The 54,899-nt window shown below is 71.2% G+C and carries 58 protein-coding genes and 1 tRNA gene (1 of these 59 running past the window's edge); 36 read left to right on the top strand and 23 right to left on the bottom strand.

Annotated features, from left to right (window positions below):
- Nucleotides 1-1,000: M23 family metallopeptidase (locus ACWF79_RS22915; protein ID WP_453729994.1), on the top strand; the 1,000-nt coding region annotated here is incomplete at its 5' end.
- Between the two features lie 39 nt (nt 1,001-1,039).
- Here the strand turns inward: ACWF79_RS22915 and ACWF79_RS22920 are convergent.
- The 6 genes from ACWF79_RS22920 to ACWF79_RS22945 form a co-directional block, all read right to left on the bottom strand.
- Nucleotides 1,040-1,822, bottom strand: coding sequence for an oxidoreductase (locus tag ACWF79_RS22920; protein ID WP_453729995.1), 783 nt, complete (start codon nt 1,820-1,822; stop codon nt 1,040-1,042).
- 78 nt (nt 1,823-1,900) lie between these two features.
- Nucleotides 1,901-2,479, bottom strand: a complete 579-nt coding sequence (locus tag ACWF79_RS22925; protein ID WP_453729996.1) for a TetR/AcrR family transcriptional regulator — start codon at nt 2,477-2,479, stop codon at nt 1,901-1,903.
- A gap of 272 nt (nt 2,480-2,751) precedes the next feature.
- Nucleotides 2,752-3,024: a hypothetical protein gene (locus ACWF79_RS22930; protein WP_453729997.1), complete on the bottom strand. Its 273-nt coding sequence runs from the start codon at nt 3,022-3,024 to the stop codon at nt 2,752-2,754.
- 23 nt (nt 3,025-3,047) lie between these two features.
- Nucleotides 3,048-3,314, bottom strand: a complete 267-nt coding sequence (locus tag ACWF79_RS22935) for a hypothetical protein (RefSeq protein WP_453729998.1) — start codon at nt 3,312-3,314, stop codon at nt 3,048-3,050.
- Nucleotides 3,315-3,426: 112 nt separating this feature from the next.
- Nucleotides 3,427-3,636, bottom strand: a complete 210-nt coding sequence (locus ACWF79_RS22940) for a hypothetical protein (RefSeq protein ID WP_453729999.1) — start codon at nt 3,634-3,636, stop codon at nt 3,427-3,429.
- A 4-nt stretch (nt 3,637-3,640) separates the two neighbouring features.
- Complete coding sequence (locus ACWF79_RS22945; RefSeq protein WP_453730000.1) at nt 3,641-4,231, bottom strand: DUF5994 family protein; 591 nt, start codon at nt 4,229-4,231, stop codon at nt 3,641-3,643.
- 307 nt (nt 4,232-4,538) lie between these two features.
- Here ACWF79_RS22945 and ACWF79_RS22950 point away from each other — a divergent pair, with 307 nt between their 5' ends.
- The 3 genes from ACWF79_RS22950 to ACWF79_RS22960 are packed head-to-tail and all read left to right on the top strand — an operon-like array spanning nt 4,539 to nt 5,582.
- Nucleotides 4,539-5,030 (top strand): DUF5994 family protein, encoded by a 492-nt coding sequence (locus ACWF79_RS22950; protein WP_453730001.1) that lies wholly within the window; start codon nt 4,539-4,541, stop codon nt 5,028-5,030.
- Nucleotides 5,027-5,383, top strand: coding sequence for a PRC-barrel domain-containing protein (locus tag ACWF79_RS22955; protein ID WP_453730002.1), 357 nt, complete (start codon nt 5,027-5,029; stop codon nt 5,381-5,383). Before ACWF79_RS22950 ends, ACWF79_RS22955 begins: the two co-directional genes overlap by 4 nt.
- Nucleotides 5,384-5,411: 28 nt before the next feature.
- Nucleotides 5,412-5,582, top strand: coding sequence for a hypothetical protein (locus tag ACWF79_RS22960; RefSeq protein ID WP_453730003.1), 171 nt, complete (start codon nt 5,412-5,414; stop codon nt 5,580-5,582).
- 259 nt (nt 5,583-5,841) lie between these two features.
- On the opposite strand, the gene ACWF79_RS22965 is transcribed toward ACWF79_RS22960, so the two are convergent.
- A tRNA-Gly gene (locus ACWF79_RS22965) sits at nt 5,842-5,912 on the bottom strand.
- A 154-nt stretch (nt 5,913-6,066) separates the two neighbouring features.
- Between ACWF79_RS22965 and ACWF79_RS22970 the strand changes: the two genes are divergently transcribed.
- The 3 genes from ACWF79_RS22970 (at nt 6,067) to ACWF79_RS22980 (ending at nt 7,390) form a co-directional block, all read left to right on the top strand.
- Nucleotides 6,067-6,246, top strand: coding sequence for a hypothetical protein (locus tag ACWF79_RS22970; RefSeq protein WP_453730004.1), 180 nt, complete (start codon nt 6,067-6,069; stop codon nt 6,244-6,246).
- Nucleotides 6,247-6,311: 65 nt separating this feature from the next.
- On the top strand, nt 6,312-6,887 hold the full coding sequence (dcd, locus tag ACWF79_RS22975) for a dCTP deaminase (protein WP_017240230.1): 576 nt from the start codon (nt 6,312-6,314) through the stop codon (nt 6,885-6,887).
- A gap of 5 nt (nt 6,888-6,892) precedes the next feature.
- Nucleotides 6,893-7,390 (top strand): phosphoribosyltransferase, encoded by a 498-nt coding sequence (locus tag ACWF79_RS22980; RefSeq protein ID WP_352187362.1) that lies wholly within the window; start codon nt 6,893-6,895, stop codon nt 7,388-7,390.
- A gap of 94 nt (nt 7,391-7,484) precedes the next feature.
- Here the strand turns inward: ACWF79_RS22980 and ACWF79_RS22985 are convergent, their stop codons facing one another.
- Nucleotides 7,485-8,339 carry a Yip1 family protein gene (locus ACWF79_RS22985; protein ID WP_453730005.1) on the bottom strand — a complete coding sequence of 285 codons (855 nt, stop codon included), beginning with the start codon at nt 8,337-8,339 and terminating at the stop codon, nt 7,485-7,487.
- 182 nt (nt 8,340-8,521) lie between these two features.
- On the opposite strand from ACWF79_RS22985, the gene ACWF79_RS22990 reads away from it, so the two are divergent.
- Nucleotides 8,522-9,553: a hypothetical protein gene (locus ACWF79_RS22990; protein ID WP_453730006.1), complete on the top strand. Its 1,032-nt coding sequence runs from the start codon at nt 8,522-8,524 to the stop codon at nt 9,551-9,553.
- Nucleotides 9,554-9,618: 65 nt separating this feature from the next.
- Here the strand turns inward: ACWF79_RS22990 and ACWF79_RS22995 are convergent, their stop codons facing one another.
- Both ACWF79_RS22995 and ACWF79_RS23000 read right to left on the bottom strand, forming a co-directional pair.
- A complete protein-coding gene (locus ACWF79_RS22995) occupies nt 9,619-11,892 on the bottom strand; it encodes a (Fe-S)-binding protein (RefSeq protein WP_453730007.1) in 2,274 nt (757 codons plus the stop codon).
- Between the two features lie 143 nt (nt 11,893-12,035).
- On the bottom strand, nt 12,036-12,554 hold the full coding sequence (locus tag ACWF79_RS23000; protein WP_453730008.1) for a sugar transferase: 519 nt from the start codon (nt 12,552-12,554) through the stop codon (nt 12,036-12,038).
- Between the two features lie 275 nt (nt 12,555-12,829).
- Between ACWF79_RS23000 and dnaK the strand changes: the two genes are divergently transcribed.
- From dnaK to ACWF79_RS23020, 4 genes are read left to right on the top strand one after another with little or no spacing between them, the layout of a single operon-like run.
- On the top strand, nt 12,830-14,683 hold the full coding sequence (dnaK, locus tag ACWF79_RS23005) for a molecular chaperone DnaK (RefSeq protein ID WP_453730009.1): 1,854 nt from the start codon (nt 12,830-12,832) through the stop codon (nt 14,681-14,683).
- Nucleotides 14,683-15,327, top strand: coding sequence for a nucleotide exchange factor GrpE (gene grpE, locus ACWF79_RS23010; protein ID WP_453730010.1), 645 nt, complete (start codon nt 14,683-14,685; stop codon nt 15,325-15,327). Before dnaK ends, grpE begins: the two co-directional genes overlap by 1 nt.
- A 30-nt stretch (nt 15,328-15,357) precedes the next feature.
- Nucleotides 15,358-16,545, top strand: coding sequence for a molecular chaperone DnaJ (gene dnaJ / locus ACWF79_RS23015; protein WP_453730011.1), 1,188 nt, complete (start codon nt 15,358-15,360; stop codon nt 16,543-16,545).
- 4 nt (nt 16,546-16,549) lie between these two features.
- The gene (locus ACWF79_RS23020) at nt 16,550-17,005 is read left to right on the top strand and encodes a heat shock protein transcriptional repressor HspR (protein WP_453730012.1); all 456 of its coding nucleotides are present in this window, start codon (nt 16,550-16,552) and stop codon (nt 17,003-17,005) included.
- A gap of 82 nt (nt 17,006-17,087) precedes the next feature.
- Here the strand turns inward: ACWF79_RS23020 and ACWF79_RS23025 are convergent, their stop codons facing one another.
- Entirely contained in the window at nt 17,088-17,561 is a 474-nt protein-coding gene (locus ACWF79_RS23025; RefSeq protein ID WP_453730013.1) for a hypothetical protein, read from the bottom strand.
- Between the two features lie 2 nt (nt 17,562-17,563).
- Nucleotides 17,564-18,544, bottom strand: a complete 981-nt coding sequence (locus ACWF79_RS23030; protein ID WP_453730014.1) for a helix-turn-helix transcriptional regulator — start codon at nt 18,542-18,544, stop codon at nt 17,564-17,566.
- A 349-nt stretch (nt 18,545-18,893) separates the two neighbouring features.
- On the opposite strand from ACWF79_RS23030, the gene ACWF79_RS23035 reads away from it, so the two are divergent.
- Nucleotides 18,894-19,211, top strand: coding sequence for a (2Fe-2S)-binding protein (locus ACWF79_RS23035; RefSeq protein WP_361956928.1), 318 nt, complete (start codon nt 18,894-18,896; stop codon nt 19,209-19,211).
- 127 nt (nt 19,212-19,338) lie between these two features.
- On the opposite strand, the gene ACWF79_RS23040 is transcribed toward ACWF79_RS23035, so the two are convergent.
- Nucleotides 19,339-19,752, bottom strand: a complete 414-nt coding sequence (locus tag ACWF79_RS23040; protein WP_453730015.1) for a pyridoxamine 5'-phosphate oxidase family protein — start codon at nt 19,750-19,752, stop codon at nt 19,339-19,341.
- A 120-nt stretch (nt 19,753-19,872) separates the two neighbouring features.
- Here ACWF79_RS23040 and clpB point away from each other — a divergent pair, with 120 nt between their 5' ends.
- Nucleotides 19,873-22,458: an ATP-dependent chaperone ClpB gene (gene clpB, locus ACWF79_RS23045; RefSeq protein ID WP_453730016.1), complete on the top strand. Its 2,586-nt coding sequence runs from the start codon at nt 19,873-19,875 to the stop codon at nt 22,456-22,458.
- A gap of 161 nt (nt 22,459-22,619) precedes the next feature.
- Nucleotides 22,620-23,150, top strand: coding sequence for a YbjN domain-containing protein (locus ACWF79_RS23050; protein WP_453730017.1), 531 nt, complete (start codon nt 22,620-22,622; stop codon nt 23,148-23,150).
- Between the two features lie 11 nt (nt 23,151-23,161).
- On the opposite strand, the gene ACWF79_RS23055 is transcribed toward ACWF79_RS23050, so the two are convergent.
- Nucleotides 23,162-24,334: a glycosyltransferase family 39 protein gene (locus ACWF79_RS23055; RefSeq protein WP_453730071.1), complete on the bottom strand. Its 1,173-nt coding sequence runs from the start codon at nt 24,332-24,334 to the stop codon at nt 23,162-23,164.
- Nucleotides 24,335-24,499: 165 nt separating this feature from the next.
- A complete protein-coding gene (locus ACWF79_RS23060; RefSeq protein ID WP_453730018.1) occupies nt 24,500-25,681 on the bottom strand; it encodes a pyridoxal phosphate-dependent aminotransferase in 1,182 nt (393 codons plus the stop codon).
- Between the two features lie 91 nt (nt 25,682-25,772).
- Here ACWF79_RS23060 and ACWF79_RS23065 point away from each other — a divergent pair, with 91 nt between their 5' ends.
- The 17 genes from ACWF79_RS23065 to ACWF79_RS23145 all read left to right on the top strand — a co-directional run bounded on the left by ACWF79_RS23065 (nt 25,773) and on the right by ACWF79_RS23145 (nt 42,958).
- A complete protein-coding gene (locus ACWF79_RS23065) occupies nt 25,773-25,967 on the top strand; it encodes a hypothetical protein (protein ID WP_453730019.1) in 195 nt (64 codons plus the stop codon).
- Nucleotides 25,968-26,309: 342 nt separating this feature from the next.
- Nucleotides 26,310-26,828, top strand: a complete 519-nt coding sequence (locus tag ACWF79_RS23070; RefSeq protein WP_453730020.1) for a DUF2617 family protein — start codon at nt 26,310-26,312, stop codon at nt 26,826-26,828.
- A 75-nt stretch (nt 26,829-26,903) separates the two neighbouring features.
- A complete protein-coding gene (locus tag ACWF79_RS23075; RefSeq protein ID WP_453730021.1) occupies nt 26,904-28,616 on the top strand; it encodes a polyamine aminopropyltransferase in 1,713 nt (570 codons plus the stop codon).
- Nucleotides 28,617-28,685: 69 nt separating this feature from the next.
- Nucleotides 28,686-29,585: an SRPBCC domain-containing protein gene (locus ACWF79_RS23080; RefSeq protein ID WP_453730022.1), complete on the top strand. Its 900-nt coding sequence runs from the start codon at nt 28,686-28,688 to the stop codon at nt 29,583-29,585.
- An 18-nt stretch (nt 29,586-29,603) separates the two neighbouring features.
- The gene (locus ACWF79_RS23085; RefSeq protein WP_453730023.1) at nt 29,604-30,407 is read left to right on the top strand and encodes an aldose epimerase family protein; all 804 of its coding nucleotides are present in this window, start codon (nt 29,604-29,606) and stop codon (nt 30,405-30,407) included.
- Nucleotides 30,408-30,417: 10 nt separating this feature from the next.
- Nucleotides 30,418-30,966 carry an orotate phosphoribosyltransferase gene (pyrE, locus tag ACWF79_RS23090; RefSeq protein WP_315894058.1) on the top strand — a complete coding sequence of 183 codons (549 nt, stop codon included), beginning with the start codon at nt 30,418-30,420 and terminating at the stop codon, nt 30,964-30,966.
- A gap of 223 nt (nt 30,967-31,189) precedes the next feature.
- Complete coding sequence (gene fbaA, locus ACWF79_RS23095) at nt 31,190-32,212, top strand: class II fructose-bisphosphate aldolase (protein ID WP_453730024.1); 1,023 nt, start codon at nt 31,190-31,192, stop codon at nt 32,210-32,212.
- Between the two features lie 119 nt (nt 32,213-32,331).
- Complete coding sequence (locus tag ACWF79_RS23100) at nt 32,332-33,891, top strand: MFS transporter (RefSeq protein ID WP_453730025.1); 1,560 nt, start codon at nt 32,332-32,334, stop codon at nt 33,889-33,891.
- Between the two features lie 25 nt (nt 33,892-33,916).
- Nucleotides 33,917-34,330, top strand: coding sequence for a DUF3151 domain-containing protein (locus ACWF79_RS23105; protein ID WP_453730026.1), 414 nt, complete (start codon nt 33,917-33,919; stop codon nt 34,328-34,330).
- A 273-nt stretch (nt 34,331-34,603) separates the two neighbouring features.
- Nucleotides 34,604-35,503, top strand: a complete 900-nt coding sequence (locus ACWF79_RS23110) for a DUF3152 domain-containing protein (protein WP_453730027.1) — start codon at nt 34,604-34,606, stop codon at nt 35,501-35,503.
- A 111-nt stretch (nt 35,504-35,614) separates the two neighbouring features.
- Nucleotides 35,615-36,463 carry a tryptophan 2,3-dioxygenase family protein gene (locus tag ACWF79_RS23115; RefSeq protein WP_453730028.1) on the top strand — a complete coding sequence of 283 codons (849 nt, stop codon included), beginning with the start codon at nt 35,615-35,617 and terminating at the stop codon, nt 36,461-36,463.
- Nucleotides 36,456-37,661, top strand: a complete 1,206-nt coding sequence (gene kynU, locus ACWF79_RS23120) for a kynureninase (RefSeq protein WP_453730029.1) — start codon at nt 36,456-36,458, stop codon at nt 37,659-37,661. Before ACWF79_RS23115 ends, kynU begins: the two co-directional genes overlap by 8 nt.
- 127 nt (nt 37,662-37,788) lie before the next feature.
- On the top strand, nt 37,789-38,658 hold the full coding sequence (locus ACWF79_RS23125) for an alpha/beta hydrolase (RefSeq protein WP_453730030.1): 870 nt from the start codon (nt 37,789-37,791) through the stop codon (nt 38,656-38,658).
- 51 nt (nt 38,659-38,709) lie between these two features.
- Nucleotides 38,710-39,606, top strand: coding sequence for an NmrA family NAD(P)-binding protein (locus ACWF79_RS23130; RefSeq protein WP_453730031.1), 897 nt, complete (start codon nt 38,710-38,712; stop codon nt 39,604-39,606).
- Nucleotides 39,607-39,660: 54 nt separating this feature from the next.
- A complete protein-coding gene (locus ACWF79_RS23135; RefSeq protein WP_453730032.1) occupies nt 39,661-41,028 on the top strand; it encodes a sensor histidine kinase in 1,368 nt (455 codons plus the stop codon).
- Nucleotides 41,025-41,684 (top strand): response regulator, encoded by a 660-nt coding sequence (locus ACWF79_RS23140; protein ID WP_453730033.1) that lies wholly within the window; start codon nt 41,025-41,027, stop codon nt 41,682-41,684. The genes ACWF79_RS23135 and ACWF79_RS23140 overlap by 4 nt, the downstream gene beginning before the upstream one ends.
- 65 nt (nt 41,685-41,749) lie before the next feature.
- The gene (locus tag ACWF79_RS23145; RefSeq protein ID WP_453730034.1) at nt 41,750-42,958 is read left to right on the top strand and encodes a cytochrome P450; all 1,209 of its coding nucleotides are present in this window, start codon (nt 41,750-41,752) and stop codon (nt 42,956-42,958) included.
- 12 nt (nt 42,959-42,970) lie between these two features.
- Here ACWF79_RS23145 and ACWF79_RS23150 read toward each other — a convergent pair whose 3' ends face one another.
- Nucleotides 42,971-44,554: an ABC transporter permease gene (locus ACWF79_RS23150; protein ID WP_453730035.1), complete on the bottom strand. Its 1,584-nt coding sequence runs from the start codon at nt 44,552-44,554 to the stop codon at nt 42,971-42,973.
- The gene (locus tag ACWF79_RS23155; protein WP_453730036.1) at nt 44,551-45,465 is read right to left on the bottom strand and encodes an ATP-binding cassette domain-containing protein; all 915 of its coding nucleotides are present in this window, start codon (nt 45,463-45,465) and stop codon (nt 44,551-44,553) included. The genes ACWF79_RS23150 and ACWF79_RS23155 overlap by 4 nt, the downstream gene beginning before the upstream one ends.
- Nucleotides 45,466-45,536: 71 nt before the next feature.
- On the opposite strand from ACWF79_RS23155, the gene ACWF79_RS23160 reads away from it, so the two are divergent.
- On the top strand, nt 45,537-46,088 hold the full coding sequence (locus ACWF79_RS23160) for a GbsR/MarR family transcriptional regulator (protein ID WP_453730072.1): 552 nt from the start codon (nt 45,537-45,539) through the stop codon (nt 46,086-46,088).
- 31 nt (nt 46,089-46,119) lie between these two features.
- Here ACWF79_RS23160 and ACWF79_RS23165 read toward each other — a convergent pair whose 3' ends face one another.
- Nucleotides 46,120-46,917 carry a diacylglycerol kinase gene (locus ACWF79_RS23165; RefSeq protein ID WP_453730037.1) on the bottom strand — a complete coding sequence of 266 codons (798 nt, stop codon included), beginning with the start codon at nt 46,915-46,917 and terminating at the stop codon, nt 46,120-46,122.
- A gap of 143 nt (nt 46,918-47,060) precedes the next feature.
- Between ACWF79_RS23165 and ACWF79_RS23170 the strand changes: the two genes are divergently transcribed.
- On the top strand, nt 47,061-48,347 hold the full coding sequence (locus ACWF79_RS23170) for an adenylosuccinate synthase (RefSeq protein ID WP_453730038.1): 1,287 nt from the start codon (nt 47,061-47,063) through the stop codon (nt 48,345-48,347).
- A 74-nt stretch (nt 48,348-48,421) separates the two neighbouring features.
- Here the strand turns inward: ACWF79_RS23170 and ACWF79_RS23175 are convergent, their stop codons facing one another.
- Both ACWF79_RS23175 and ACWF79_RS23180 read right to left on the bottom strand, forming a co-directional pair.
- Complete coding sequence (locus tag ACWF79_RS23175; RefSeq protein WP_453730039.1) at nt 48,422-50,290, bottom strand: serine/threonine-protein kinase; 1,869 nt, start codon at nt 50,288-50,290, stop codon at nt 48,422-48,424.
- A gap of 74 nt (nt 50,291-50,364) precedes the next feature.
- Nucleotides 50,365-51,885 (bottom strand): substrate-binding domain-containing protein, encoded by a 1,521-nt coding sequence (locus ACWF79_RS23180; protein WP_453730040.1) that lies wholly within the window; start codon nt 51,883-51,885, stop codon nt 50,365-50,367.
- A gap of 180 nt (nt 51,886-52,065) precedes the next feature.
- On the opposite strand from ACWF79_RS23180, the gene ACWF79_RS23185 reads away from it, so the two are divergent.
- Nucleotides 52,066-53,007: an NADP-dependent oxidoreductase gene (locus tag ACWF79_RS23185; RefSeq protein WP_453730041.1), complete on the top strand. Its 942-nt coding sequence runs from the start codon at nt 52,066-52,068 to the stop codon at nt 53,005-53,007.
- 208 nt (nt 53,008-53,215) lie between these two features.
- Entirely contained in the window at nt 53,216-54,097 is an 882-nt protein-coding gene (locus ACWF79_RS23190) for a glycoside hydrolase family 19 protein (protein WP_453730042.1), read from the top strand.
- Nucleotides 54,098-54,164: 67 nt separating this feature from the next.
- On the opposite strand, the gene ACWF79_RS23195 is transcribed toward ACWF79_RS23190, so the two are convergent.
- The 3 genes from ACWF79_RS23195 to ACWF79_RS23205 all read right to left on the bottom strand — a co-directional run.
- Nucleotides 54,165-54,464 carry a hypothetical protein gene (locus ACWF79_RS23195; protein WP_453730043.1) on the bottom strand — a complete coding sequence of 100 codons (300 nt, stop codon included), beginning with the start codon at nt 54,462-54,464 and terminating at the stop codon, nt 54,165-54,167.
- Between the two features lie 148 nt (nt 54,465-54,612).
- The gene (locus ACWF79_RS23200) at nt 54,613-54,849 is read right to left on the bottom strand and encodes a DUF397 domain-containing protein (RefSeq protein WP_453730044.1); all 237 of its coding nucleotides are present in this window, start codon (nt 54,847-54,849) and stop codon (nt 54,613-54,615) included.
- Nucleotides 54,846-54,899, bottom strand: partial view of a helix-turn-helix domain-containing protein gene (locus tag ACWF79_RS23205; protein ID WP_453730045.1) — the 3' portion only. The gene runs 783 nt beyond the window's last position; only the last 54 of its 837 coding nucleotides appear in the window; its start codon lies beyond the right edge, outside the window; the stop codon is at nt 54,846-54,848. Before ACWF79_RS23205 ends, ACWF79_RS23200 begins: the two co-directional genes overlap by 4 nt.

Genomic DNA, 54,899 nt, shown 5'->3' on the forward strand with positions numbered 1-54,899 from the left:
CCGGGTCGAGGTCCGGGACGCCCGCACGCACCGGGTGGTGGGCTCGCTGAGCGGGCAGGCGCTGGCCGATGCCGCCAACCCGGTGGGCGACCCCCTGCTGGGTGCGGACGGGTACACGCCGGCGCCCCCGGGGCCGACGCCGACCGTCATCCCGGGCTCCCAGCAGTGGGTCGTCTGGCTCGACCTGGTCCTCGACCGCGATCAGCGGGTGCCCAAGGTCCTCGAACACCACCTCTCGGGTGCCGTCCTCACCGCCTCCGGCTCCTCCCCGTTCGAGGAGACGGTCCAGATCACCCCGACGGGCCGCACCGCGCCGCTGAACCTGGACGCGCCGGTCCGCCCCGGCACCTGGTACTCCAGCGAGTCGTGCTGCGGCAACACCCACCACCGGCGCGGCCTCGGCCCGATCAACGGCCGCTTCTACGTACCGCAGCGCTTCGCGATCGACTGGTACCGGGTCGGCGAGCAAGGACAGACCTGGGAAGGCGACCCCTCGCGCCTGACCAGCTACCTGAGCTACCGGCAGCCCGTCGTGGCGGCGGCGGGCGGCAGGGTGGTGGAGGTCCAGGACGGCATCCCGGACAACACGCCGCCCGTCACGCCGCCGGTCCCGCCGATCGAGGAGACCGTCGGCAACCACGTCACCGTGGAGGTCGCGCCGGGCCGCTACCTGCTCTACGCCCACCTGAAGCCCGGCTCGCTCAAGGTCAGGGAAGGCGACCATGTCGAACCCGGCCGGGTTCTCGGACTGATCGGCAACAGCGGCAACTCGACCACGCCGCACCTGCACTTCCAGGTGATGACCACGCCCGAGTTCTTCCCGACCGACAGCCCGCCGTTCACCTTCCGGAAGTTCCGCGTCGTCGGACACGTCGAACCCCGCCTCTGGGACGACAACCTGGGCACCCAGCCGACCGGCGTCCTCCCGATCACGCCCTCACCGCACGACGGCCCTCACCGCGCGCGGTATCCGCTCGACCGCGAGGTGCTGGAGTTCTGACCGGATCCTCGATCCCCTGCCGGTACCGGGCAGTACGCCTCACACCGTCTTGATGCCGCCTCCCTCGACCACGTAGTCGGCGCCGGTCACGCTTGCCGCGTGGTCCGAGGTGAGGAACGCGACGACGGCCGCGACCTCGTCGGGTTCGACCATGCGCCCGGTGCTCATGCCCATCGCCGCGGGCACCCCGGCCAGGAAGTCGCGGTGGTCGACGCCGTTGGCCTCCGCCAGACGGGCGCCGAAGCCGTCGGTGTCCTCCCACATGCCGGTGCGCGTCGGTCCGGGGGAAACGGTGTTCACGCGTACGCCCTGCGGTCCGAACTCCTCGGACAGTGACTTGCCGAACGCGTTGAGAGCCGCCTTCGCGGCGCCGTACTCGATGGGGCCCGTGCCGGGCAGGCGCGCGCTCATCGACGAGACGTTCACCACGGAGCCGCGGCGTTCCAGGATGCTCGGCAGCAGCCTGCGGGTGACCCGGACCGTACCGAACAGATTGACCTCGAAGCTCCGCGCCCACAGGGCGTCGCTGGTCGCGAGGAACCCGTTCAGGGTGAACTCGTCGCCGCCGCCGAGGTTGTTGACCAGAATGTTCACACCACCGAGTGCGGCCAGCGCCTGTGCCCCCAACTCCTCGGCACCTTCCGGCGTGCTCAGGTCCGCCGCGACCGGGTGGGCGCCGATCTCCTTGAGCTCGGGCGTGATCGTCCGGGCTGCCCCGACCACGCGGACGCCCTCGGCGACGAGCTGCCGGGCGATCGCGAGACCGACACCCCGGCTGGCCCCCGTGACGACCGCGGTCTTGCCGGCGAGATTGAGTTCCATGTCCCACTCCCCACATATTCTTGAATCAGAGGTACAAAATGAGCCCGAAAAAAAGAGGGCTGCCGTCGGCGGCGCCGACTACAGCGACCTCATCGCCGCATCCACGACTCGCCTCAGCTGTGTGGCGTCCTCGGCGGTCTTCGCCAGTACGCGCATTCCGATGACGGTCGCGAGCAACCAGGCGGCCACCGCCGCCGCGTCGCGGTCGCCGGCGATCTCGCCGGACCGCTGGCCTTCCTCGACGGTGGCCCTGAACGCGCTCTCGGTGCGCGCGAACATCTTGCGCACCGTGTCAGCGGTCCCGGCGTCCGACGAGGCCAGTTCGGCGGCGGTGTTCACCGCCATGCAGCCGCGCCGGTCCGGATCGCCCAGGTCGAGGTGGATCAGGGCCTCCAGGGCTCCGCGCAGCCGGTCCCTCGCCGAACCGGGGTGATCGAGGAGCGCCTCCAGCCACGCGGCCTGAGAGTCGCGGTACCGCGCCAGCGCCCGCTCGAACAACGCGTGCTTGCTGCCGAAGGCGTTGTACAGGCTGCCCTTGCCGATGCCGATCTCGTCCACGAGGTCCTGAGGCGTCGTCGCCGCGTACCCCTTACGCCAGAACACACCCATCGCGCGCTCCACCGCGACATCCGGATCGAACTGCTTCGGCCTGCCCATGGTGCCACCGTAGCAGCGTTCTTGACCCAGAGGTAAAAAAGAGCGGATGACGGGAATCGAACCCGCGCTACAAGCTTGGGAATCACCCGGTACAGCCGCCCGTCAGCCGTTCGGCGAGCAGGGGCACCAGCCTCTGTTGCCCGTAGTCCTGGAGCATGCTTCTCGGCGGCAGGTCACGCCGCCCGTCCCCCGTGCGGGGGCACCCGGCCGCAGGCGGCCGGCGACGCACTCGCTGGGCCTTCCGAGTCCGCCGCGTCCGGAGGCGGACCGGCTCAGCCGCCCTCTTCCTCCTCCGCTTCCATGAGGCGGATGCCCTGGTGGGTGAGCGAGACCATCGCGGGTGTGTTTCCCGGCTCCCAGTCGACGGTGACCAGTCCCTCGCCCGCGAGGTAGGAGCAGGCGGCGGCGAGGTCCTGCTCCGGGATGCGCAGGCCGTGGTTGAGCGCGGCTCCGGTGACGCCGAGCAGGCGGTTTCCTTCGGCGGTCGTGTAGAGCGCCTGGAGGATCTGTCGGCGGTACCGCTGCCGCTCGTGGAGTGTCGCCATGGCCGCGTGGTCCTGTCGGCCGGTCAGGGTTCCTCGGTGTGGGGGCCGGTGCCGGCGGGAGGTCTGCTGGTGGCAAGCCAGGTGCGAGCGGGTCCGGCGGCGGCCTCGGTGTCGACGGTGAGGTGGAGCCGTGTGCCGCCGCCCGGCACGGGGTAGCTGCGCTGCTCCGTCCCGGCGAAGCACCGGCGGATCACGTCTGCGACCGCACGGGCGGCCTCGGGCGTGGCGGAGACGATACGGATCTCGGCGTGTTCGGCCTGCGGTAGCGGTTCGTTCTCGGTGAGGTCCAAGACGGCGTGCTCCGTTCGGGACAGAAGCGAGAGGCCGACGGGTGGGTTGTCCCGGGTGTCGGGTGCCCCATCCGCGGCCTTCGGCGGGAGGAGTGGTCTGCGGTCAGGCAGGTCAGGGCCAGGTGCCCGTTGGCCGGCCATCGGCGGTTCGTTCGGGCGGCCCGGGGTTGCCGTGGCCGGGGGGACGGCTGAGGGAGGGGTAGGGGTCGCTGAAGTGGTGGGCCGCTATGCGCGCGTCGTGCTGGGCGTTGAGCCGGTGGATCAGGCGTGTGCCGAGCGCGATCAGGAACGCGGCTGCCAGGAGCGTGATCACGGTCTCCATGTCCTCACCTCCCGGTGTGTTCCGGCAGCGGGATCATCCGCGCGCCGACGACGGGGTGCGCCGCTGGGTGCGGCTGGGGCGCCGAGGCGGCCCCGCCGTCGGTCTCCCAGGCGTCTTCGCTGCTCCTTGCCTCCCGCATACGGCGGCTGGTCGCGGCCTCGCCGGACATCAGCGAGCCCGCGGTGAGGATGCTGCCGGGGAGTGCGGCGGCGGTCATGAGCCGGGCCGCGGAGGCGGGTTCGGTCTCGGGCGGAATGACGAGCAGGTCGCAGCGGCCGGTCGTGTAGGACAGCAGGATGACCTTGTCCGGGTCCTGCTCGGTGAACCAGCCCACGTGCAGGACGTGGCCGGTGACGGCGACCTTGTGCGGGACGACGGGCCAGTGGCCGGGGTTCACCAGGACACGGGTGATGCGGCCCCAGCGTCCTTCGAGGGCGTCGGCCAGCGCCGGCAGCTCGGCTGCCAGGTCGCGTGAACGCGGCCACCAGGCGCCGTCGAGACGACCGGCGAGCGTGGTCTTCGGGGTGAGCGACAAGCGGGCCGGAAGTCCTGGGGTGAGGGCGCGGTTCGCTGTCCTGTCGAGCGTGGTGGTCATGGCGGACCTACCCCCGGGCTGCCCGTCGGCAGCCCGGTTTTTCGTGTTCCCCGGAAATGACACCTGCGTGGAAGCTGGTGCTCGAAGTACTTCCGGTACTTCCAGGGTACGTCTGATCAGTCCGTTTTCGGTCTGACAGGGCGAGGCACTTCCGGTTCGTACGGACGAGTGTGCGGCGACGGGCGGACACGCGGGAGCCGGGGTTACCGTGAAATGACGGCACAGTCGCCCCGTCGGCGGCCTGTCGCCCCTCCCGGCGCGGCCGTCGCAGGCCGCTGCACCTCACTCGTAGACGAGCGGATCCATCATGGCCGACTCCGACATCCCGCCCCCGTTGCTCCTGCCGGACGAGATCCACCAGGCGGCGCGCCCCGGAACGGCTCTGCTCCGGCTGGAGACGACGCACTCCCGGCAGGGCGTCCTCGACGGGGCGTGGTGGCCGCGCACCCGACACGTGGAGCAGGAGGTTCCCGCGCTGGTGTCCGTGCTGACCGAGCACCTCGGCCCCATCACCCGGGTCGGCCTGGACGCCACCGCGTGGGACGCGATCCCGCCCCGGCTGGTCATCGACGACCGGGTCGTCCACCTCGACTCGTTCCCCGTGGGCGACGACACCGTCCTGATCACCCGCGGCGACAAGGACCACTTCGCGCTGATGGTGGTGCCGCCGGGCACGGAACCCGACGCCGCCCGCACGGCCATGGCCCGCGCGGTCCGCGTCGGCAACATCACGCAGGCCACCGAACTCCTCGTCGCCCCGCTTCCCCCACCGGCGAGCGAACAGGGAGGAGAGACATGATCCAGACGGCGGACATCCGCGAGTGGCGCAACCAGGCCGTGATGGACCCCGGCGGCCACAAGATCGGCGAACTGGAATCCGTCTACGTCGACACCAGCACCGACGAACCGGCCATGGCCACGGTCCGCGTCGGCCTGCCCACCCGGCACCGCCTGGTGTTCGTCCCCCTGGAAGGGGCGACGGTGGGACCGGGGTACGTGCGGGTCGCCCACGACAGGAAACTGGTGAAGCAGAGCCCCTCCATCGGCACGGACGGTGTCCTGCCCTTCGGGGACGAGGAGGCCGTCTTCCGCCACTACGGCCTCGCCTACGAACCCGGTGCGAACGGCGAACGGCAACTGGCCCGACGTTGAGCACCCGACCGCCGGGGAGGCGGCCCCCATGACACTCTTCCTCGCCCTGATCATCGTCGCGATCATCCTGGGCCTCATCGGCGTCGTCGCCGATGGACTCCTGTTCCTGCTCTTCATCGGCATCGCGGTGCTCGTGGCGGCCCTCCTCTACATGGCCCTGCGCACCCGCCGCTCCGTCCGCCACCGCCCGCACCGGTGACGTGCCAAGTTCGAGACGTTCGCCTTTCTCGACCGCGTCCTCGGACTGGACCCCCCGCGCGACGGCATGTCGCCACCCGGTGCTGGTGACCCGCCTCGCGCCGGCGGATTCCCCGGTGGGTGAGGGAGGCCATCGCGGGTGTGTTGCCCGGTTCCCGGTCGACGGGGTGTCCGGAAGGTGTCGCGGACGGCGGTGAGGGGTTCGCGGCGCGGTGGCCAACGCAGAAGCCCCAGGTCGCTGACCTGGGGCTTCGTTCAAGAGCGGATGACGGGAATCGAACCCGCGCTATAAGCTTGGGAAGCTCATGTTCTACCATTAAACTACATCCGCCTGGCGGTCCGTTGATCGGTACCGCAGACTCGGACACTGTACCCCATCGCGAAGTCGCGGCGTACCTCCGCGTGACGGAGCGCCGCCTGGAGGCGTGTCCCGTTCATCCCCTAATGTGGCTGTCTCGTCCACCACTTGTCGGGGAAGGGACTTGATGGGTTCGATGGAGCGCACCGTCGTCCGTTGTGCCGAAGGGCACGTGTTCAGTACCGCTTCGTTCCCGTTGCAGCAGCTCGGGGCCGGGCGGATCGGGCCAGGGCGGCTCGTCCGGTGTCCACGGTGTGCGCGGCTGCGGCACGCGGTGCCGGTGACCGTGGAGCTTGAGCAGCGCTGATGGCGGCACGGGCGCGGAACCTTCCCGATTGGGGCAGGTCCGCGCCCTCTGCGTATCGTGGGGGCGTGCTTCTCTCAGACAAGGACATCCGGGCCGAGATCGATGCCGGACGGGTGCGCATCGACCCGTACGACGAATCCATGGTGCAGCCCTCGAGCATCGACGTGAGGCTTGACCGCTTCTTCCGGGTGTTCGAGAACCACCGCTACCCCCACATCGACCCCGCCGTCGAGCAGCTCGACCTGACGCGCGAGGTCGAGCCGGAGGGCGACGAGGCGTTCATCCTCCACCCCGGCGAGTTCGTGCTCGCCTCGACCTACGAGGTCATCACCCTGCCTGATGACATCGCGTCGAGGCTCGAGGGGAAGAGCTCCCTGGGCCGCCTCGGGCTCGTCACGCACTCCACCGCCGGGTTCATCGACCCCGGTTTCTCCGGGCACGTGACGCTGGAGCTGTCGAACCTCGCCACCCTCCCCATCAAGCTGTGGCCGGGGATGAAGATCGGCCAGCTCTGCATGTTCCGGCTGAGCTCGCCCGCCGAGTTCCCGTACGGCAGTGAGCGGTACGGGTCGAGGTATCAGGGCCAGCGCGGACCGACCGCTTCGCGTTCCTTCATGAACTTCCATCGGACCCAGGTGTGACAGCGATGAGTGACGTACGGGAGAACCTCACCTACGAGGGATTCGGGCGCGCGATCCGCGAGCTCGCGCAGACCATCGCCGACGACGGCTACGAGCCCGACATCGTGCTCTCCATCGCCCGCGGCGGCGTCTTCGTCGCCGGCGGCCTCGCCTACGCCCTCGACTGCAAGAACATCCACCTGGTCAACGTGGAGTTCTACACCGGTGTGGGGACCACGCTCGAAATGCCGGTCATGCTCGCGCCCGTCCCCAACGCCATCGACTTCAGCGACAAGAAGGTCCTGATCGCCGACGACGTCGCCGACACCGGCAAGACCCTCAAGCTCGTCCATGACTTCTGCGTCGACCACGTCGCCGAGGTCCGCTCCGCCGTCATCTACGAGAAGTCGCACTCCCTCGTGAAGTGCGAGTACGTGTGGAAGAAGACGGACGAGTGGATCAACTTCCCCTGGTCCGTCGAGCCGCCCGTCGTCCGGCGCGAGGGCCAGGTTCTCGACGCCTGAGGTCCGGCGTCCGAGGAATTGCCGAACTGCTGGTTCTTACGAGGAAGGCCCCCGCCCTTGCCCGGGCGGGGGCCTTCCTCGTGTGCGTACGGGGCTACAGCATGCCCAGCTTGATCAGTGAGAGCAGTGCCACCAGCTGGATCGCCGAGGCGCCCAGGGCCTTCGGCCACGGCAGGTCGTGCGAGCGGCTCACCATCATCGTGAAGAGCGCGCCCGCCGCCAGCCAGGTCAGCCAGCCGAGGACCTGCACCAGGCCGTTCTCGCCGCCCAGGAAGACGGCGAAGACCAGGCGGGGGGCGTCCGTGATCGACATGATCAGCATCGACAGGCCCACCGTCGGCTGCCACGAGCCGTCGCCGCCGAGCTGGCGCGCCAGCGTGTGCGTCACCACGCCCATGATCAGGCCGGCCACGACGAAGCCGACGCCCGTCATCAGTACGTAGGGCAGGGCCTTCGAGAGAGGGGCGTCGATCGCCTCCTCGCGGGCCTGGTCGAAGCCGAAGATCGCCAGCAGGCCGTAGAGGAACGTGACCGCCAGCGCCGGGCCCCACACCGCGTGGTCCCGCATCTGCAGGAACGTCGGGCCCGGGCGCAGCACGATGCCGCTCAGCAGGGCCTTCCAGGGCAGCCGCGGGCCCGTCGGGACGGCGGCGGCCGCGTTGTACGCCCCCGCGTCGCCGTAGGGGTCCTCGTTCACGCTGAACATCTGCGTGTGCCCCGGTGTGTTCGCCGCGTAGTGCTGCTGCGGGTGGTGCTGCTGCTGCGCCCCGTACGGGTCCCCGAAGTACTCCGGCTCCCCGTATCCGCCGCCGCCCTGCTGCGGGGCCTGCTGGGGCCACTGCTGCTGCGGGTGGGGCGGCGGGGCCGCGTTGTACCCGTACGGCGCCTGCTGCGGTTGTTGTTGCGGGGGGCGGTTGTCCCGGCCGCGTCCGTTCCTGAATCCAGCCACGTCATCGAACGTACCTGTTCCTGCTACGACTCCGCTCCTTCGCCCCTGAGCTGCCACGGAGCTGTGACATCCCCTAGGGGGCTTTACAGGGTTGGGGCACAGGTCTCGGCTGACCGTTACAAAGCCGACGGATGGCCTAGACATCCCCTTCGTAGCTTTGTGGATGTCGCAGGACGAACCGTATGAAATCGACATTCGAGGGGCTCCTCATGCGCGCCACCCGTCGCACCATCCGCACCGCAGCGATCGCCACCGGCACCGTCGCCGCGCTGGCCCTCCCCACCGCCGGCGCCTTCGCCGCCGATCAGCCGACGCCGGCCGCCGTCACCCATGACGACCAGAGCAACGAGAGCGACCAGAGCAACCAGAGCGACCAGAGCGCCCGCCCGGAAAGCACCGACGATCAGGGCGGTCAGGACCAGGACCAGCAGAAGCAGGGCGACCCCGTCGTCGGGCGGATCTTCGTCCAGTCGTACAAGCTCGCCGACGGGTCGGTCGCCAAGGTCTTCATGACCACGCCCCAGGACTACCAGGCCGAGATCTGGGCCGGTGGCACCCTGATCGACACCCTCACCACCTCCGGGCAGCCCGCCTACGGTCAGAACAACGGCCTGCACGTCGTCCTCCAGCCCGACGGCACCGTCTCCTCGTGGCTCGACAACGCGCCCAAGCCCGACCCGAAGCCGACCCCCAAGCCCCGCCCCAAGCCGACCCCGAAGCCCGCCCCCAAGCCCGCGCCGCACGCCGACGCGCGGATCACCATGCCCGACGGCAACGTCGCGAAGTTCTACAAGAAGGCCCGCCGGGTCGAGGTCTCCACGCCGAAGGGCCACCGCCTCGCCACGCTCGGCCCCAAGAACCCCGTCGCCGCCCACAAGGGCTGGACGTACAAGGTCGTCGACGCGGGCAAGGGGCAGTACAAGTTCGTCGTCATCGACACCCCCAGGCAGGGCGGCAACAGCTGGGTGTACGACTTCCACGGCAAGCTCGTCGAGAAGTACCGGGCCCAGAAGGGCACGGCCGGCAAGAAGGTCACCACCTCCACCGTCGTCCCCCAGGGCGCCCTCCCCCAGGGCGCCGCGAAGGCCGGGGTCGAGAACGTCGCCGACTCCTCCCACGAGGCCACCCTCGTCGGCGCCGGCGGCGGGCTCGCCGCCCTGGGGGCCGCCGCTCTCGGGTTCGCCCTGTACCACCGGCGCTCCCAGGAGAGCTGACGTACGACGGAGGGCCGCCCCGCGCGACATGCGCGGGGCGGCCCTCGTACGTACGCGGCGGAAAGCTACTCCGCCGACACCGACTCCGGCTCGTCCGCCTCGACGTCCGGGTCCGTCGCCACGTCCTCCGGCTTCGTCTTCACCGAGTCGAGCAGCAGCTGCGCCACGTCCACGACCTGGACGGACTCCTTCGCCTTGCCCTCGTTCTTCTTGCCGTTGACCGAGTCGGTCAGCATGACCAGGCAGAACGGGCAGGCCGTCGACACGATGTCGGGGTTCAGCGAAAGAGCCTCGTCGACGCGCTCGTTGTTGATGCGCTTGCCGATCCGCTCCTCCATCCACATCCGCGCGCCACCGGCGCCACAGCAGAAGCCGCGCTCCTTGTGGCGGTGCATCTCCTGCTGACGCAGGCCCGGGACGGCCGACATGATCTCGCGCGGCGGCGTGTAGACCTTGTTGTGGCGGCCCAGGTAGCACGGGTCGTGGTACGTGATCAGACCGTCGACCGGCGTCACCGGGATCAGCTTGCCCTCGTCGATGAGGTGCTGGAGCAGCTGCGTGTGGTGGATGACCTCGAACTCGCCACCCAGCTGCGGGTACTCGTTCGCGATCGTGTTGAAGCAGTGCGGGCAGGTCGCGACGATCTTCTTCGCCGACTTCGGCTTCTTGGTCGACTCGTCCTCGTCGTCCTCGCCGAACGCCATGTTCAGCATCGCGACGTTCTCCTGGCCGAGCTGCTGGAACAGCGGCTCGTTGCCCAGGCGGCGGGGGGAGTCACCCGTGCACTTCTCCTCGCCGCCCATGATCGCGAACTTGACGCCCGCCATGTGCAGCAGCTCGGCGAAGGCCTTGGTGGTCTTCTTGGCCCGGTCCTCCAGGGCGCCGGCGCAGCCGACCCAGTAGAGGTAGTCGACCTCGGTGAGGTCCTCGACGTCCTTGCCGACGATCGGGACCTCGAAGTCGACCTCCTTGGTCCACTCGACGCGCTGCTTCTTCGCCAGGCCCCAGGGGTTGCCCTTCTTCTCCAGGTTCTTCAGCATCGTGCCGGCCTCCGAGGGGAAGGCGGACTCGATCATCACCTGGTAGCGGCGCATGTCGACGATGTGGTCGATGTGCTCGATGTCGACCGGGCACTGCTCCACGCACGCACCGCAGGTGGTGCAGGACCACAGCACGTCCGGGTCGATGACGCCGTTCTCCTCGGCGGTGCCGATCAGCGGGCGCTCGGCCTCCGCGAGGGCGGCGGCGGGGACGCCCGCGAGCTGCTCCTCGGACGCCTTCTCCTCGCCCTCCATGTTCTTGCCGCCGCCGGCCAGCAGGTACGGGGCCTTGGCGTGCGCGTGGTCGCGCAGCGACATGATCAGGAGCTTGGGAGAGAGCGGCTTGCCCGTGTTCCAGGCGGGGCACTGCGACTGGCAGCGGCCGCACTCGGTGCAGGTGGAGAAGTCGAGGATGCCCTTCCAGGAGAACTGCTCGACCTGGGAGACACCGAAGACGGCGTCCTCGGCCGGGTCCTCCCAGTCGATCTCCTTGCCGGCCGTCGTCATCGGCTGGAGCGCGCCGAGCGCGGTGGAGCCGTCGGCGTTCCGCTTGAACCAGATGTTCGGGAAGCCGAGGAAGCGGTGCCAGGCCACACCCATGTTGGTGTTGAGCGAGACCGTGATCATCCAGGTGAAGGACGTGACGATCTTGAGCGCCGCGAAGAAGTACGTGAGGTGCTGGATCGTCGACAGGTCGAGGCCGTCGAGGAGCGCGATCAGCGGGTACGAGGCGAAGAAGCCGGGCTCCCAGCTCGTCACGTGGTGCTGGACGCCTTCGAGGGCGCGCAGCGTCATGATGCAGACGCCGACGATGAGGATGACGGCCTCGACGAAGTACGCCTGGCCGGTCTTGGAGCCCGCGAAGCGCGACTTGCGGCCCGCCCTGGTCGGCTTGGAGAGCTGCCGGATCACGATCAGGGTGAGGATGCCGAGGACGGTCATCAGTCCGAGGAACTCGGTGAAGATCTCGTACGGCAGCCAGTCACCGATGATCGGGATCAGCCAGTCGGCCTGGAAGAGCTGGCCGAAGGCGTTGACGATCGTCAGCAGCAGGGAGAAGAAGCCCACCGCCACGAACCAGTGCGCCACGCCGACGACGCCCCACCGGTTCATGCGCGTGTGGCCGAGGAACTCCTTGACCAGCGTGATGGTGCGCTGCTTGGGGTCGCCGGTGCGCGTGCCCGCGGGCACGGGCTGGCCGAGCTTCACGAAGCGGTAGATCTGCGCGGTGGCGCGGCCGAACAGCGCGACGGCCACCACCGTGATGGCGATCGACACGATGATCGCGGCGAGTTGCATGAGGGGCTCCTCGGGCGGGCCTGCGAGGCGGAGTGCCGGCACTGTCGAGTGTGGCACTACTAAGCGGTAACTTATTCAGTCCGTGCTGAGATTACCGCTTCACGGCTCCGCCCTGTAGCGGCGCCTGCGGTGATCTGTGTCGCTCAGGCAAGCCTTGCCGACCGGCTCCGCCCCGCCGTCGAACCGCTCGCCGCGCGTCGTCTGCGGACTGCTGGAAGCGTACGCGCCAGGATGGCCAGGTCCATTCCCAGCCAGTGATGGTCCACATAGTGGAGATCGAGCAGCTCACGCTCCTCCCAGGGCAGCTCCGAGCGCCCGCTGATCTGCCACAGTCCGGTCATCCCGGGGCGGACCGACAGCCGACGGCGGGCGTCGCCCACGCACTCGCGGTGGCCGGGGGTGAGCGGGCACGGCCCGACCAGGGACATCTGTCCCCGTACGACATGGGTGAGCAGCGGCAGCGCGGCCAGCGGGCTCTTCGTGCGGAAGGTGAGCATCTCGAAGGGGCGCCCGTGCCGGCCCGCGACCGTCCGTCGGCGCAGGACGCCGCCCGGTCCGGCCGGGGCGAGCGCCACGGAGAGCGCGACGGCGGCGAGCAGCGGGGAGAGGACGGCCAGGAGGGTCAGTCCGCCGAAGAGGTCGAGTGCGCGCTTGGCCGTCATGACGCTTCCCCACACCCTTTCGAGTGACATTCATGGGATATTCGGGGTGTATGCCTGCTACGCCCGCTTTGCCCGTCAGGGGCATCCCGGACTCTCTCATGAAGTACGGCTCCGAGCCCGGGAATGACGCGCCCTCCGCGGCCGCATCGGCGTCTCTTTGAGTGATCCTCAGGGCGAAGAGTTGAGCCGCCTCCACTCAGGTCTGTTGACGCGGTCGATGCCGTCGTGCATCCTTGAGTCAGTTCCACTCAAGTCGGTCAGCTGGAGGAATTGAAATGGCACGTGCGGTCGGCATCGACCTGGGCACGACTAACTCCGTCGTCAGCGTTCTGGAAGGCGGCGAGCCCACCGTCATCACCAACGCCGAGGGCGCCAGGACCACGCCGTCCGTCGTCGCCTTCGCGAAGAACGGTGAGGTGCTCGTCGGCGAGGTCGCCAAGCGCCAGGCGGTCACCAACGTCGACAGGACCATCCGGTCGGTCAAGCGCCACATGGGCACCGACTGGAAGATCGACATCGACGGCAAGTCCTTCAACCCGCAGCAGATGAGCGCCTTCATCCTGCAGAAGCTGAAGCGCGACGCCGAGGCGTACCTGGGCGAGAAGGTCGTCGACGCGGTCATCACCGTCCCCGCGTACTTCAACGACTCCGAGCGTCAGGCCACCAAGGAGGCCGGTGAGATCGCGGGCCTCAACGTCCTGCGCATCGTCAACGAGCCGACCGCGGCCGCCCTGGCCTACGGCCTGGACAAGGACGACCAGACGATCCTCGTCTTCGACCTCGGTGGCGGCACCTTCGACGTGTCGCTCCTGGAGATCGGCGACGGCGTCGTCGAGGTGAAGGCCACCAACGGTGACAACCACCTCGGTGGTGACGACTGGGACCAGCGTGTCGTCGACTACCTGGTGAAGCAGTTCGCCAACGGCCACGGCGTCGACCTGGCCAAGGACAAGATGGCTCTCCAGCGTCTCCGCGAGGCCGCGGAGAAGGCGAAGATCGAGCTGTCGTCCTCCACCGAGACGTCGATCAACCTGCCGTACATCACCGCCTCCGCCGAGGGTCCGCTGCACCTGGAGGAGAAGCTCACCCGGGCTCAGTTCCAGCAGCTGACGGCCGACCTTCTGGAGCGCTGCAAGACGCCGTTCCACAACGTCATCAAGGACGCGGGCATCCAGCTCTCCGAGATCGACCACGTCGTTCTCGTCGGTGGCTCCACCCGTATGCCGGCCGTCGCCGAGCTCGTCAAGGAGCTGACCGGTGGCCAGGAGGCCAACAAGGGCGTGAACCCGGACGAGGTCGTCGCCATCGGCGCCGCCCTGCAGGCCGGTGTCCTCAAGGGTGAGGTCAAGGACGTCCTGCTCCTCGACGTGACCCCGCTGTCGCTTGGTATCGAGACCAAGGGCGGCATCATGACCAAGCTCATCGAGCGCAACACCACGATCCCGACCAAGCGGTCCGAGATCTTCACGACGGCCGAGGACAACCAGCCGTCGGTGCAGATCCAGGTCTACCAGGGTGAGCGCGAGATCGCGGCGTACAACAAGAAGCTCGGCATGTTCGAGCTGACCGGTCTGCCGCCGGCCCCGCGTGGCGTCCCGCAGATCGAGGTCGCCTTCGACATCGACGCCAACGGCATCATGCACGTGACCGCGAAGGACCTGGGCACGGGCAAGGAGCAGAAGATGACCGTCACCGGCGGCTCCTCGCTGCCGAAGGACGAGGTCGACCGGATGCGCCAGGAGGCCGAGCAGTACGCGGACGAGGACCACCGTCGCCGCGAGGCCGCCGAGTCCCGCAACCAGGGCGAGCAGCTCGTCTACCAGACGGAGAAGTTCCTCAAGGACAACGAGGACAAGGTCCCCGGTGAGGTCAAGACCGAGGTCGAGACCGCCGTCGCCGAGCTGAAGGAGAAGCTCAAGGGCGAGGACACCGCGGAGATCCGTACGGCCACCGAGAAGGTCGCGGCCGTATCCCAGAAGCTCGGCCAGGCCATGTACGCCGACGCCCAGGCCGCGCAGGCCGCCGGCGGCGAGGCCCCGCAGGGTGACGCCAAGGCCGACGACGACGTCGTGGACGCCGAGATCGTCGACGACGAGAAGCCCGGTGACGCGAAGGGCGGCGCTGCCTGATGACGGAGGAGACCCCGGGCTTCGAGGAGAAGCCTGACGTCCCCTCCGGCGCCGACGACGCCGCCGAAGCCGCCGAGACCCCCTCCACGGAGGAGGGCTCGGCGGCCCCGGCCGGGGACGACGCACAGACCGTCGGTCTGACGGCGCAGCTGGACCAGCTCCGCAGTGCGCTCGGTGAGCGCACCGCGGACCTCCAGCGGCTCCAGGCCGAGTACCAGAACTACCGCCGACGGGTGGAGCGTGACCGGGTCACCGTCAAGGAGATCGCGGTCGCGGGCCTCCTGACGGAGCTGCTGCCCGTGCTCGACGACGTCGGCCGGGCCCGTGACCACGGCGAGCTCGTGGGCGGCTTCAAGTCGGTCGCCGAATCGCTGGAGACCGTCGTCGCCAAGATGGGTCTGCAGCAGTTCGGCAAGGAGGGCGAGCCCTTCGACCCGACGATCCACGAGGCCCTGATGCACAGTTACGCACCGGACGTCACCGAGACGACCTGCGTGGCGATCCTGCAGCCGGGGTACCGGATCGGCGAGCGGACCATCCGGCCCGCGCGCGTGGCGGTGGCCGAGCCCCAGCCCGGGGCGACGCCGGCCGCGAAGGAAGAGAAGTCGGCAGACGAGGAGAGCGGTGGCCCTGAGGAGGGCTGACGCGAAGATCGTCCGGGAGGAGGGACGTCGATGAGCACGAAGGACTTCGTCGAGAAGGACTACTACAAGGTTCTCGGCGTCCCCAAGGACGCCACCGACGCCGAGATCAAGAAGGCGTACCGGAAGCTCGCCCGCGAGAACCACCCGGACGCCAACAAGGGCGACACCAGCGCCGAGGCGCGCTTCAAGGAGATCTCCGAGGCGAACGACATCCTCGGTGACCCCAAGAAGCGCAAGGAGTACGACGACGCCCGCGCGCTCTTCGGCAACGGCGGCTTCCGCGCCGGTCCCGGGCAGGGCGGCTCGTTCAACTTCGACCTGGGCGACCTCTTCGGCGGCGCCCAGGGCCCCGGCGGCCCGGGCGGGGCGGGCGGCTTCGGCGGCGGTCTCGGCGACGTCTTCGGCGGCCTGTTCAACCGGGGCGCGGGCGGCGGCGCGGGGACGCGCACGCAGCCGCGCCGCGGCCAGGACATCGAGTCCGAGGTGACGCTCAGCTTCACCGAGGCCGTGGACGGCGCCACGGTGCCGCTGCGGATGTCCTCCCAGGCGCCCTGCAAGGCCTGTTCGGGCACCGGTGACAAGAACGGCACGCCTCGCGTGTGCCCGACCTGTGTCGGCACCGGCCAGGTCTCGCGCGGCAGCGGCGGCGGTTTCTCCCTGACCGACCCGTGCGTGGACTGCAAGGGCCGCGGCCTGATCGCCGAGACCCCTTGCGAGGTCTGCAAGGGCAGCGGACGGGCCAAGTCCTCCCGCACCATGCAGGTCCGCATTCCGGCCGGGGTCTCCGACGGGCAGCGGATCCGGCTGCGCGGCAAGGGCGCTCCGGGCGAGCGCGGCGGTCAGAACGGCGACCTGTACGTGGTCGTCCACGTCGACGCCCACCCGGTCTTCGGCCGCAAGGACGACAACCTGACCGTCACCGTGCCCGTCACGTTCGGCGAGGCGGCGCTCGGCGGCGAGATCAAGGTGCCGACATTGGGCGGCCCGCCGGTGACGCTGAAGCTGCCGGCCGGCACGCCCAACGGCCGGACGATGCGCGCCCGCGGGAAGGGCGCGGTCCGCAAGGACGGGACGCGCGGCGATCTGCTGGTGACGGTGGAGGTCGCGGTGCCCAAGGAGCTCGACGACAAGGCCCGCGAGGCCCTTGAGACCTACCGTCAGGCGACGGCGGGCGAGGACCCCAGGGCAGAGTTGTTCCAGGCCGCGAAGGGAGCTTGACCCGATGGACCCTCGACCGGGACGCAGCCGTAATCCGTACGAACTGACCGACGAGACGCCGGTGTACGTCATCTCGGTGGCGGCCCAGCTCTCGGGGCTGCACCCGCAGACCCTGCGTCAGTACGACCGCCTGGGCCTGGTCTCCCCGGACCGTACGGCCGGGCGCGGCCGGCGCTATTCGGCCCGTGACATCGAACTGCTCCGCACGGTGCAGGCGTTGTCGCAGGACGAGGGCATCAACCTGGCGGGCATCAAGCGCATCATCGAGCTGGAGAACCAGGTCGCCGCGCTCCAGCAGCGCGTCGCCGAGCTGTCGGCGGCGGTGGAGGGCGCGGCGTCCGCGATGCGCCAGCGCGAGGCCCAGGTCCACGCCTCGTACCGCCGTGACCTGGTCCCGTACCAGGACGTCCAGCAGGCGAGCGCGCTGGTGGTCTGGCGCCCGAAGCGGACCGGCGAGTAGCCGGAGCTGTTCCCCGTACGACGAAGGCCCTCTCCGCGGCACGCGGAGGGGGCTTCTTCGTGCCGTGGTGTCCGACGCGGGCCTACGGGATGAGTTCGCCGACGATGTTCGTCGCCGTGTCCCACCAGGGGGCCGCGCCCGTGCCGAAGGCGGCGGCGAGGGTGGTGCCGACGGCCCGGTCCAGAGGGGTGGGTTCGCAGTCCTCGGCCCAGTCGGCGTCGACGGTGCCGTCTCCGGTCGACTGGAAGGTCCCCAGGGGGCGTCCGTCGCGGAGCAGCCGGCTCTCGGCGTACGAGCAGGGGACGAGCCGGTAGCGCGTGCCGGAGACCGTGGCCTCGACGCGGTACGAGCGCCGCAGGAGCCGCCCCCGGCTCGGCCGGATGCGCGCGGGCGCGCCGTCGACGGTGAGGGTGAGACGGTCGGCGGCGCGGGTGCCGATGGGGATCAGCGGGTCGGGGGCGTCGCCGGGGGCGCGCACCAGCTCCACGGTGGGCAGCCCGTGGCCGCGGACCCGCAGGGTTCCGGCGGGGCCGTCGAGGTCGATCTGTATGTACAAGGTCAGTGGTCCTGCTCCAGAAGCCCGGACTGGGCGATGAGATAGCCGAGTTGCGCGCGGCTTCCGCTGCCGAGCGCGGAGGCGAGCTTGGCGATGTGGGCCCGGCAGGTCCGCACGTTCATGCCGAGCCGCCGGGCGATGGCCTCGTCGACATGGCCCTCGACGAGGAGTTTGGCGATCGAGCGCTGGATGCCGCTGATGCCGTCCAGCGGCGGCTGGTAGGTGACCGGGTTCTCCAGCGGGGTCGCCTGGAGCCAGAACTGCTCGAAGACGCCGACGAGATACTCGACCAGGCCGGTGTGGCGCAGCTCCAGTGCGACCTGGCGGTCGCGGCTCGCGGGTACGAAGGCGACCTTGCGGTCCACGATGATGAGGCGGTCGATGATCTCCTCGAGCGTGCGGACCTCGACCTCGGGGCCGATGCGCTCCAAATAGGCCAGGGTGATCGGCTGGTGCCGTGCCGTGTGCTGGTAGAGCGTGCGCATCCGGATGCCCCGGCCCAGGAGCGGCCGGACCCGGCGGAGGGCTTCGCCGAAGGTGGTGGCGCTGCGGCCGCTGCCGGGCTGCACGGTCAGCAGTTCCGAGGAGCACTCGGCCACGACGCGGTCGAGGGAGGTGTTGATCCTCGTGAGGCCCTCCAGGACGGTGATCGCGTGCGTGGTGGAGGGGTCCTGGGCGCTGACGTTCATGAATGGCTCGAACGCGTCGGAGAGTTCGATGCTGAGCCGTCTACGCTCCTGGATCTCCTTCTCGATCGGGAGCAGGAGCCGGGCCAGGGCGGCCGAGGGGGGAACCGGCCGGAGCCACTGCACGTCGTCGGGGTCGGGCCGCAGGAGGTCGAGGTCCATCAGACAGGGCGTGGAAGCGATGTCCGACCGGGCGATTCGTCCCGTGCGCAGGGCCTCTTTATAGACCCGTGTGCCCGCTTCGCACAGCTCGGCGTGCGTATGAGGATGCCCCGTTTTATCCGGTTCTATTCGCATATGTACACCCCCAGGCTTTTCCGATACAGGAACATGATGCATTGAGCCAGTGGTGGAAACGTGAGGAGTGAGCCATCGTCGTGCCTGCGGGGGAGCAGGAGATACACACCAAGTGAGGTTGCTCGGTCATGGCCAAGAAGCTCATACGCACCGTAGTTGGTGTCGCGTTCATAGCTGCTGCCGCGGTCGGCGCGGTGGCGGCCAGTGGGGACCCGGGCTGGGGAGCTGCTCCGCAGCAGGTCGTCGCCAAGGCGAGTGACCCGGGCTGGGGCGTCATCAAGGCGAGTGACCCGGGCTGGGGCGTTGCGCCTGCGGCCGTCTCCGATCCTGGTTGGGGGTCCGTGGGGGCATGACGGTTCCCGAAGATCCTCGATTCCGGCGTGAGATGGCGGCTGCCTACCGCTCCGGGTGGCATTTCATCGACCTCGTCACAGCCGTGCCGCACGGTGGCGATTCGTTGATGGTCACCCTCTTCGGTGAGCCCATCATCATCAGGCGCGGGGACGATGAGGATATTCGCGCCTACCGATGTCTCCGGAAGCCACGTGGCGCTCCACAGCCCGTCCGCTGTGCCATCCGGTACGGCATGATTTTCGTCAATCTCGACCAGCGTGACCACCAGCTCGTCGAGCCCGAGACCATCACCGCCACCCCCCGCAGTGCCTGAGCGGTTCCCCCGTCGTTGTAGATCGCTCAGGTACTTCCCCCACACAGCGGCGCCATCGCGGACCTGAAACGCGATGGCGCCGCTGTGCTGTGTCCGTAAACCCGACACGGGGTCCACCGCGCCGGCCTCAGGCCCGCCCCATCGCCCGGGTCAGCGCGATCTCGATGACCACCCGGTCCGGGTTCGGCGCGGGCACCCGGCCGTAGCGCGCCGCGTAGCGGTCCACCGCGTCCGCGACGACCTCCGGCTCCGTACGGATGTGGGCCACGCCCTCCAGCGTCGCCCAGCGGCCCTTGTCCACCTGGCAGACCGCCACGCGCGCGCCCTCGGGGCCCGCCGCCAGGACGTTGGCGACCTTGTGGCTGTGCTTGTTGGTGATGACCCGCGCGATGCCGTTCTCGCCGCCTTCCGGGTCGTACGTCACGCCCACCGCCACCACGTGTGGCGTACCGTCCGCTCGGGGGGTGGTCAGGGTGCACATGTGGTACTCGCGCCAGAAGCTGAGGTACGAGTCGTCCGGGTTCCTCGGGTCGGTCGCCATGCCCGGAACCTACCCCTGGCAGAGCCCTGCGCGACACCTTGAGCGGAATAGGCTCAACTTTGTGTACGCTGGATGAGTCATGGAACGTGTACAGCGGACGCCGAGGAGGAGACAGCGCACGTGGACGCCGAACTGACCAACAGGAGCCGGGACGCGATCAACGCGGCCACCAGCCGCGCCGTGTCCGAGGGGCACGCCGACCTGACCCCCGCCCATCTGCTGCTCGCCCTCCTCGAAGGGCAGGACAACGAGAACATCGTGGACCTGCTCGCCGCCGTCGAGGCCGACCTGGCGGCTGTACGGTCCGGAGCGGAGCGGCTGCTGGCCGCCCTGCCCAGCGTGACCGGATCCACGGTCGCGCCGCCGCAGCCCAACCGTGAGCTGCTCGCTGTCATCGCCGACGCCGCGAAGCAGGCCAAGGAGCTCGGGGACGACTACCTGTCCACCGAGCACCTGCTCATCGGGATCGCGACGAAGGGCGGACAGGCCGGCGAGGTACTGGCCCAGCAGGGGGCAGGTGCGAAGAGGCTGCTCGACGCGTTCGAGAAGAGCAGGGGAGGGCGCCGGGTGACCACACCCGACCCGGAGGGTCAGTACAAGGCACTGGAGAAGTTCGGTACGGACTTCACCGCCGCCGCGCGGGAGGGAAAGCTCGACCCGGTCATCGGGCGCGACCAGGAGATCCGTCGCGTCGTCCAGGTCCTCTCCCGGCGCACGAAGAACAACCCGGTCCTCATCGGTGAGCCCGGCGTCGGCAAGACCGCCGTCGTCGAGGGCCTCGCCCAGCGGATCGTGAAGGGCGACGTGCCCGAGTCCCTCCGGAACAAGCGGCTGGTCTCGCTCGACCTCGGCGCGATGGTCGCCGGCGCCAAGTACCGCGGCGAGTTCGAGGAGCGCCTGAAGACGGTCCTCTCCGAGATCAAGGCCAGCGACGGCCAGATCATCACCTTCATCGACGAGCTGCACACCGTCGTCGGCGCGGGCGCAGGCGGCGACTCCGCCATGGACGCCGGCAACATGCTGAAGCCGATGCTGGCCCGCGGCGAGCTGCGCATGGTCGGCGCGACGACCCTGGACGAGTACCGCGAGCGGATCGAGAAGGACCCCGCCCTGGAGCGCCGCTTCCAGCAGGTCCTGGTCGCCGAGCCGAGCGTCGAGGACACCATCGCGATCCTGCGCGGGCTCAAGGGCCGGTACGAGGCCCACCACAAGGTCCAGATCGCCGACTCCGCCCTCGTGGCCGCCGCGACCCTCTCCGACCGGTACATCACCTCCCGCTTCCTGCCCGACAAGGCCATCGACCTCGTCGACGAGGCGGCCTCCCGGCTCCGCATGGAGATCGACTCCTCGCCCCTCGAGATCGACGAGCTCCAGCGCTCCGTGGACCGGCTGCGCATGGAGGAGCTCGCGCTCAAGAACGAGACCGACGAGGCGAGCCGGCAGCGCCTGGAGAAGCTCCGCCGCGACCTCGCCGACCGCGAGGAGGAGCTGCGCGGGCTGACCGCCCGCTGGGAGAAGGAGAAGCAGTCCCTCAACCGCGTCGGCGAGCTCAAGGAGCAGCTGGACGAGCTGCGCGGCCGCGCCGAGCGGGCGCAACGTGACGGCGACTTCGACACCGCCTCCCAGCTGCTCTACGGCGAGATCCCGGCCCTGGAGCGGGAGCTGGCGGAGGCCTCCGAGGCCGAGCAGGAGGTGTCCAAGGACACCATGGTCAAGGAGGAGGTCGGCCCCGACGACATCGCGGACGTGGTCGGCGCCTGGACCGGCATCCCCGCCGGCCGCCTCCTGGAGGGCGAGACGCAGAAGCTGCTGCGCATGGAGGACGAGCTCGGCAAGCGGCTCATCGGCCAGACCGAGGCCGTCCGGGCCGTCTCCGACGCCGTACGCCGTACCCGCGCCGGGATCGCCGACCCCGACCGCCCCACCGGCTCCTTCCTCTTCCTCGGCCCCACCGGCGTCGGCAAGACCGAGCTGGCGAAGGCGCTCGCGGACTTCCTCTTCGACGACGAGCGGGCGATGGTCCGCATCGACATGAGCGAGTACGGCGAGAAGCACTCGGTCGCCCGCCTGGTCGGCGCTCCCCCCGGCTACGTCGGCTACGAGGAGGGCGGCCAGCTCACGGAGGCGGTGCGCCGCCGCCCGTACAGCGTGGTGCTGCTCGACGAGGTGGAGAAGGCCCATCCGGAGGTCTTCGACATCCTGCTCCAGGTCCTCGACGACGGCCGGCTCACCGACGGCCAGGGCCGGACGGTGGACTTCCGCAACACCATCCTGGTCCTGACCTCGAACCTGGGCAGCCAGTACCTGGTCGAGCCCCTGACCTCCGAGGAGGAGAAGAAGCAGCAGGTCCTGGAGGTGGTCCGGGCGAGCTTCAAACCGGAGTTCCTCAACCGGCTCGACGACCTCGTGGTCTTCTCCGCCCTCGACAAGACCGAGCTGGGACGGATCGCCCAGCTCCAGATCGACCGGCTGGCGAAGCGCCTCGCCGAGCGTCGGCTCACGCTCGACGTCACGCCCGCCGCCCTCGCGTGGCTGGCCGACGAGGGCATGGACCCGGCGTACGGCGCCCGTCCGCTGCGCCGCCTGATCCAGACGGCGATCGGCGACCGGCTCGCGAAGGAGATCCTCGCGGGCGAGGTCCGCGACGGCGACACGGTCCGCGTGGACCGGTTCGAGGACGGGCTGATCGTGGGCGCGGCGCAGTAGCCGACGGCGCACGCCACGCCCACGTCCAGGCGTTTTCCCGCCTTCCGTCCCCCATCGGGCCCAGATCTTGTCAGCCCGCAGCGGATCGCGGGAGGTGGGGCTTGCGCCGTACCGCCCGGCATGGGAGAGGATGGCGGCAACCGTACGAAGGGATATTCACGGTGAGCATCGACCCGTCCTCGATTCCGAATTTCGGGGGCCAGCCCCAGCCTCAGGCCGCAGGACCGGCGGGCCCCGTCGTCCCCGACCAGGACCTGGTCAAGCAGCTCCTCGACCAGATGGAGCTGAAGTACGTCGTCGACGACGAGGGTGACCTCGCGGCGCCGTGGGAGGAATTCCGCACGTACTTCATGTTCCGCGGCGAGGAGGACCAGCGTGTCTTCTCCGTGCGGACCTTCTACGACCGCCCCCACTCGGCGGACGACCGCTCCAGGATTCTGGACGCGATCGACGACTGGAACCGCCGCACCCTGTGGCCGAAGGTCTACACGCACCTGCACGAGGAGGAGGACGGCTCCGCCACCCTCCGCCTCATCGGCGAGGCGCAGATGCTGATCGGCACCGGCGTCGCGCTGGAGCACTTCGTGTCCTCCACCGTCAGCTGGGTCCGCGCCTCCATCGAGTTCGACAAGTGGCTCGTGGAGCAGTTCGGCCTGGAGACCCCTGGGGACAAGGAGCCCGAGGGCGAGTAGCCCCGGCTCCGCTACAGGGCCATGCGCGCGAGCGTCAGCGCGTACGCCCCGAAGCTGAACGACAGCCCGGCGAGGGCCGCGATCACCACGATCGCGGCCCTCGGCCGGGCTTTCGTCAATGCCTGGGCCAGCGGGAAGAGCAGCGGGAACGCGGGCAGCAGGAAGCGCGGCTTGGACTCGAAGAACCCCGAGCCGCCCACCGTGATCACCACCAGGACGGCCGTGTAGACCAGGAGCGGCAGCGGCGGCCGCTCCACCAGGGCGAGCAGCGCGAAGAGCAGCACCCCGGCGCCCGTGAACAGCAGCGCCGTCGCGAAGCCGAACTGCGTCGGCCCCCGCAGCATGTCCCGGACGAAGACCAGCGCCCCCTTGCCGAGGTCGAAGCGCGAGGTCCAGCCGTCCTGGACGGCGAAGTAGCCGCCGAGCAGATCGCCGCGCCGCGCGCCCACCCAGAGCAGGTACGAGAGCCAGCCGAGCGGCGCGAGCGCGGCACCCGCCCACACGCGGGGGCCGCCCCCGCGTCGATACAGCTCGTACGCCGCCGCCACCAGGACCGCCGCCGCGATGGCGATCGCGTTGGGGCGGGACAGACCGGCCAGGGCGGCCAGCGCGCCCGCCCACAGCCAGCGGTGGGTGAGGAGCGCGTACAGCGACCAGGCGGCCAGGGCCGTCATCAGCGGCTCGGTGTACGCCATCGAGAGCACGATCGAGTGCGGCAGCAGGCCCCAGAGCAGGACGAGCACGACCGCGGTGCGCCGGCCGTACAGCCGCTCGCCGATCAGGTAGATGCCCCAGGCCGCCGCGCCGGCCGACAGCCAGGACAGCAGCAGCCCGGCCGTGCCGCCCTCGACGGGCAGGACGGTCGTGACGGCCCGGATCAGGCCGGGGTAGAGCGGGAAGAAGGCCAGGTCCGACTGGACGACCCCTTCGGGCCAGTGGATCGTGTGGCCGTATCCGCGCGCCGCGATCCGGCTGTACCAGTCGGAGTCCCAGGAGGTGGCGAGCAGGAGCCGGGGCGAGCGCCCGAGGTGCCAGGCCCAGGCCGCGAGCACCAGCATCCCGGTCAGCCGCGCGGCGGCGAAGAGGCCGAGCGCGGGCGCGGCCCGGTGCAGCGAGGCCCGCCAGCGCGGAACGCTCCGGACAGCGGCGGTCGCCGTCGGGCGGTCGAGAGTCTCGGCGGACAGGGTGCACCTCCGTGCGCACGGGAATCGGGATCAGCCCGGCAAATCGGTCTACCCGACAATCGATGCGGCACGGAGGGGGCGCGCACGGGCGAGGGTCCCACCGGGTGAAAAAAACCCCGCGCGGACACCGCTCCTCCTCGGCCGGCCTCTCGGCCCCTGCGCTCCTCAGCCCGCGAGGCCCTTCAGCCGGGACACCGCCTCCTCCAGCACATCGACGCCCTTGCAGAACGCGAAGCGGACGAAGGGCTCACCCTCCGCGCGGTGGTCGTAGAAGACGGCGTTGGGGATGGCGACCACACCCGCGCGCTCGGGCAGCGCCCGGCAGAAGGCGAAGCCGTCGGACTCGCCCAGCGGGCGGATGTCGGTGGTGACGAAGTACGTTCCGGCCGGGCGGTACACCGCGAAGCCCGCTCGCGCGAGGCCGTCGCTCAGCAGATCACGCTTGGCCCGCAGATCGGCGCGAACGGCGTCGAAGTACGTGTCGGGCAGCCGCAGCGCCTCGGCGACGGCGTACTGGAACGGGCCGGAGGCCACGTAGGTGAGGAACTGCTTGGCGGACCGGACGGCGGCCGTCAGCTCCGGGCTCGCGGTCACCCAGCCGACCTTCCAGCCGGTGAACGAGAACGTCTTGCCCGCCGAGCCGATGGTGACCGTGCGCTCCCGCATCCCCGGGAGGCTCGCGATCGGCACGTGCTCGGCGTCGTCGAAGACCAGGTGCTCGTAGACCTCGTCGGTGACGACGAGCAGGTCGCGGGCGACGGCGAGCTCGGCGATCGCGGTCAGCTCGGCACGGGTGAGGACGGTGCCGGTGGGGTTGTGCGGGGTGTTGAGCAGGATCAGCCGGGTCCGGTCGGTGACCGCGGCCCGCAGCTCGTCCAGGTCCAGGACGAAGCGTCCCTCGTGCGGGCGGAGGGTGACGGGGACGCGCGTGCCGCCGGCCATCGCGATGCACGCGGCGTACGAGTCGTAGTACGGCTCCAGGGCGATCACCTCGTCGCCTGGCTCGACGAGGGCGAGCAGCGCGGCGGCGATGGCCTCGGTGGCGCCCGCCGTGACGAGGACCTCGGAGTCGGGGTCGTACGTCAGGCCGTATCGCCTCAGCTGGTGCTCGGCGACGGCGGTGCGTAGCTCGGGTACGCCGGGGCCGGGCGGGTACTGGTTGCCGCGTCCGTCGCGCAGCGCCCGCACCGCCGCCTCCCTGATCTCCTCGGGGCCGTCGGAGTCCGGGAAGCCCTGCCCGAGATTGATCGCACCGGTCTTCGTGGCCAGCGCGGACATCTCGGCGAAGATCGTCGTCCCGAACTCGGCGAGCCGGCGGTTGAGCAGCGGTCGTGTCATGCCCGTCATCCTGGGCCGAAGCTCTGGACTTCCTCAAGTGCGCTTTGGCCGCGCACCGGGGTGGGCATCCCCCTCGCACAGACCTACGGGGGTGTCACAGATGGAAGTACTGGTCATCGGATTCATCATCCTGATCATCGTGGTGGGCGTGGCGTCGGCGGTCGGCGGAGGCCGGAGCAGCGGCCGGCGCGGCGGCAGGCGGCGCGGCGGCTGGTCGGACGGCGGCGGGGGTGGCGGCTGCGGCTCGTCCTGCGGGGGAGGCGGCGGCTGCGGCGGCGGTGGCGGCGGCGACTGACACGGACGCGAGGGACACGGGGGCGACTGACACGGGGCAGTCGCCCCCGCGGCCACCCAGGTGCCCGGCGTCACTCCAACATCCGCCGGGCACCTTCGTGTTGGAGCCAGGAAGCAGGTTTGTTTGAACAATTGAACTGTGGGGTCCCCGAAGGGGATGGAAACCACGGCAAGTTGGGTAAAAACGCTGCGAGTCGCTCGAAGTCCATGATTCCCTCGCTGTTGATAAGAGACAGCCCTCGGACCGTGTGTGGACCCGAGTCGGCGATCCCCCACTCCCGTTGGACCCTCTCTCCGGGGCGCCCCCGGCCCACCCGTCAAACCGTGTTTGCGGAGCCGACCCATGCTCACGACCCTGAAGACCTCCTACACCGACACGCGTGCGGCCGATCTGGCCTGGGCGCTCGGGCGCGAGCCGCTGCCCGCCCTCGCCGTGCTCGACCTCGAACTGACCGGCGCCAAGCTGCAGTTGCGGCTCCTCGGCGCCTCCCATCAGGTGCTTCTGGAGGAAGAGGAGCGCCGCTGCTCCGAGACCGTCGCCTGTATGCCCGGCAGCAGTACGCCGCTGCCGCTGGGCGTCTCCAAGAGAGTCGGCGGATGGGAGTACGAATTCGCCGCCCGCGTCGAGAAGCTCAACCACGGCTCCTTCGCGGGCCGTGCCCAGGAGTTGCTCGCCCTGGTCGCCGACCATCCCAACGGCCTCGCGGGGACGTTCCCCGGCTCCCCGCACGCCTTCACGGCGATGCTGGCGCAGCGCCACGAGGGCCAGGTGCGGTGGCGCACCTGGCACGCGTACCCGCAGGAAGGGCAGTTGGTGGTCACCCGGACCCAGATCGGCGCCCGTATGTCCGCATCGCTGTAACGCGCCGCCCAGAAGCCTCAGGTGCACTCGTGTGGGTGACAAGCGGCGACAGATGTGTGACGTAGCGTTACGAACATGATCGATCCGCCCCTGACCATGCCACCCAAGAGGGTGACGCGGCTGCCCGTGCGGCCGAGCGCGGTGCGGTATCCGGTCCTCGTCGTGGTCTTCGTCTGCGCCGCCTGCGGCCTCGTCTACGAACTGGAACTGGTCGCGCTCGCCTCGTACTTGATCGGCGACTCGGTCACCCAGGCCTCCGTCGTGCTCTCCGTCATGGTCTTCGCGATGGGCGTCGGCTCGCTGCTCGCCAAGCGGCTGCGCTGCCGTGCCGCCGTCGGCTTCGGCCTGGTCGAGTGCGGCCTCGCGCTGATCGGCGGTTGCTCCGCCCTCGTGCTGTACGCGGCCTTCGCCTGGTTGGGGGAGGCACGGTACGTCCTGGTGGCGTTCTCGCTCGCCATCGGCGTCCTCATCGGGGCGGAGATCCCCCTCCTCATGTCGCTGATCCAGCGGGCGGAGTCCGCGCGTTCGACCGGCGTACGGGAGCAGGACAGCGCCGCCGACCCGGCCGGGACCGTCGCCGACCTCTTCGCCGCCGACTACGTGGGCGCGCTGGTCGGCGGCCTCGCCTTCCCGTTCCTGCTGCTGCCCTGGCTCGGCCAGCTCACCGGCGCGCTCGTCACCGGCGCGGTGAACGCGGTGGCGGGCGGCGGCCTGGTTCTGTGGCTCTTCCGGCGCGACCTGACCTGCCGCTCCCGGGCGCTCCTGATCGGCGCGAACCTGGCCGTCCTCGCCGTCCTCGCCACCGCCACCGCCCTCGTCGACGACTTCGAGGCGGCCGCGCGCCGCGCGGTCTACGGGGACGACGTGCGGGTCGCCGTCCAGACCGACCTCCAGGAGGTGGTCGTGACGGGGGAGCGCGGCAGCCCGCCGGACCTCTTCGTGGACGGACGGCTGCGGGCCGGCGGCGAGGACGCCTCCCGGTACCACGAATCGCTGGTGCACCCCGCGATGAACGGGCCGCACACGCGCGTGCTGATCCTCGGCGGCGGTGACGGCCTCGCCGCCCGCGAGGTGCTGCGCCACGCCGGGGTCCGCTCGGTCACGGTCGTGGACGTCGACCCCGGTGTCGTACGGCTCGCCCGGACGCACCCCGAACTCACCGCGCTCAACGGCCACGCCCTGCACGACCCGCGCGTCCGCGTCATCTTCTCGGACGCCTTCCACTGGCTGCGCGAGGCGGCGGCCACGGGGCCGGAGGACGCGGGCGCGGGCAGCGCTCACGACGGCAGGCGGTACGACGTGGTGATCTCGGACCTGCCCGATCCGGGGATCTCGACCGGGGCGAAGCTGTACTCCGAGGAGTTCTACGGCCTCGCGGCCCGGATCCTCGCCGACGACGGCCGGATCGTCGTCCACGCCGGCTCGGCCTCCGCCCACCCCCGTACGTACTGGACGGTGGACTCCACCCTGCGCGCGGCGGGCTTCGCGACCCGCCCCTACAGCGCGACGGGCAGCGGCGCGTACCTCGCCGCGGGCCCGGACCGGGCCGACCGCTCGGAAGGCACCGGCGCGGGGGCGGCGGACACCGGCGCGGCCGACTGGGGGTATCTGCTCGCGGCGCCGGGCACCTACCCGCCCGAGCTGGGCCTCGCCGCCGACACACCCCCGTTGCGGTCCCTGACGGCCGGCGCCCTGGTGACCGGCGCGCGCGCCGTCGAGCGCACCCGCGACGAGCGGTCCGCCCCACCGCCGCCGTCGACACTGGTCCACCCGCGCTACGGCCGCTGAGCGGCCGTCCGCCCCGGACCCGGGACAAACAGGCGACGGCGGCGCCCGGGCTGAGTAGGCTCGGTTTCCATGGAGCATGAGGTGTTCGTTCCGGTACCGGCCGAGGTCCTCCGCGAGACCCTGACGGACCCCGCGCGGGTGGCGCGCTGCGTCCCCGGCCTCCAGCAGGACGCCGACGCGGAGGCGGGTCCGCTCGCCGGCCGGCTGAGAATCCGGGCCGGCGGCCACACGATCACCTACCAGGGCGCGCTGCGGCTCGCCGAGAAGCGCGGGGTCGTCGCCGTCGAGGGCCAGGGCACCGAGGTCCGCGGCAAGGGCACGGTGCAGCTCTCCCTGACGATCGCGCTCACCCCGGTGGCCGACGGGACGACCCTCACGTTCACGGGCGGCGTGAAGCCGGAGGGCCGCCTCGCGGACCTGCCGGAGGAGGCCCGGGAGTCGGCGGCGCAGCGGCTGATCGAGAAGTTCACGTCGTCCCTGGCGGCGACGGCCGTGGAAGGCGCCAAGGCGCCGGAAGGGGCGGCCGGGATCGAGGCCGACTCCGACGTCCCCGCCGACGCCGCCGCTGCCGCCGAACTCGACGTCGAGGACGAGGCCGACAGTGACAGCGACGGGGTCGACGACGGTGTCGAGGAGCCCCACCGCCCGGAGTCGGAGGCGTCCTCATCCGTCGTCGAGACGCCCGTCCCCCCGCCCTCCCTCGACCCCTTCCAGGACGGCGACTTCGAGGACGCACCCGTCGAGTACCCCGCCGAACCCCCCGCCGCCGAGGCCGCCCACGCCCGGCGGACGATGATCGGGCGCAGCGCCGAGGAGGTCGACCACGCGCCGCCGCGCGGGCGGTACGCCCCCGTCCCCGCCCCGGAGGCCAGCACGGCGGGCGCCACCCTGCGCTGGGTCGCCCCCGCCGCCGCCCTCGCGATCGCCTCGGCCGTCGTCGTCGGCCGGGCGCTGCGCCGCCGGCGCTGAACCCTCTACTGTCGGGGCGTGAGCAAGCAGACGCGACTGACGGCGGGCGACGCCGAGTTGACCATCAACCCCTACAACGGCTGCCGTATCGAGAGCCTGCGCATCGGCGGCACGGAGCTGCTGCGCCAGGGCGAGCGGTACGGCTGCTTCCCGATGGTGCCCTGGTGCGGGCGGATCGAGCTGGGCGAGTTCCGCAACGGCGGAGTGAAGCACCAGATGCCCCTCAACTCCCCGCCGCACGCCATCCATGGCACCGGCCGCGACACCGCGTGGAAGGCCGCCCGCACCACGGACGCGGAAGGCGGCGGGCGGACGGCGGCGTTCACGTACGAGCTCGGGGATCCGTGGCCGTACTCCGGCCGGGTCACCCAGACCTTCGAACTCACCGAGGACGCGCTCACGCTCCAGCTCGGTGTGGAGACGTACGCCGACTCCTTCCCCGCGCAGGCCGGCTGGCACCCCTGGTTCCTTCGGAGCCTCGACGGCGGGGCTCCCGTACGCCTCGACTTCACGCCCGAGTGGCAGGAGGAGCGCGGCGAGGACCACCTCCCCACCGGACGGCGGATCGGCCCCACCCCCGGCCCCTGGGACGACTGCTTCGGGATGCCCGGCGGTGTCGACGTCACCCTCACCTGGCCGGAGCAGCTGGAGCTGAAGGTGACCAGCCGCGCCGAGTGGGTCGTGGTCTACGACGAGCAGGAGGAGGGGGTCTGCGTGGAGCCGCAGACCGGCCCCCCGAACGGCCTGAACACGCTCCCGCACTACGTGACGCCGATCGAGCCCCTGGAGATCGCGGCGACCTGGGCCTGGCGGCGGCTTTAAGCTCATGAGCATGACTGACGTACGCGCTGACCTGCTCCAGCAGATCAAGGACAAGGCCGTGGTGCACGGCAAGGTGACCCTCTCCTCGGGTCTGGAGGCCGACTACTACGTCGACCTGCGCCGGATCACGCTGGACGGCGCCGCCTCCCCGCTCGTCGGTCAGGTCATGCTCGACCTGACCGCCGACCTGGAGTTCGACGCCGTGGGCGGCCTGACGCTCGGCGCCGACCCGGTCGCGACGGCGATGCTGCACGCCTCCGCCGCGCAGGGGAAGCGCCTGGACGCCTTCGTCGTCCGTAAGGCCGCCAAGGCCCACGGGATGCAGCGCCAGGTCGAGGGCCCGGACATCAAGGGCCGACGCGTCCTGATCGTGGAGGACACCTCCACCACCGGCGGCTCCCCGCTGACCGCCGTCGAGGCGGCGCGCGCGGCCGGTGCCGAGGTCGTCGCGGTCGCCACGATCGTGGACCGGGCGACGGGCGCGGGCGAGAAGATCAGCACGACGGCGGGTGTGCCGTACCTCTACGCGTTCGCGCTGGACGAGCTGGGTCTCGCCTGACCGCTCGCGGTGATCGAGGCGAAGTCGTGACTTAGGCCCTGAGGCCGCCAGGTGGCGGTCCTGACCTGGGGGTTTGACCAGGGGCGGAATGTTTCACGTGAAACGCTCCGCCCCTAGGTCATGGTGTCCTGGCGAGAGTCTGGAAAGATGGGGCCCGACGATGACGTCGCCCCAGGTCAGGGTCTAGTAACGCACCCACCCGCACATCACAAGGAGCGGACGAATGCCCATCGCAACCCCCGAGGTCTACAACGAGATGCTCGACCGGGCGAAGGCAGGCAAGTTCGCCTACCCGGCCATCAACGTGACCTCCTCCCAGACCCTGCACGCCGCGCTGCGCGGCTTCGCGGAGGCCGAGAGCGACGGCATCATCCAGATCTCGACCGGTGGCGCCGAGTTCCTGGGCGGCCAGTACAACAAGGACATGGTCACGGGCGCCGTCGCCCTGGCGGAGTTCGCGCACATCGTCGCCGCCAAGTACGACATCACGGTCGCGCTGCACACCGACCACTGCCCGAAGGACAAGCTGGACGGCTACGTCCGCCCGCTGCTCGACATCTCCGCCGAGCGCGTCAAGGCCGGTCAGAACCCGCTCTTCCAGTCGCACATGTGGGACGGCTCCGCCGAGACCCTCGCCGACAACCTGGCCATCGGTCAGGAGCTGCTCGCCAAGGCCGCCGCCGCCAAGATCATCCTTGAGGTCGAGATCACCCCGACCGGTGGCGAGGAGGACGGCGTCAGCCACGAGATCAACGACGAGCTGTACACCACCGTCGACGACGCGATCCGCACCGCCGAGGCCCTGGGCCTGGGCGAGAAGGGCCGCTACCTGCTGGCCGCCTCCTTCGGCAACGTGCACGGCGTCTACAAGCCGGGCAACGTCGTGCTCCGTCCCGAGCTCCTCAAGGACCTCCAGGCGGGCGTCGCCGAGCGCTTCGGCAAGGCCAACCCGTTCGACTTCGTCTTCCACGGCGGCTCCGGCTCCTCCGCCGAGGAGATCGCCACCGCGCTGGAGAACGGCGTCGTGAAGATGAACCTGGACACCGACACCCAGTACGCCTTCACGCGTCCGGTAGCCGACCACATGTTCAAGAACTACGACGGCGTCCTGAAGGTCGACGGCGAGGTCGGCAAGAAGTCCACCTACGACCCGCGCACCTGGGGCAAGCTCGCCGAGGCCGGCATGGCCGTACGCGTGACCGAGGCGTGCGCGGCGCTGCGCTCGACCGGCACCAAGCTGAAGTAAGCGGTACGGAGTGAACGAAGGGCCCGGCACCTGGTGGTGCCGGGCCCTTTCGCATCTCCGGGAGGCCTGGCACCGGTGACGAGGTGCAGGGGGGCGTCCCCGCGGGGAGCATGGCTGGCATGGACATCAGGCTTGCCTCGGGTACCGGGCGGTGGATCGTCTTCACCACCGTGCTCGGCTCGGGGATGGCGCTCCTCGACTCCACCGTCGTCAACGTCGCCCTGCCCCACATCGGCGAGGACCTCGACGCCGACATGGCCGTGCTCCAGTGGACCGTCAACGCCTACATGCTCACCCTCGCCGGGCTGATCCTGCTCGGTGGGGCGCTGGGCGACCGGTACGGGCGGCGGCGCGTGTTCGTCGTCGGGATCGTGTGGTTCGCCGCCGCCTCGCTGCTGTGCGGGCTCGCGCCGAACGCCGGGATCCTGATCGCCGCCCGCGCGCTGCAGGGCGTCGGCGGCGCCCTGCTCACGCCCGGCTCGCTCGCGCTGATCCAGGCGAGCTTCCATCCGGACGACCGGGCCAAGGCCGTCGGGCTCTGGTCCGGGTTCGGCGGGGTCGGCGCGGCGATCGGGCCGTTCGTCGGCGGCTGGCTGGTCGACGGGCCGGGCTGGCGCTGGGTGTTCCTGCTGAACGTGCCGCTGGCGCTGCTGTGCGTCCCGGTCGCCCTGCGCCACGTGCCCGAGTCGCGCGACGAGTCCGCCCACGGTCGCTTCGACGTCCTCGGCGCCTTCCTGGGGGCGGCCGCGCTCGCCCTCGTGACGTACGCGCTGATCGCCGAGGCGTGGTGGGCTGCAGGTCTCGGGGTCGTGGTCGGGGCGGCGTTCGTCGTGCTTGAACGGCGCCGGCCCGAGCCCATGGTGCCGCCGTCGATCTTCGCCTCCCGGCAGTTCACGGTCATCAATCTGGTGACGCTGTGCGTGTACGCGGCGCTCGGCGGCTTCTTCTTCCTGGCCGCCCTCCAGCTCCAGGTGGTCTCCGGCTACTCCGCGCTCGCGGCGGGGACGGCCATGCTGCCGACGACGGTGCTGATGCTGCTGCTGTCGGCGAAGTCGGGCGAGATCGGGGAGAAGATCGGGCCCCGGATCCCGCTGACCGTGGGGCCGCTGCTGTGCGCGGCCGGGATGGTCCTGATGCTGCGAGCCGGTGAGAACGCCTCCTACGTGCAGGATGTCCTGCCGGCCATGGCCGTGCTCGGCCTCGGCCTGACCGTCCTGGTGGCCCCGCTGACCGCCACCGTCCTGGCTTCGGTGGACGTGGCGCGGGCGGGCCTGGCGAGCGGGATCAACAACGCGGCGGCGCGGGCCGCCGGTCTCCTCGCGGTGGCGGCGCTGCCGACGCTGGCGGGCATGGGGCCGGAGGCGTACCGTTCGGCGGAGGAGTTCGGGGAGACCTTCCGGCGGGCGATGCCGATGTGCGCCGGGCTGATGGTGGCGGGGGCGGTCCTGGCCTGGGCGACCGTACGGAAACCGGTCGGCGACGCGGACTGCCACCCCGAGTGCAAGGTCCACTGCGGGGTGACGTCGCCGCCCCTGGACCCGGGGAAGCGCGCGGCCGACGGCGGCGGAGCCGGGTTCGGTGTGCCGCCGGGTGAGGGTGGTGGGCCGGCCTCGGGGTACGGCACGGGCGAAGGCGGCGGAGCGGGCTCCGGCGGGCGTCCGGGTCCGGGAGATCGATGACCGCCGACTGAGGCAGACTTGCCCCATGGCCATCCACGAGAACCTGCTGGGGGGACCGCCCCCCACCCACCTGCCCGACGACCCGGAGCCGCGCGAGCTGCTCGCGGCCGGCACGCCGCCGGCGGAGGTCGCCGCGAAGTACCCGACGTCCTCGCTGGCCTGGGCCCAGCTCGCCGACGAGGCGTTCGAGGGCGGGCGCGTCGTCGAGTCGTACGCGTACGCCCGTACCGGCTACCACCGGGGCCTTGACGCGCTGCGGCGCAGCGGCTGGAAGGGCCACGGCCCGGTGCCGTGGGAGCACGAGCCGAACCGGGGCTTCCTGCGGGCCCTGCACGCCTTGGCGCGGGCGGCCGGGGAGATCGGCGAGAAGGACGAGTACGAGCGCTGCTCGACGTTCCTGAGGGACTCCTCGGAGACGGCCGCCGAGACCCTCGGCTGACACACGGCCGGACTCACGCCCGCCCACGGCCGACGACACGGCCTCGGGCCGGGAAGGCCGTGAAGCACCAGGTCGGGACGGACCGGAGCCCCGGGTCGTGGAGCCTTCGCAGGCTTCGCGGCCCGGGGCTCTCCCGGTCCCCCGGGCGACGCGGCTCGTTCGATGGTGTTCGAAGAGGCCGGTACGATCCTTCGGACCGTTGAAGCGACAGCAGCCGGCGCAGAGGCCCCACCCTCTTCCCCCAACCCGGCCGACGCAGGGGAGAAGTCTGTCTTGGGCAAGCGCGCCGCCGCACCCGCGGGCCGGGGACGAACTCAGAGCAGCCGACGGGCCGCCGGCCGAGGACGGGGCCGTTCCAGACGGAGCCCCGTACGACGCCTCGTCCTGCCGACGCTCGCCCTCGTCACCCTCTCCCTGTGCGGCGGCGCCGCCCTCGCCCACTACAACAGCGGCGACACCGGCCCCGCCGACCCGCACGCGGCCGCCGGACCCACGGACGAGCCGACCACCGCGATCCCCACCCCCAAGGCCACGGCCCCGACACCGGCACGGTCCAGCGCCAAGCCCTCGCCGTCGCCCAAGCCCAAGCCGAAGAAGCCGACCGTGCCCGAGAGCGGCTCCGGTACGTTCACCTCCGCCCAATCCTCCGGCAAGCCCGTCGGCACCGGCGGCACCCTGCGCCGCTACCGCGTCCAGGTCGAGGGTGGCATCGACCTCTCCGCCGCCGACGCCGCCGCCGAGATCGAGCGGATCCTGGCCCACCCGCGCGGCTGGGCCGCGCACGGCCGGGGCAGGTTCCAGCTGGTCTCGGAGAACGCCGACTTCGTCATCCGGATCGCCACGCCGAAGACCGCCGACAAGCTCTGTCTGGCCGTGGGCCTCAACACCCACGGAGAGCTCAACTGCGAGACCACCCAGGGCGTCGTGGTGAACCTGAAGCGCTGGCTGCTGGGGTCGCCGACGTTCACCGGAACCTCTGCCGAGTACCGGCATCTGATCATCAACCACGAGGTCGGGCACGAGATCGGTATCCGGTCGCACATGACCTGCCCGGGCGCCGGGAAGCTCGCGCCGGTGATGATGCAGCAGATCAAGGGCCTCAAGGGCTGTCGCTCGAACGCATATCCGTATGACGAAGACGGCAGCTACATCCAGGGGCCGATCGTGCCATGATGCGGAGGGGACGCGCGCGACGAAGCGTGCGGACCCGAGGGGACCGGGGCTCCACTTGCCTATGGGAAGGAGCGGACCGCTACCCGGTAGTTGCGTATCGAGGAGACAGCAATGTCCACCTTCCCCGATGCCTCCGAAGCCGGTTCGGTCGAAGACCCGAACCTCGACTTCGCAGGCACGACGCCGTACGAGGACTATGTCCAGGCGGACGTCCTCACCCATCTCCAGCACCTCCGCTCCGACGATCCGGGCGAGATGGTCTTCCTGGTCACCACCCAGGTCATGGAGCTGTGGTTCACCGTCATCGTCCACGAGTGGGAGACCGCGAGCCGCGCGCTGCGCGAGGACCGGATACCCGTCGCGATGGACGCGCTCAAGCGCTCCGTGCGCGAGCTGGAGGCGCTGAACCACTCCTGGCGCCCGCTGGCCCAGCTCACCCCCGCGCAGTTCAACTCCTACCGCGCCGCCCTCGGCGAGGGCTCCGGCTTCCAATCGGCGATGTACCGCCGGATGGAGTTCCTGCTCGGCGAGAAGTCCGCGTCGATGCTGGTCCCGCACCGCGGGGCGCCCCGGGTCCACGCCGAGCTGGAGAAGGCGCTGCAGGAGCCGAGCCTGTACGACGAGGTCCTCAGGCTCCTCGCCCGGCGGGGGCTGCCCGTGCCGGACGCGGTGCTCGCCCGTGACCTGGCGAAGAAGTACGAGCCGTCGCCCGAGGTCGAGGAGATCTGGGCCGGCATCTACGCCGACACCGACCAGAACGCCGAACTCGTCCGGCTGGGCGAGGCGCTGAGCGACGTCGCCGAACTGGTCTGGCGCTGGCGCAACGACCACCTCGTCGCCACCCGGCGGGCCATGGGCTCCAAGACGGGTACGGGCGGCTCGGCGGGCGTGGCGTGGCTGGAGAAGCGCGCGCAGAAGAACGTGTTCCCCGAGCTGTGGACGGCGCGCAGCCATGTCTGAGACCTTGCGCGAGGACGCGCTCCGCAGGGACGCGCACGACCCGCTGGCCAAGCTCCGCGGGAAGTTCGTCCTGGACGACGACACCGTCTATCTCGACGGGAACTCGCTGGGCGCCCTGCCCGCGCACGTGCCCGACCGGATGGCCGACGTCATCGCCCGCGAGTGGGGGCGGCTGCGCATCCGCTCCTGGGACGAGAGCGGCTGGTGGACGGCGCCCGAGCGGATCGGCGACCGGATCGCCCCGCTCGTCGGCGCGGCCCCCGGCCGGATCGTGGTGGGCGACTCGACGAGCGTGAACGTCTTCAAGGCGGTCGTCGCGGCCACCCGGCTGAGTACCGAGGACCGGGACGAGATCCTCGTCGACGCCACGACGTTTCCCACGGACGGGTACATCGCACAGTCGGCGGCCCGGATGACCGGCCGCCGGATCGTGCCGGTCGACCCGGCGGACATGGCGGCCGCGGCGGGCCCGCGCACCGCCGCCGCGCTCGTCAACCACGTCGACTTCCGCACCGGTCGCCTGCACGACCTGCCCGGGATCACGGCCGCGCTGCACGCCGCGGGCGCCCTCGCTCTCTGGGACCTGTGCCACAGCGCGGGCGCGCTGCCCGTCGGCCTGGACGAGCACGGGGTCGACCTGGCGGTCGGCTGCACGTACAAGTACCTCAACGGCGGCCCCGGTTCGCCCGCGTACCTGTACGTCGCCGAGCGCCACCAGGCCGCCTTCGACTCCCCGCTGCCCGGCTGGAACTCGCACGCCGACCCGTTCGGGATGACCCCGGGCTACGCGGCGGCCGAGGGCGCGGCGCGGGGCCGGGTCGGTACGCCGGACATCCTGTCCATGCTGGCCCTGGAGTCGGCGCTCGACGTCTGGGACGGCGTCGCCGTCGAGGACGTACGGGCCAAGTCCCTCGCCCTGACGGACTTCTTCGAGGAGTGCGTGGCGGCGTACGCGCCGGCCGGCCGGGTCGAGTCCCTCACGCCCCGGGCGCACGAGGAGCGCGGCAGCCAGGTCGCGCTGCGGTGCGCCGAGGCGCCCGCCGTCATGGCGGAGTTGATCCGGCATGGGGTGGTCGGCGATCTGCGTCGGCCCGACGTGCTGCGGTTCGGCTTCACGCCGCTGTACGTCGGCTTCGCGGACGCGGAACGGGCGGCGCGGATCCTGGCGGAGGTACTGGCCGAGGTGCCGGGGGCCTAGGGAGTGTCCGACCTCGTCGTTCGAGGTCGGACGGTCCGATGATCGCTTGATCTGTGGGGGCGTCAGTCCTGATACGGTCCCCGCAGGTCAGGCCAATTCGGCCCCGTACCCGAGAGGTTGGAACAGCATGCCGGACCCCGCCGCGCGCGACGCCGCCGAAGAAGCGTCGGCGTTCTCGCACCCGGCCGTCGCCCCGGACGCGTCCGCCGCGTACGGCGATCACCCCGACCAGGTCGTCGACTTCTACGCGCCGCGCGACGGCCGGCAGCGGGCGCCGCTCGTCGTCGCGCTGCACGGCGGTGCGTGGCGGGCGCCGTACGACCGGCAGCATCTGACCCCTTTCGTGGACTTTCTGGCCCGCCGGGGGTTCGCCGTCGCCAACGTCGAGTACCGGCGGGGCGGCAGCATCCCCCGACAAGGCGGTACGGGGCCGGTCGCCGGCCGCTGGCCGGAGACGTTCGACGACGTGGCCGCCGCGCTGGACGCCGTACCGGCGCTGGCCGCCGCGCACCTTCCGCAGGCGGACGCGCGCCGGATCGTGCTCACCGGACACTCCGCCGGCGGCCACCTCGCCCTCTGGGCGGCCGCCCGGCACGTCCTCGCCCCCGACGCGCCCTGGCGCCTTTCCGCGCCGCCCGCGCTGCGCGGGGTGGTGGCGCTGGCCCCCATCGCGCACTTCGACCGGGCCGTGGAGCTCGGGGTCTGCGGCGGCGCTGTGACCGAACTCCTGGGCGGCGAGGGCGAGTTCGACGTACGGGCCCGGCATGTCGACCCGGCCCTGCTGCTGCCGACCGGGATCGCGACGGTGGTCGTCCAGGGCTGCGACGACATCGTGGTCCCGCAGGAGGTGGCCGACGCGTACGTGGACGCGGCGGCGAAGGCGGGCGAGACGGTCGGCCTCACGCTCCTCCCGGACGTCGGCCACTTCCCCCTGATCGACCCGGCGGCCGACGCCTGCGCGGTCGTGGCGGAGGAGATCGCCCAACTCGCGTTCTGAGCGGCGGGCTTGCGGACCCAACCTGTCCGCAAGCCCTTCTACCTTCGCACCATGACGAACACCACGAAGACCCCGAAGACCACGGACGCGACGAAGAGCACGGACACCACGGACACCCGCACCGTCCTCGTCGCCGGCGCCACCGGCACCGTCGGCCGCCAGGTCGTCGCCGAACTCCTCGCCCGCGGCCACGCCGTCCGCGCCCTCACCCGGGACGCGGAGAAGGCCCGGACCGCGCTCCCCGCCGGCGTGGAGATCGCGGTGGGCGACCTCACCGACCCGGACAGCCTCACCGACGCCCTCCAGGGCGCCGACGGCCTGCACCTCATCACCTTCCAGGGAGCGGCCTTCACCCCCCTGGAGACCGGCCCGCGGATCCTGGAGCTGGCGAGGAAGGCGGGCGTGCGCCGGGTGACCGTGCTGCACGGCGGCGAGGACACGCCGATGGAGCGCGCGGTCAAGGACAGCGAGGGCCTGGACTGGACCGTCGTCATGCCGGTCGAGTTCATGTCCAACGCTCTGGAGTGGGCGCCCGGCATCCGGGCCGGCGACGAGGTGTGCGAGCCGTTCGCGGACCGGCTCAGCGCCATGGTCCACGAGGGCGACATCGGTGCGGTCGCCGCCGTCGCGCTCACCGAGGAGGGGCACGGCGGCCAGTCGTACGTCGTCACAGGACCCGAGGTCCTCAGCCTCCACGACAAGGTCGCCGCCCTCGGCTCGGCCCGTGGCCGCGAGGTCCGGCTGGTCGAGCTGACGGAGGAGGAGGCGGTCGCGCGGTGGCGGCAGGCGGGTCTGCCTGAGCATGTGATCGCCTTCCTTCTGGAGGCGTACGGGAACACCCCCGAGGTCGGCCGGACGGTCGCCGACACCGTGGAGCGGGTCACCGGCCGCCCGGCCCGCACCTTCGCCCGGTGGGCCGCGGACCACGCGGACGCGTTCCGGGCGTAGCACCCGCAGGAGCGCCGCGTAGTACCTGGGACGGACGCGGAAGGATCCCCTTCCATGGGGACGACCGCGTCCGCCCGCCCCCGTACCGTGGCTGACGTGACAGAGAACCCGACCCAGACCCGCGCGGCGAGCCGCAGCCCCGAGTTCCGCCTGGCCCAGGGCGCGCTCGGCGGGCTGCGTGACGACCTCTTCCACAACGCCTTCGAGTACCGGCCGCTGCACCCGATGGCGGTCGACGGCCCGATCACCCGGCGCCTGCCCGAGCGGATGCGCCAGGGCGCCCGCTGGACCCCGCACGCGATCGTGGCCGCCTTGGCGTTCTTCATCTTCGCGGTGGGCACGGACATCGCCTCCGGCGACGGCCTGTTCGTCCTCGCGTTCGCGGCGATACCGGCCGCGGCCGTGATGCTGACCCTGGTCCGCCCGGTCCTCGCCTTCTGGGCGTCGCTGGCCATGACCCCCTTCGTCACCGCGCTCGGCTCGTACGGGGACGGCTGGCCGTGGGGCCCGACCTCCGGCATGGCCCATGTGGTGATCATGACGGTGGTGGCCGCCCGGACCCGGCCCCGTACGGCCGCCTGGATGTGGCTGGTCACCGCCGTCTACGCCTTCTTCGCCACCGGGCTCCTCGGCCGGGGCTCCGGCCCGGACGCCTTCGCGGTCCTCTTCCCCTCCGCGCTCGTCCTGCTCCTCGTGACCGTCCTGCAGGTCCGCCGCGAGGCCGAGAAGACCGTCACCGCCCAGCAGACCGTCACGGCCTTCGAACGCTCCAAGCGGACCCTGCTCGAAGAGCGCACCACCATCGCCCGCGAGCTCCACGACGTCGTCGCCCACCACATGTCGGTGGTCGCCATCCAGGCCGAGGCCGCGCCCTACCGCGTCGAGAACCCGCCGCCGGAGCTGGAGCAGGCCTTCGTCACCATCCGAGAGAACGCGGTCGCCGCCCTGACCGAGCTGCGGCGCGTCCTCGGCGTCGTACGGGCGGAGGACTACGAGGCCCCCGATGCCCCGCAGCCCACGCTCGCCGACCTCGAAGGGCTGGTCGCCAACGTCCGCGAGGCCGGGCTCGACGTGGAGAAGACGGTGACGGGCGCGGTACGGGACCTGCCGCAGGGCGTGGAGCTCTCGGCGTACCGGATCATCCAGGAGGCGCTGTCCAACGTGCTGCGGCACGCGCCGGGCGCGGGGGCGAAGGTCGAGGTCAGCTACGTCCTCGGCGGCCTCGGCCTGCGGATCGTCAACGGTCCCGCCCGGGGGCTCGTCAAGCCCTCCCCGGGCGCGGGTCACGGCCTCACCGGGATGCGCGAGCGGGTGACGATGCTGAACGGCGAGATGACGGCGGAGCCGACCGAGGACGGCGGCTTCGAGGTCACGGCGTTCGTGCCGGTGACCCGTGACGACCGTGAGGAGTCGGTCCAGTGATCCGCGTACTGATCGTGGACGACCAGATGATGGTCCGCGAGGGCTTCTCGGTGCTGCTCGGCGCGATGCCGGACATCGAGGTGGTCGGCGAGGCGGTCAACGGACGGGAGGCGATCGCCCAGGTCGCGGCGTTGCGCCCGGACGTGGTCCTGATGGACATCCGTATGCCCGAGCTGAACGGCATCGAGGCGACGCGCGAGATCGTGGCGGCGGACGCGGACGCGAAGGTGCTGGTCCTGACGACCTTCGACCTCGACGAGTACGTGTACCAGGCGCTGCGCGCCGGGGCGTCGGGCTTCCTGCTGAAGGACGCCTCGGCGCGGCAGCTGGCCGACGGCGTACGGGTGGTCGCGGCCGGTGAGGCGCTGCTCGCGCCGACCGTGACGAAGCGGCTGATCACCGAGTTCGCGCGGGCGGCGGAGACGCCGAGGCCGCCGGCGTTGTCGCAGATCGGGGAGTTGACCGAGCGGGAGACGGAGGTCCTGGTGCTGATCGCGCAGGGCCTGTCGAACGCGGAGATCGCCGACCATCTGGTGGTGGCCGAGTCGACGATCAAGACGCATGTGAGCCGGATCCTGGTGAAGCTGGGGCTGCGGGACCGGACGCAGGCGGCGGTGTTCGCGTACGAGGCGAGGCTGGTGCAGGTCGGCGGGTAGAGGGCGCCCCCGCCCCCCCGGGGCAACCCCTGGTTCGAGGCCATGGACGCCGGTAGTTTCGGTCCATGAACGTCCACGTCGCCTTCGACCCCTGGTCCCCCTCCTTCGTCGCGGACCCGTACCCCGCCTACGCCGAGCTGCGGGCGGCGGGGCGGGCGCACTGGTTCGGGCCGACGCGGCAGTGGCTGATCCCGCACTACGCGGACGTGTCGGCGCTGCTGCGGGACCGGCGCCTCGGCCGCACGTACACGCACCGCTTCACGCACGAGGAGTTCGGCCGGACGGCGCCGCCGGCGGCGCACGAGCCCTTCCACACCCTGAACGACCACGGTCTGCTGGACCTGGAGGCGGCCGACCACACGCGGATCCGGCGTCTGGTGTCGAAGGCGTTCACACCGCGCACGGTGGAGCGGCTCGCGCCGACGGTGCGGAGGCTGGCGGCGGAGCTGGTCGGCGGCCTGGTGGCGCGGGGCGGGGGAGACCTGCTGGCGGAGGTGGCGGAGCCCCTCCCGGTGGCGGTGATCGCGGAGATGCTGGGGGTGCCGGAGGAGGACGAGGAGCGGCGGATGCTGCGGCCGTGGTCGGCCGACATCTGCGGGATGTTCGAGCTGAACCCCTCGGAGGAGACGGCGCGGCGGGCGGTGCGGGCGTCGGTGGACTTCTCGGCGTACCTGCGGGAGCTGATCGGGCGGCGGCGCAAGGATCCGGGCGAGGACCTGATCTCGGGCCTGGTCGGGGTGGAGGAGCTCACGGAGCAGGAGATGATCTCCACGTGCGTGCTGCTCCTGAACGCGGGGCACGAGGCGACGGTGAACACGACCGTGAACGGCTGGTGGACGCTGTTCCGCCACCCGGAGGCGCTGACGGCGCTGCGGGCCGACCCCGCGGGGATGTTGTCCACAGCTGTGGACGAAGTCCTGCGCTACGACACGCCGCTGCAGATGTTCGAGCGCTGGGTCCTGGACGACATCGAGGTCGGGGACGTGAAGATCCCCCGGGGCTCGGAGGTGGCGCTCCTCTTCGGCTCGGCCAACCGCGACCCGGCCCGCTTCACGGACCCGGACGTCCTGGACCTGACCCGCGCGGACAACCCGCACCTCACGTTCGGTGCGGGCATCCACTACTGCCTGGGCGCGCCCCTGGCCCGCCTGGAACTGACGTCCCTCTTCACGGAACTCCTCCGCGCGGCCCCCACCCTCCGCCTGGCGGCGGAACCCGCGTGGAAGCCGGGCTACGTCATCCGAGGCGTCCCGGAACTCCTGGTGGAGCTGTAGCCCTCCGGGACCTCACGATGTCGTCAGGTCCCGCCGGCCCAGGCGCCAGAGGCCCGTCGCGGTCAGGACCGCCGCCACGGCCAGGAGGGTCAGGGCGGGGGCCCACGTCATCTCCGCCCCCGGGAGCTTCGGGAGGTGGCCGAAGGGGGAGAGGTTCAGGGCCTCCTGCGGAAGGTCCAGCGCGGGGCCGATCCAGCCGAGTGCCAGGCACAGGCCCGCCACGCCCCACCCGGCCACCGCCGCCCTCGGGAACGCGCCCCACAGCAGGACCGCCAACCCGGCAAGCGTCCAGATCGCCGGGAGCTGGGCCAGCGACGCGCCCAGGACGGGGCCCAGGTCACGGCCGTAGGAGACGTACAGGCCAAGACCCGCACACACCATGATCAGCGCCGAGCCCGCGAAGGCGATCAGCAGGTGGCCCGCGGCCCACCGCACCCGCCCCACCGCGTTCGCCAGGATCGGTTCCGCCCGGCCCGAGGTCTCCTCGCCGTGCGGCCGCAGTACCGACCCCACCGCGTACAGCGCGGCGAGCATCCCGAACATGCCGATCATCGTCGCGAGGAACGCGTTCGTCAGGCCGGTCCGGCCGCCCATTCGCTCGAAGATCTCCCGCGCCTGCGCGTTGTCGCCGACCAGGTCCGCCGCGCCCTCCACCATCCCGCCGAAGACCAGGCCCCCCAGCAGGAAGCCGAGCGACCAGCCGAGCACGCTCCCGCGCTGCAGCCGCCACGCCAGCGCCCCCGCCGTGGCCAGCCGGCCCTTCGCCGGGCCCGGGCGCGTCGGCAGGAAGCTCATGCCCACGTCCCGCCGCCCGGCCAGCCCGTACGCCACCGCCGCCTGCGCCAGCACCGCCGCGCCGATCAGCGGCAGTACCCACCACCGCTCCCCGCCGAACGCCCGGACGTTCTCCGCCCAGCCGATCGGCGAGAGCCAGGTCAGCGGCGACGTGCCGTCCGACCGCCCCGCGTCCCCCGCCGCCCTCAGGACGAACGCCAGGCCGAGCACCGCGGCCGTCAGGCCCTTCGCAAGCCGCGCGCTCTCCGTCAACTGCGCGACGATCGCCGCCATCGTCGCGAAGAGCATGCCGGTGCCGCCGACCGCGAGGCCGAGGGCCGACGCCCCGGCCGGCCCCTGGCCCGCGAGCCCCGCCGTCACGACGAGCGCGACGCCCGCGTTGGCCACGAGCGCCGCCAGCAGCGCCGCCGTCAGCGGGGCGCGCCGGCCCACCACCGCCGAGGAGAGCATCTCCTGACGGCCCGTCTCCTCCTCCTCCCGGGTGTGGCGTACGACGATGATCAGGCTCATCACGGCGGCGAGCACCGCGGCGAACGTCCCGAAGCGCCACGCCACCAGGCCGCCCAGCGAGTCGCTGAACACCGGCCCGTACAGCGAGCGCATCGAGCTGTTGGCGGTCATCGACGCGGCCAGCTCGGCGCGCTGCTCCCGCGTCCCGTACAGCCCCTCCAGCGAGCCGACCCCGCCGGCGACCAGGCCGCCCGTGACGAGGACCCAGACCGGCATCATCAGCCGGTCGCGGCGCAGCGCGAGCCGCGCCAGCGCGCCGGTACCGGTCAGATGCGTGGCGAGCGTGCTCATCGCGCGGCCACCTCTTCCGCGTAGTGCCGCATGAACAGCTCTTCCAGGGTCGGCGGCGTGCTCGTCAGCGAGCGCACCCCCGACTCAGTCAGCGAGCGCAGCACCGCGTCGAGCTTGTCCGTGTCGACCTGGAGCCGCACCCGATGCCCCTGACCCCTCTCGATTTGCTGGAGGGCCAGGCCGTGGACGCCGGGCAGGTGGGCGAGGCCGTTCGGTGCGGCCGCGAGTTCGGCCGTGACGCTCGTACGGGTGAGGTGACGCAGCTCGGCCAGCGAACCGCTCTCCACCGTCTGCCCCTTGCGGATGATGCTGACCCGGTCGCAGAGGGTCTCGACCTCGCTGAGGATGTGCGAGGAGAGCAGGATCGTGCGCCCGCGCTCCCGCTCCTCGGCCACGCAGCGCTGGAAGACCTCCTCCATCAGCGGGTCGAGGCCGCTGGTGGGTTCGTCGAGGATGAGCAGGTCGACGTCGGAGGCGAAGGCGGCGACGAGGGCGACCTTCTGGCGGTTGCCCTTGGAGTACGTCCGCCCCTTCTTCGTCGGGTCGAGCTCGAACCGCTCGATCAGCTCGGCCCGCCGGGCCTTGTCGAGTCCCCCGCGCAGCCGTCCGTAGAGGTCGATGACCTCGCCCCCGGAGAGGTTCCGCCAGAGCGTCACGTCGCCGGGCACGTACGCGATCCGGCGGTGCAGCTCGACGGCGTCACGCCACGGGTCGCGGCCGAGGAGCTGGGTGGCGCCGGAGTCGGCGCGCAGCAGGCCGAGGAGGACGCGGATGGCGGTGGACTTCCCGGCGCCGTTCGGGCCGAGGAAGCCGTGGACCTCACCGGTCTCGACGGCGAGGTCGAGGCCGTCCAGCGCGTGGGTACGGCCGAACGACTTGTGCAGTCCGGCCACCGTGATTGCCTTCGTCATGTTTCTGAACGTACGCATCTTTCACAAACTTGTGAAGTTAAGGAAGCGTATAAAGTTGGGGCGTGAGCGAGATGACGACGGCCGACGCGGGCGACGATGCGGCCGTGCCCGAATACCTGCCCGAAGCCGCGAACGAGGCCGCGACCGGAGCCGAGCCGGACGTCGCGCCCGAGGCCGTGTCCCGATTCGTGGAGCGCTTCGCCGCCGAACTCACCGAGGCGGGCATGCAGCGCATGGCGGCCCGGGTCTTCGCGGCCCTGCTCGCCTCCGAGCGCGCGTCCATGACCTCCGCCGAACTCGCCGACCAGCTGCGGATCAGCCCGGCCGCCGTCTCCGGCGCGATCCGCTACCTCAGCCAGGTCGGCATGGTCAGCCGCGAACGCGATCCCGGCTCGCGCCGCGACCGCTACGTCCTCCACAACGAGGTCTGGTACGAGACGCTCACCCGCCGCGACGCGATCCTGACCCGCTGGGAGAAGGTGCTCCGCGACGGCTCGGAGATCCTCGGCCCGGACACGGCGGCGGGGCGGCGGACGGCGGACACGGCCGAGTTCTTCGAGTTCCTCCAGAAGGAGATGCTGGGCCTCCTCGACCGATGGCGCGAGCACAAGGCCCAGAGCTAGGCCGCAAGCCCCCCGATGGGCCCCGACAGCTCTACGGCTTCGGCAGCGTCAGCGCCCAGGCCCCCTCCCGCACCGTCCAGGTCCGCCTGCGCACGGGGCCCGACACCACCGTGTCGGCGCGGTAGCGGAAGTCAGGGCCCGAGACGGTCAGGGTGCGGGCGTCGGCGTGGACGGGAGGCGCGGACGGGGGCTTGATCGTGATCGCGGCCAGGCCCGCCAGGGACCGTACGCTCACCCCCTCCACCGGCGCGCTCACATCGCTGAGCAGCACGCCGTCCGCCTCCACCCGCAGCCGGTGGACCCGGGGCGCCGCCTGCGCCGGGGCCGGCCGGACCAGGGTGCGGACCAGGGAACGGCAGGTGCCCCAGACCGTCGGAGGGACGGCGGCCGCGACGCGCACCGCCGGGATGCCCAGATCGCCGAGCACGACCCCGTCGCTGTCGTCGACGAGCAGGTCGAGCCGGTGCGTCACCCCGTCCAGCACCGCCCGCGCGGCCGCCACCGCGCCGCGCGGCACGCCGAGCGCGCACGCCACTTCCAGCGAGCCCGGAGCGCCGATCGGCACCACCGACAGCGCCCCGCCGCCGAGGTCACGCTCCCGGTGCAGCAGGCTCACCGTGCGTAGCAACGCGCGGTCGTCGCCGACCACCACCGGGCGCCGGGAGCCACGCCGGGCAAGGGCCCGGGAGAATTCCTCCCGGCTGTCCGGCAGGCAGATCTTCGCCTCTGCTCCCGCACACAGGACATCTTTCGCGATCCGTACGGACTCGCCGTCACTTCGGCGGGCGACCGGGTCGATGATGACCAGCAGCTGGTCGGTATCCGACACCTCGGTCCTTCCTCGGGTAGCATCTTTGTGCAAGAGCCCCTTGCGCTATTGCGCCAGGGGCTTCGTCTATTCCGGGGCACACCGGTGAGGCGGCGTACGCCCCCTGACCTTGGACATGCCCCACCCGGAAGGGGTGTACGCCTGTGCCCGCACTTGTGCTGCTCGGTGCTCAGTGGGGTGACGAGGGCAAGGGAAAGGCCACCGATCTCCTCGGTGGATCCGTTGACTATGTAGTGCGTTACCAGGGCGGCAACAACGCCGGCCACACCGTCGTCGTCGGCGACCAGAAGTACGCGCTGCATCTTCTCCCTTCCGGAATCCTCTCCCCGGGGTGCACCCCGGTGATCGGAAACGGTGTCGTCGTCGACCCGGCGGTCCTGCTCTCCGAGCTGAGCGGACTGAACGAGCGAGGCGTGGACACGTCTAAGCTCCTGATCAGCGGTAACGCGCATCTGATCACTCCGTACAACGTCACCCTCGACAAGGTGACGGAACGGTTCCTCGGTAAGCGCAAGATCGGCACGACGGGACGCGGCATCGGCCCGACCTACGCCGACAAGATCAACCGCGTCGGTATCCGGGTCCAGGACCTGTACGACGAGTCGATCCTCACCCAGAAGGTGGAAGCGGCGCTGGAGGGCAAGAACCAGCTGCTCGCCAAGCTCTACAACCGCCGCGCGATCGACGCCGCCCAGATCGTCGAGGAGATGCTCCAGTACGCGGAGCAGATCAAGCCGTACGTGGCCGACACCACGCTGATCCTGAACAACGCGCTCGACGAGGACAAGGTCGTGCTCTTCGAGGGCGGCCAGGGCACCCTGCTCGACGTCGACCACGGCACGTACCCCTTCGTCACCTCCTCGAACCCGACCGCGGGCGGCGCCTGCACCGGCGCCGGCGTGGGCCCGACGAAGATCAGCCGCGTCATCGGCATCCTCAAGGCGTACACGACCCGTGTCGGCGCCGGCCCGTTCCCGACGGAGCTGTTCGACGAGGACGGCGAGGCGCTGCGCCGCATCGGTGGCGAGCGCGGTGTCACCACCGGCCGTGACCGTCGCTGCGGCTGGTTCGACGCGGTCATCGCGCGGTACGCGACCCGGGTCAACGGCCTGACGGACTTCTTCCTCACCAAGCTCGACGTGCTGACGGGCTGGGAGCAGATCCCGGTCTGCGTCGCGTACGAGATCGACGGCAAGCGCGTCGAGGAGCTGCCGTACTCGCAGACCGACTTCCACCACGCGAAGCCGATCTACGAGATGCTGCCGGGCTGGTCCGAGGACATCACCAAGGCCCAGACCTTCGCGGACCTGCCGAAGAACGCGCAGGCGTACGTGAAGGCCCTGGAGGAGATGTCCGGCGCCCCGATCTCCGCCATCGGCGTCGGCCCGGGCCGCACGGAAACGATCGAGATCAACTCGTTCCTGAAGTAACTCCCCTCGCCGACCGCGCCAGGGCCCGCACCCCGTACCCCGGGGCGCGGGCCCTCTCGCATGCCCCGAAGGAACTAGCGGCGGACGTACTCCCCCGGCTCCCCGTCGAGCATGGGGAAGACCAGGAGCCGTTCCTTGCCCTCCGTGCGGACGAGCGTCAGGTAGCCGGAGTTGCCGCCGTGGGTGCAGTCGGCGTCCGAGGAGTCCGGGTCGGCGGTCCCGGGGCCGATGACCAGCGGCGTGCCGGAGCCGGCCAGCAGGGCCGTGAAGGTGCAGCTGACCGCGTCGCCGGTGAGGTTGCCCTCGTCGTCCTGGCGGGGGTAGACCTGCACGTTGCGGAAGACGGGCGCGCCGATGGGGCCCTGCGTGATCGTCACCTCGTCGGTGTAGCGGTCGGCGTTCTCGCCGTAGATCAGCGGGTCCTTCTGCATCTTCCAGCTGCCGACGAGCGTCGCCGGGACGATGTCCGTGCCCGTCCTCGCTTTGCGGAACGTCGCCTTCGCGGCGCCCGAGGTCCATTCCAGGACGTCCGGGGAGCGCAGGGTGAGGGTCTGGTGGGCGGCGGGGGTGCAGCGCCCGTTCGGCACGCTGGTGGTGACGTCGGACTCGCCGAGGACCACCTTGTCCTCGTCGGCGGAGACGAGCCGGGAGCGGCCCATGCAGAGGCGTTCGTCGGTCACCTGGACGTACGTCGCCGCCTTCGCGTTCGCGGCGCCCTGGACGAGTTCGATCCGGACGGTCTCGCGGGGGTGGTCGGCCGAACCGCGCTGGACGCCCTCCCAGGCGCCGAGGAACGCCGCCGGCACGATCCCCGACGGGCGGGCGGAGACCTCGCCGGTCGTCCCTCCGGCACGGTTCTTCTGCTCGTCGCGGCCCGTGTCCGGGTCCGGCCAGAAGACGTACGTGACGGTGGCCGCCGCGGCGACGACGAGGGCCGTGGCCGCGGCGATCAGACCGGTACGCCGCCGCGTGAACGGTGCCTTCGGGGCGGGCGGGGGCGTGGGATCGCCGGGGCCGTGGCCCGGGGTGCCTTCGGTGCCGGCGGCCGTCGGCGACGGCTCGGCCTCCAGGATCCGGGCCGCGTGGCGGCCGAGCCGGGCCAGGACGTCCGCCGGGAGCCAGGGGTCGGCGACCGTGATCGTCTCGACGAGTTCGGCGGCCGAGGGGCGGCGGGCCGGGTCCTTGGCGAGGCAGGCCCGGACCAGGCCGGCCAGCTCGGCCGGGAGGTCCGTCAGGTCGGGCTCGTCGTTGGCGATGCGGAACATCGTGGCGTGGACGCCGCTGTCCGCCGTACCGAACGGGGAGCGGCCGGTCGCCGCGTAGACGAGGACCGAGCCCAGGCAGAAGATGTCGGAGGCGGGCGTCAGCTTCTCGCCGCGCACCTGCTCGGGGGACATGAAGCCGGGGGAGCCGACCAGCGCGCCGGTGCTCGTCAGTCCGCCGTCGGTGACGGTCTCCACGGCCCGGGCGATGCCGAAGTCGATGAGGCGCGGGCCGTCGACGGTCAGCAGGACGTTGGACGGCTTGAGGTCGCGGTGGACGAGCCCGGCGGTGTGCACATGGGTGAGCGCGCGGGCGAGCCCGGCGGCCAGCGCGCGTACGGTCGCGGGCGGCAGCGGCCCGAACTCCTCGCCCACCACGGACCGCAGGGACGGCCCGGGGACGTAGCCGACGGCCACCCAGGGCGCCTCGGCCGCCGTGTCCGACCCGAGGACCGGGGTCGTGCCCGTGCCGCCGACCTGCTCCAGGGCGGCGACCTCGCGGGCGAACCGGCGCCGGAACTCGTCCTGCGCGGCCAGCTCCGCGTGCACCACCTTCACCGCGACCGTCCGGCCGCCCGACGAACGCGCCAGGAACACCCGGCCCATCCCGCCGGCTCCCAGCCGCCCGAGCAGACGGAACGGGCCGATGCTGACCGGGTCTTCCGCGTTCAAAGGCTCCACCAAAGGTTCCACGACCGAAGAGGATGCCAGACCGCCGAGCTGGGGTGTCGTCTTCCGGGGCGTCACTCGGGGCGTCATCCTTCGCCGCAGATCCGCAGCCCCTTGGGTGTCGCGCAGGGCAGATGGCCGTGGGTACGGATGACGTCCTGTCCGCGGCCCTGCCGCAGATAGGTGAGGAAGCTGGAGGCGAGGGAGTCGGCCGGGGGCTCGCCCCAGGTGTAGGCGTACTCGATCTCCCGGTACGGATACGTCGACGAGCCGATCTCGTCCACGTTCGGGACGCGGCCGTCGATGGCCACCCGGTGCAGCCCCTTCCGCCCGCTCACGGCGCGCAGTTCGGTGTACCCGACGGCCCCCGGCAGCTTGGCGACGGTGGACAACACCTGGGCGGTGCTGTCCAGTTCGCAGCGGGTGACCGGCGCCTGGCGGTCGTCCCGGTTCTCGCAGTCCCGGGAGGAGTTCGCGGGCTCGTTGCGGCCGAGGACCCGGCGCTGGAACACCTCCCGGGTGCCGGAGTTGGCGTCCCGGCTGACGAGCAGGATGCGGAGGTCGGGGCCGCCGTCGATCTGGTTCCAGTTGTCGATCTCGCCCCGGTAGATGGCGCGGATCTGGTCGACGGTGAGGTTCTCGACCGGTACCGCGTCGTTGAGGACGAGCGTGAAGAGGGAGACCGCGACCATGCTCTCCCGCAGCTGCGGGAAGCCGCCGGGCTTGCGGCCGTCGGAGAGCGCGACGACCGCCGGGGCGCCCTTGCCGCTCGCCGCGCCCGCCGCCGCCAGCTCCCGTATCCCCGCCGTCGAGCCATGGGCGTCCACGTCGATGGTGGCGCCCTCGCAGTCGTGCTCGTAACTCTTCGCCAGCTCGCGCACCGCAGGGGCGAACGCGGTGGAGCCGGTGACCTTGAGGGTGCCCCGGGCGCAGCCGATGGGCGGCGGGTCGTCGCTGCGGACGATGATCGTGGCGAGGGTGAGGACGCAGGCGGCGAGGACGAGGGTGATGTTCCGGGCGGCCGGGCTGAAGGTCGGTGTCCTGTCGTCGACGCTCCGCGACTTGTTGCGGTGGACGTCCACCGAGTCCCGGGTGCCGGTGATCTGGATCGCGCGCTCCGTCACGCTGCCGGAGAGCATCACGAGCAGCTTGAAGTACTGCCTGCGCTCCAGCGACACCTTCGGCATCAGGACGGACGTGCCCTCCTTGCGCAGTCCGGGCCCCGCCCGCATCTCGTCCCGCACCGGCGCGTAGTCCTGCGGGATGGTGGCGACCACGGCCTTCACGTCCTTGTCGCTGAACGTGATCTTCAGCCCCTCGGAGTCGGCGGACGGCACGTAGTCCCCGTGGTCGATCTCGCGCTGGCCGTCGTTCTCGATCCGGAGCAGGACCAGGGTGGAGCCGTTCTCGGCGATCTCGCCGACCCGCAGGGTCAGGGTGTCGGTGGTCTCGGCGCCCTCGTGCAGGGGCGTGTTGAGCTGCACGCGGTACCCGAGCCGCTTGCCCCGCTGCTGGAAGCGTTCGAACGCGACCACGCCGGCGGAGACGAGTACACCGAGCAGCGCGGTGACCACGGCGATGACGTTCTCGGCGGTGACCCAGTCCACGGACGTGACGGTACGGACGTGTGTGCGGTCCCGTGGGGGAGGTCGCTTTCCGCCATCAGGAGTTCTCCCTTCGTTCAGCTCGCCCCCGCGGGGCCCGGCACGGGTTGGCCGAACAACGGTTGCCGGGGGTGGTGACCGTGGGTGTAATGGCCACGAGGGGGCCAGGCGGAGAGGAACCCCATGCGTGTCGTCGAAGTGACCGCCTACGGCGGCCCTGAGGTCCTGAGGATGGCCCGCCGGCCGGAGCCCGAGGCCGGTGAGCGGCCGGGACGCGTCCGGGTGCGGCTGAAGGCGGCCGGGGTGAACCAGGCCGACCTGCGTATCCGCGCCGGCCGGTACGCGGACGTCGTCGGCGATCTGCGGCCCCCGTTCGTCCTCGGTACGGACTTCGCGGGCCGGCTGATCGATCCGGCGCCCGGCATGCCGGAGGGCACCCGCGTGGCCGGTTTCGTCCCCTGGTTCGAGGAGCTGACCGGCGAGGGCACGTACGCCGAGGTCATCTGGGCGGACCCGCAGTGGCTGGCCCCGATCCCGGACGACGTGGACTACACCGTGGCCGCCTCGGTCCCGCTGGCCGCGGCCACCGCCCAGCGGGGCCTGGACCGGCTCGAGCTCCCGGCGGGGGCGACGCTGCTCGTCTCCGGGGCGAGCGGGGTCGTGGGCCGGCTGGCGGTCCAGTACGCGGCAGCGGCCGGGGTACGGGTGGTGGCCATCGCCCATGAGGGCGACCAGCACGAGCTCAAGGTCCTCGGTGCCGAGCAGAGCGTCGAGCGGGGCACCCCGGAGGAGATCGTCGAGCGGGTCGTCGCCGCGGTCCCCGAGCGGGTGGACGCGGTCTTCGACGGCGCCTTCCTCGGCACCCCGCTGCTCCAGGCCGTGAAGGACGACGGCGCCTTCGTCGCCCTCGTCCCCGACCGTACGCCCCGCGCCGAGCGGAACATCCACGTGGAGACCGTCCTGGGCAAGCCGGACGCCGTCCGGCTGAAGCAGACCCTGGAGAAGGTGGCGGCCCGGGAGCTGATCACCCGCGTGGCCGACGTGATGCCGCTGGAGGAGGTCGCGGAGGCCCACCGCAGGGCGGAGGCGGGCCACCGGCCGGGCCGCATCATCCTGATGATCTAGCGGGAGCCGTAGCCGTTCGTAGGGGCCGAGCACCACGGGGTGCTCGGCCCCTACGACGCGTGCGCGCGCCAACGGCCGTACGCAGGCCGTGTGTTGAGGGGCGGTAGGAAACCTGTACCAATCCCCGTCACAAATACTGGTCTAGACCTTGACAGGTCCAGACCAAAGCCGCTTCGCTGGCCTTCCCCCACGGAAGGGCGAGCGCATCATGCGTCGACTGTTCATACTCCTGTCCGCACTCCTCACGGCCGTCGGTCTGGCCGTCTTCCTCCCCGTCACCACCGCGGGCGCGGCCCCCGCCTGCGTCGGCGCCTGGAACTCCTCCAGCGTCTACACGGGCGGCATGACCGCCTCGTACAACGGCCGTAACTGGTACGCCAAGTGGTGGACCCAGAACGAACGCCCCGGCACATCGGACGTCTGGCGCGACGAGGGCGCGTGCGGCGGCGGTACGACCCCGCCGGCACCGTCCGGATTCGTCGTCTCCGAGGCCCAGTTCAACCAGATGTTCCCGAGCCGGAACTCGTTCTACACGTACAGCGGCCTCACCGCGGCCCTCAGCGCCTACCCCGCGTTCGCCACCACCGGCGGCGACACGGTGAAGAAGCAGGAGGCCGCGGCCTTCCTCGCCAACGTCCACCACGAGACCGGCGGTCTGGTCCACATCGTGGAGCAGAACACGGCCAACTACCCCCACTACTGCGACAGCGGCCAGCCCTACGGCTGCCCCGCCGGCCAGGCGGCGTACTACGGCCGCGGCCCGATCCAGCTCTCGTGGAACTTCAACTACAAGGCCGCGGGTGACGCCCTCGGCATCAACCTCCTCGGCGACCCGTACCGCGTCGAGCGCGACGCGGCCGTCGCCTGGAAGACCGGCCTCTGGTACTGGAACACCCAGAACGGCCCCGGCACGATGACCGGCCACAACGCCATGGTCAACGGCGCGGGCTTCGGCCAGACGATCCGTTCGATCAACGGAGCGTTGGAGTGCGACGGCAAGAACCCGGCGCAGGTCCAGAGCCGGGTCACCAAGTACCAGCAGTTCACCCAGATCCTCGGCGTGCCGACGGGCGCCAACCTGTACTGCTGACGCCCCCCGATCGACACGCGTCTCCCGGGACCCTCGGCGGAGGGCCCCGGGAGACGCTGCCGTGGTGTCAGTACTTGTTGACGAATCCCCAGAAGCTCGCACCCTGCCTCTGGCAGTACCCCGAGGTGGCGGGGGTGGCCGCGATGTGACGCAGGACGCCGGTGTCGCACTGCGCCTCGGTCGAGTACGACGACAGGCAGCGGTAGCCCGCTCGCGGTGCCGGTGAGGTGGGCGGCGGCGGGCAGGACAGGATCACCACGTCGGACCCCTGCGCCTGGGCCGGAGAGGCCTGCGCGGGAGCGGCCATGGCGCCCAGGGCGAGCAGGGCGGCAGCCCCGGCGCCGGCAAGTAACTTGGGAACAATCATGTCGAGTGATTCCTCCGTCGCATGGGCCCCGGCATTCCGGGGCCGGACGGGCGCCACTCTTGCCGCGGACGGGTCCGGGCGAAAGGCCCGTCCCCGTCCGGGACATGGAGGAGACGGTCCCGGACGTGTCCGGGACACCTCCGCTACGTCAGTCCTGCCAGGCCACGAACGCGCTCCAGGCGGCCGGCGCGACGGCGAAGGTGGGGCCGTCGGTGACCTTGGAGTCACGGAGGTGGACGGAGTGGGGGCAGGCGGCGACCTCGACGCAGTTGCCGCCGCCGTCGTCGCTGTAGGAGGACTTGCGCCAGTCGAAGGCGACTTCGACGCACTCGCCGCCGCCACTGTCGCTGTAGCTGGACTTGAACCAGTGCAGGGTGTCGCTCATCTCTGTACTCCCGCCAACCGTTCGATGAGGCCCAGTGTCTCGCGCGGGTC

It is taken from the genome of Streptomyces sp. NPDC054975, assembly GCF_053609105.1.

What these genes read in the sequence shown, in the direction of transcription:
- ACWF79_RS22955 (WP_453730002.1), top strand. Translation starts at nt 5,027, where the DNA reads ATGATCCAGACGGCGGACATCCGCGAGTGGCGCAACCAGGCCGTGATG.
- ACWF79_RS22970 (WP_453730004.1), top strand. Translation starts at nt 6,067, where the DNA reads ATGGGTTCGATGGAGCGCACCGTCGTCCGTTGTGCCGAAGGGCACGTG.
- ACWF79_RS23200 (WP_453730044.1), bottom strand. Translation starts at nt 54,849, where the DNA reads ATGAGCGACACCCTGCACTGGTTCAAGTCCAGCTACAGCGACAGTGGC.
- ACWF79_RS23185 (WP_453730041.1), top strand. Translation starts at nt 52,066, where the DNA reads ATGCGTGTCGTCGAAGTGACCGCCTACGGCGGCCCTGAGGTCCTGAGG.
- dnaK (WP_453730009.1), top strand. Translation starts at nt 12,830, where the DNA reads ATGGCACGTGCGGTCGGCATCGACCTGGGCACGACTAACTCCGTCGTC.
- ACWF79_RS23020 (WP_453730012.1), top strand. Translation starts at nt 16,550, where the DNA reads ATGGACCCTCGACCGGGACGCAGCCGTAATCCGTACGAACTGACCGAC.
- ACWF79_RS22930 (WP_453729997.1), bottom strand. Translation starts at nt 3,024, where the DNA reads ATGGCGACACTCCACGAGCGGCAGCGGTACCGCCGACAGATCCTCCAG.
- ACWF79_RS23130 (WP_453730031.1), top strand. Translation starts at nt 38,710, where the DNA reads ATGACGAACACCACGAAGACCCCGAAGACCACGGACGCGACGAAGAGC.
- kynU (WP_453730029.1), top strand. Translation starts at nt 36,456, where the DNA reads ATGTCTGAGACCTTGCGCGAGGACGCGCTCCGCAGGGACGCGCACGAC.
- ACWF79_RS23000 (WP_453730008.1), bottom strand. Translation starts at nt 12,554, where the DNA reads ATGACGGCCAAGCGCGCACTCGACCTCTTCGGCGGACTGACCCTCCTG.
- ACWF79_RS23190 (WP_453730042.1), top strand. Translation starts at nt 53,216, where the DNA reads ATGCGTCGACTGTTCATACTCCTGTCCGCACTCCTCACGGCCGTCGGT.
- ACWF79_RS23195 (WP_453730043.1), bottom strand. Translation starts at nt 54,464, where the DNA reads ATGATTGTTCCCAAGTTACTTGCCGGCGCCGGGGCTGCCGCCCTGCTC.
- ACWF79_RS23080 (WP_453730022.1), top strand. Translation starts at nt 28,686, where the DNA reads ATGGAGCATGAGGTGTTCGTTCCGGTACCGGCCGAGGTCCTCCGCGAG.
- ACWF79_RS23135 (WP_453730032.1), top strand. Translation starts at nt 39,661, where the DNA reads ATGGGGACGACCGCGTCCGCCCGCCCCCGTACCGTGGCTGACGTGACA.
- ACWF79_RS23100 (WP_453730025.1), top strand. Translation starts at nt 32,332, where the DNA reads ATGGACATCAGGCTTGCCTCGGGTACCGGGCGGTGGATCGTCTTCACC.
- ACWF79_RS23065 (WP_453730019.1), top strand. Translation starts at nt 25,773, where the DNA reads ATGGAAGTACTGGTCATCGGATTCATCATCCTGATCATCGTGGTGGGC.
- ACWF79_RS23070 (WP_453730020.1), top strand. Translation starts at nt 26,310, where the DNA reads ATGCTCACGACCCTGAAGACCTCCTACACCGACACGCGTGCGGCCGAT.
- ACWF79_RS23125 (WP_453730030.1), top strand. Translation starts at nt 37,789, where the DNA reads ATGCCGGACCCCGCCGCGCGCGACGCCGCCGAAGAAGCGTCGGCGTTC.
- ACWF79_RS23155 (WP_453730036.1), bottom strand. Translation starts at nt 45,465, where the DNA reads ATGACGAAGGCAATCACGGTGGCCGGACTGCACAAGTCGTTCGGCCGT.
- pyrE (WP_315894058.1), top strand. Translation starts at nt 30,418, where the DNA reads ATGACTGACGTACGCGCTGACCTGCTCCAGCAGATCAAGGACAAGGCC.
- ACWF79_RS23160 (WP_453730072.1), top strand. Translation starts at nt 45,537, where the DNA reads ATGACGACGGCCGACGCGGGCGACGATGCGGCCGTGCCCGAATACCTG.
- ACWF79_RS22920 (WP_453729995.1), bottom strand. Translation starts at nt 1,822, where the DNA reads ATGGAACTCAATCTCGCCGGCAAGACCGCGGTCGTCACGGGGGCCAGC.
- ACWF79_RS22940 (WP_453729999.1), bottom strand. Translation starts at nt 3,636, where the DNA reads ATGGAGACCGTGATCACGCTCCTGGCAGCCGCGTTCCTGATCGCGCTC.
- ACWF79_RS23075 (WP_453730021.1), top strand. Translation starts at nt 26,904, where the DNA reads ATGATCGATCCGCCCCTGACCATGCCACCCAAGAGGGTGACGCGGCTG.
- ACWF79_RS23105 (WP_453730026.1), top strand. Translation starts at nt 33,917, where the DNA reads ATGGCCATCCACGAGAACCTGCTGGGGGGACCGCCCCCCACCCACCTG.
- ACWF79_RS23145 (WP_453730034.1), top strand. Translation starts at nt 41,750, where the DNA reads ATGAACGTCCACGTCGCCTTCGACCCCTGGTCCCCCTCCTTCGTCGCG.
- ACWF79_RS22925 (WP_453729996.1), bottom strand. Translation starts at nt 2,479, where the DNA reads ATGGGCAGGCCGAAGCAGTTCGATCCGGATGTCGCGGTGGAGCGCGCG.
- ACWF79_RS22945 (WP_453730000.1), bottom strand. Translation starts at nt 4,231, where the DNA reads ATGACCACCACGCTCGACAGGACAGCGAACCGCGCCCTCACCCCAGGA.
- dnaJ (WP_453730011.1), top strand. Translation starts at nt 15,358, where the DNA reads ATGAGCACGAAGGACTTCGTCGAGAAGGACTACTACAAGGTTCTCGGC.
- ACWF79_RS23060 (WP_453730018.1), bottom strand. Translation starts at nt 25,681, where the DNA reads ATGACGGGCATGACACGACCGCTGCTCAACCGCCGGCTCGCCGAGTTC.
- ACWF79_RS23035 (WP_361956928.1), top strand. Translation starts at nt 18,894, where the DNA reads ATGACGGTTCCCGAAGATCCTCGATTCCGGCGTGAGATGGCGGCTGCC.
- ACWF79_RS22990 (WP_453730006.1), top strand. Translation starts at nt 8,522, where the DNA reads ATGAAATCGACATTCGAGGGGCTCCTCATGCGCGCCACCCGTCGCACC.
- ACWF79_RS23150 (WP_453730035.1), bottom strand. Translation starts at nt 44,554, where the DNA reads ATGAGCACGCTCGCCACGCATCTGACCGGTACCGGCGCGCTGGCGCGG.
- ACWF79_RS23040 (WP_453730015.1), bottom strand. Translation starts at nt 19,752, where the DNA reads ATGGCGACCGACCCGAGGAACCCGGACGACTCGTACCTCAGCTTCTGG.
- ACWF79_RS22980 (WP_352187362.1), top strand. Translation starts at nt 6,893, where the DNA reads ATGAGTGACGTACGGGAGAACCTCACCTACGAGGGATTCGGGCGCGCG.
- ACWF79_RS23115 (WP_453730028.1), top strand. Translation starts at nt 35,615, where the DNA reads ATGTCCACCTTCCCCGATGCCTCCGAAGCCGGTTCGGTCGAAGACCCG.
- ACWF79_RS22950 (WP_453730001.1), top strand. Translation starts at nt 4,539, where the DNA reads ATGGCCGACTCCGACATCCCGCCCCCGTTGCTCCTGCCGGACGAGATC.
- ACWF79_RS23030 (WP_453730014.1), bottom strand. Translation starts at nt 18,544, where the DNA reads ATGCGAATAGAACCGGATAAAACGGGGCATCCTCATACGCACGCCGAG.
- fbaA (WP_453730024.1), top strand. Translation starts at nt 31,190, where the DNA reads ATGCCCATCGCAACCCCCGAGGTCTACAACGAGATGCTCGACCGGGCG.
- grpE (WP_453730010.1), top strand. Translation starts at nt 14,683, where the DNA reads ATGACGGAGGAGACCCCGGGCTTCGAGGAGAAGCCTGACGTCCCCTCC.
- ACWF79_RS22960 (WP_453730003.1), top strand. Translation starts at nt 5,412, where the DNA reads ATGACACTCTTCCTCGCCCTGATCATCGTCGCGATCATCCTGGGCCTC.
- ACWF79_RS22995 (WP_453730007.1), bottom strand. Translation starts at nt 11,892, where the DNA reads ATGCAACTCGCCGCGATCATCGTGTCGATCGCCATCACGGTGGTGGCC.